Annotated in this window: 60 protein-coding genes (1 of these 60 running past the window's edge); 29 read left to right on the forward strand and 31 right to left on the reverse strand. The window is 42.9% G+C overall.

From position 1 onward, the window contains the following. The first annotated feature begins 136 nt into the window (after nt 1-136). Nucleotides 137-283, forward strand: coding sequence for a hypothetical protein (locus EXN75_RS17645; protein WP_167639471.1), 147 nt, complete (start codon nt 137-139; stop codon nt 281-283). A 32-nt stretch (nt 284-315) separates the two neighbouring features. Here the strand turns inward: EXN75_RS17645 and EXN75_RS07575 are convergent, their stop codons facing one another. The 7 genes from EXN75_RS07575 to trxA form a co-directional block, all read right to left on the reverse strand. Further along, complete coding sequence (locus tag EXN75_RS07575) at nt 316-822, reverse strand: ribonuclease H (RefSeq protein WP_246031324.1); 507 nt, start codon at nt 820-822, stop codon at nt 316-318. Nucleotides 823-824: 2 nt separating this feature from the next. After that, a complete protein-coding gene (locus EXN75_RS07580; RefSeq protein ID WP_134843331.1) occupies nt 825-1,505 on the reverse strand; it encodes a DNA alkylation repair protein in 681 nt (226 codons plus the stop codon). 2 nt (nt 1,506-1,507) lie between these two features. Continuing rightward, nucleotides 1,508-2,176: an AlkZ-related protein gene (locus EXN75_RS07585; RefSeq protein ID WP_134843332.1), complete on the reverse strand. Its 669-nt coding sequence runs from the start codon at nt 2,174-2,176 to the stop codon at nt 1,508-1,510. Between the two features lie 12 nt (nt 2,177-2,188). Next, nucleotides 2,189-2,422 carry a hypothetical protein gene (locus EXN75_RS07590; RefSeq protein ID WP_044080833.1) on the reverse strand — a complete coding sequence of 78 codons (234 nt, stop codon included), beginning with the start codon at nt 2,420-2,422 and terminating at the stop codon, nt 2,189-2,191. A 14-nt stretch (nt 2,423-2,436) separates the two neighbouring features. Continuing rightward, complete coding sequence (locus tag EXN75_RS18175) at nt 2,437-2,622, reverse strand: DUF1294 domain-containing protein (protein WP_281279463.1); 186 nt, start codon at nt 2,620-2,622, stop codon at nt 2,437-2,439. Between the two features lie 135 nt (nt 2,623-2,757). Next, a complete protein-coding gene (locus EXN75_RS07600) occupies nt 2,758-3,135 on the reverse strand; it encodes a YccF domain-containing protein (RefSeq protein WP_118079423.1) in 378 nt (125 codons plus the stop codon). Between the two features lie 24 nt (nt 3,136-3,159). Then, nucleotides 3,160-3,459, reverse strand: a complete 300-nt coding sequence (trxA, locus tag EXN75_RS07605) for a thioredoxin (RefSeq protein WP_117588276.1) — start codon at nt 3,457-3,459, stop codon at nt 3,160-3,162. A gap of 877 nt (nt 3,460-4,336) precedes the next feature. On the opposite strand from trxA, the gene rhuM reads away from it, so the two are divergent. Together rhuM and EXN75_RS07615 are read left to right on the forward strand one after the other, a co-directional pair. Further along, the gene (gene rhuM / locus EXN75_RS07610) at nt 4,337-5,749 is read left to right on the forward strand and encodes a RhuM family protein (RefSeq protein ID WP_167639473.1); all 1,413 of its coding nucleotides are present in this window, start codon (nt 4,337-4,339) and stop codon (nt 5,747-5,749) included. 96 nt (nt 5,750-5,845) lie between these two features. Further along, nucleotides 5,846-6,463, forward strand: a complete 618-nt coding sequence (locus EXN75_RS07615; RefSeq protein ID WP_134843333.1) for an XAC2610-related protein — start codon at nt 5,846-5,848, stop codon at nt 6,461-6,463. Between the two features lie 401 nt (nt 6,464-6,864). Here EXN75_RS07615 and EXN75_RS07620 read toward each other — a convergent pair whose 3' ends face one another. Genes EXN75_RS07620 through EXN75_RS07655 form a run of 8 tightly spaced genes read right to left on the reverse strand, consistent with a single transcriptional unit; the run spans nt 6,865 to nt 11,538 of the window. Further along, nucleotides 6,865-7,305 carry a ribonuclease H gene (locus EXN75_RS07620; RefSeq protein WP_134843334.1) on the reverse strand — a complete coding sequence of 147 codons (441 nt, stop codon included), beginning with the start codon at nt 7,303-7,305 and terminating at the stop codon, nt 6,865-6,867. A gap of 36 nt (nt 7,306-7,341) precedes the next feature. Then, the gene (locus EXN75_RS18565) at nt 7,342-7,818 is read right to left on the reverse strand and encodes a hypothetical protein (protein ID WP_134843335.1); all 477 of its coding nucleotides are present in this window, start codon (nt 7,816-7,818) and stop codon (nt 7,342-7,344) included. Nucleotides 7,819-7,863: 45 nt separating this feature from the next. Then, entirely contained in the window at nt 7,864-8,379 is a 516-nt protein-coding gene (locus tag EXN75_RS07630; protein ID WP_134843336.1) for a pyridoxamine 5'-phosphate oxidase family protein, read from the reverse strand. 2 nt (nt 8,380-8,381) lie between these two features. Beyond that, nucleotides 8,382-9,050, reverse strand: a complete 669-nt coding sequence (locus EXN75_RS07635) for an AlkZ-related protein (RefSeq protein ID WP_134843337.1) — start codon at nt 9,048-9,050, stop codon at nt 8,382-8,384. A 41-nt stretch (nt 9,051-9,091) separates the two neighbouring features. Continuing rightward, a complete protein-coding gene (locus EXN75_RS07640; protein ID WP_134843338.1) occupies nt 9,092-9,832 on the reverse strand; it encodes a YczE/YyaS/YitT family protein in 741 nt (246 codons plus the stop codon). Further along, a complete protein-coding gene (locus tag EXN75_RS07645) occupies nt 9,832-10,071 on the reverse strand; it encodes a hypothetical protein (RefSeq protein WP_134843386.1) in 240 nt (79 codons plus the stop codon). The genes EXN75_RS07640 and EXN75_RS07645 overlap by 1 nt, the downstream gene beginning before the upstream one ends. Nucleotides 10,072-10,085: 14 nt before the next feature. Then, nucleotides 10,086-10,718 carry an HAD-IA family hydrolase gene (locus EXN75_RS07650; protein WP_167639474.1) on the reverse strand — a complete coding sequence of 211 codons (633 nt, stop codon included), beginning with the start codon at nt 10,716-10,718 and terminating at the stop codon, nt 10,086-10,088. Between the two features lie 16 nt (nt 10,719-10,734). Continuing rightward, complete coding sequence (locus EXN75_RS07655; RefSeq protein ID WP_134843340.1) at nt 10,735-11,538, reverse strand: YqiA/YcfP family alpha/beta fold hydrolase; 804 nt, start codon at nt 11,536-11,538, stop codon at nt 10,735-10,737. 577 nt (nt 11,539-12,115) lie between these two features. Between EXN75_RS07655 and EXN75_RS07660 the strand changes: the two genes are divergently transcribed. From EXN75_RS07660 to EXN75_RS07670, 3 genes are all read left to right on the forward strand, one after another. Continuing rightward, complete coding sequence (locus EXN75_RS07660; RefSeq protein WP_134843341.1) at nt 12,116-13,792, forward strand: leucine-rich repeat protein; 1,677 nt, start codon at nt 12,116-12,118, stop codon at nt 13,790-13,792. 126 nt (nt 13,793-13,918) lie between these two features. Beyond that, complete coding sequence (locus tag EXN75_RS07665; protein ID WP_246031326.1) at nt 13,919-14,050, forward strand: helix-turn-helix domain-containing protein; 132 nt, start codon at nt 13,919-13,921, stop codon at nt 14,048-14,050. Between the two features lie 12 nt (nt 14,051-14,062). Beyond that, on the forward strand, nt 14,063-14,398 hold the full coding sequence (locus EXN75_RS07670; RefSeq protein ID WP_134843343.1) for a HipA N-terminal domain-containing protein: 336 nt from the start codon (nt 14,063-14,065) through the stop codon (nt 14,396-14,398). A gap of 473 nt (nt 14,399-14,871) precedes the next feature. Here the strand turns inward: EXN75_RS07670 and EXN75_RS17655 are convergent, their stop codons facing one another. Both EXN75_RS17655 and EXN75_RS07675 read right to left on the reverse strand, forming a co-directional pair. Continuing rightward, nucleotides 14,872-14,976, reverse strand: a complete 105-nt coding sequence (locus EXN75_RS17655) for a smalltalk protein (RefSeq protein ID WP_233524575.1) — start codon at nt 14,974-14,976, stop codon at nt 14,872-14,874. 135 nt (nt 14,977-15,111) lie between these two features. Beyond that, a complete protein-coding gene (locus EXN75_RS07675) occupies nt 15,112-15,702 on the reverse strand; it encodes an HU family DNA-binding protein (RefSeq protein ID WP_246031327.1) in 591 nt (196 codons plus the stop codon). 875 nt (nt 15,703-16,577) lie between these two features. Between EXN75_RS07675 and EXN75_RS07680 the strand changes: the two genes are divergently transcribed. From EXN75_RS07680 to EXN75_RS07730, 11 genes are all read left to right on the forward strand, one after another. After that, complete coding sequence (locus EXN75_RS07680; RefSeq protein ID WP_134843344.1) at nt 16,578-17,042, forward strand: hypothetical protein; 465 nt, start codon at nt 16,578-16,580, stop codon at nt 17,040-17,042. Between the two features lie 56 nt (nt 17,043-17,098). Continuing rightward, the gene (locus tag EXN75_RS07685; RefSeq protein WP_223176155.1) at nt 17,099-18,691 is read left to right on the forward strand and encodes a type I restriction-modification system subunit M; all 1,593 of its coding nucleotides are present in this window, start codon (nt 17,099-17,101) and stop codon (nt 18,689-18,691) included. Beyond that, nucleotides 18,688-19,293, forward strand: coding sequence for a restriction endonuclease subunit S (locus tag EXN75_RS07690; RefSeq protein ID WP_134843345.1), 606 nt, complete (start codon nt 18,688-18,690; stop codon nt 19,291-19,293). Before EXN75_RS07685 ends, EXN75_RS07690 begins: the two co-directional genes overlap by 4 nt. Then, nucleotides 19,286-19,891 (forward strand): restriction endonuclease subunit S, encoded by a 606-nt coding sequence (locus EXN75_RS07695; protein ID WP_167639475.1) that lies wholly within the window; start codon nt 19,286-19,288, stop codon nt 19,889-19,891. The genes EXN75_RS07690 and EXN75_RS07695 overlap by 8 nt, the downstream gene beginning before the upstream one ends. A gap of 72 nt (nt 19,892-19,963) precedes the next feature. Beyond that, complete coding sequence (locus tag EXN75_RS07700; RefSeq protein WP_134843347.1) at nt 19,964-20,605, forward strand: hypothetical protein; 642 nt, start codon at nt 19,964-19,966, stop codon at nt 20,603-20,605. Between the two features lie 20 nt (nt 20,606-20,625). After that, nucleotides 20,626-23,763 carry a type I restriction endonuclease subunit R gene (locus tag EXN75_RS07705; RefSeq protein WP_134843348.1) on the forward strand — a complete coding sequence of 1,046 codons (3,138 nt, stop codon included), beginning with the start codon at nt 20,626-20,628 and terminating at the stop codon, nt 23,761-23,763. 114 nt (nt 23,764-23,877) lie between these two features. Beyond that, nucleotides 23,878-24,666, forward strand: coding sequence for a hypothetical protein (locus EXN75_RS07710; protein WP_167639476.1), 789 nt, complete (start codon nt 23,878-23,880; stop codon nt 24,664-24,666). Between the two features lie 225 nt (nt 24,667-24,891). Continuing rightward, nucleotides 24,892-25,278, forward strand: coding sequence for a hypothetical protein (locus tag EXN75_RS07715; RefSeq protein ID WP_134843350.1), 387 nt, complete (start codon nt 24,892-24,894; stop codon nt 25,276-25,278). Nucleotides 25,279-25,311: 33 nt separating this feature from the next. After that, nucleotides 25,312-25,704 carry a hypothetical protein gene (locus tag EXN75_RS07720; RefSeq protein WP_134843351.1) on the forward strand — a complete coding sequence of 131 codons (393 nt, stop codon included), beginning with the start codon at nt 25,312-25,314 and terminating at the stop codon, nt 25,702-25,704. 40 nt (nt 25,705-25,744) lie between these two features. Beyond that, nucleotides 25,745-28,303, forward strand: a complete 2,559-nt coding sequence (locus EXN75_RS07725) for a hypothetical protein (protein WP_134843352.1) — start codon at nt 25,745-25,747, stop codon at nt 28,301-28,303. A 23-nt stretch (nt 28,304-28,326) separates the two neighbouring features. Continuing rightward, on the forward strand, nt 28,327-28,887 hold the full coding sequence (locus tag EXN75_RS07730) for a DUF5675 family protein (RefSeq protein ID WP_134843353.1): 561 nt from the start codon (nt 28,327-28,329) through the stop codon (nt 28,885-28,887). 199 nt (nt 28,888-29,086) lie between these two features. On the opposite strand, the gene mnmE is transcribed toward EXN75_RS07730, so the two are convergent. Then, the gene (gene mnmE / locus EXN75_RS07735) at nt 29,087-30,502 is read right to left on the reverse strand and encodes a tRNA uridine-5-carboxymethylaminomethyl(34) synthesis GTPase MnmE (RefSeq protein ID WP_134843354.1); all 1,416 of its coding nucleotides are present in this window, start codon (nt 30,500-30,502) and stop codon (nt 29,087-29,089) included. A 106-nt stretch (nt 30,503-30,608) separates the two neighbouring features. After that, nucleotides 30,609-31,481, reverse strand: a complete 873-nt coding sequence (locus tag EXN75_RS07740) for a nucleoside phosphorylase (protein ID WP_134843355.1) — start codon at nt 31,479-31,481, stop codon at nt 30,609-30,611. Between the two features lie 297 nt (nt 31,482-31,778). Here EXN75_RS07740 and galE point away from each other — a divergent pair, with 297 nt between their 5' ends. The 11 genes from galE (at nt 31,779) to EXN75_RS07795 (ending at nt 42,063) form a co-directional block, all read left to right on the forward strand. Next, nucleotides 31,779-32,816, forward strand: coding sequence for a UDP-glucose 4-epimerase GalE (gene galE / locus EXN75_RS07745; protein ID WP_118115484.1), 1,038 nt, complete (start codon nt 31,779-31,781; stop codon nt 32,814-32,816). Nucleotides 32,817-32,920: 104 nt separating this feature from the next. Beyond that, on the forward strand, nt 32,921-33,232 hold the full coding sequence (locus EXN75_RS07750) for a T9SS type A sorting domain-containing protein (RefSeq protein WP_134843356.1): 312 nt from the start codon (nt 32,921-32,923) through the stop codon (nt 33,230-33,232). A 115-nt stretch (nt 33,233-33,347) separates the two neighbouring features. Next, a complete protein-coding gene (locus EXN75_RS07755; protein WP_246031328.1) occupies nt 33,348-34,793 on the forward strand; it encodes a L,D-transpeptidase family protein in 1,446 nt (481 codons plus the stop codon). After that, nucleotides 34,794-35,342 carry an RNA polymerase sigma factor gene (locus EXN75_RS07760; protein ID WP_118115480.1) on the forward strand — a complete coding sequence of 183 codons (549 nt, stop codon included), beginning with the start codon at nt 34,794-34,796 and terminating at the stop codon, nt 35,340-35,342. Between the two features lie 46 nt (nt 35,343-35,388). Continuing rightward, the gene (locus tag EXN75_RS07765) at nt 35,389-35,778 is read left to right on the forward strand and encodes a hypothetical protein (RefSeq protein ID WP_134843357.1); all 390 of its coding nucleotides are present in this window, start codon (nt 35,389-35,391) and stop codon (nt 35,776-35,778) included. 15 nt (nt 35,779-35,793) lie between these two features. Continuing rightward, nucleotides 35,794-36,255 (forward strand): hypothetical protein, encoded by a 462-nt coding sequence (locus tag EXN75_RS07770; protein WP_246031329.1) that lies wholly within the window; start codon nt 35,794-35,796, stop codon nt 36,253-36,255. Nucleotides 36,256-36,451: 196 nt separating this feature from the next. Further along, complete coding sequence (aspS, locus tag EXN75_RS07775) at nt 36,452-38,209, forward strand: aspartate--tRNA ligase (RefSeq protein ID WP_134843358.1); 1,758 nt, start codon at nt 36,452-36,454, stop codon at nt 38,207-38,209. A 228-nt stretch (nt 38,210-38,437) separates the two neighbouring features. Next, nucleotides 38,438-38,761, forward strand: a complete 324-nt coding sequence (locus tag EXN75_RS07780; protein ID WP_022110755.1) for a winged helix-turn-helix domain-containing protein — start codon at nt 38,438-38,440, stop codon at nt 38,759-38,761. A 78-nt stretch (nt 38,762-38,839) separates the two neighbouring features. Further along, a complete protein-coding gene (locus EXN75_RS07785; RefSeq protein ID WP_022110756.1) occupies nt 38,840-39,193 on the forward strand; it encodes a hypothetical protein in 354 nt (117 codons plus the stop codon). Between the two features lie 180 nt (nt 39,194-39,373). Next, entirely contained in the window at nt 39,374-40,864 is a 1,491-nt protein-coding gene (locus EXN75_RS07790; protein WP_134843359.1) for a xylulokinase, read from the forward strand. 131 nt (nt 40,865-40,995) lie between these two features. Further along, the gene (locus EXN75_RS07795; RefSeq protein WP_118115468.1) at nt 40,996-42,063 is read left to right on the forward strand and encodes a mannose-1-phosphate guanylyltransferase; all 1,068 of its coding nucleotides are present in this window, start codon (nt 40,996-40,998) and stop codon (nt 42,061-42,063) included. A 95-nt stretch (nt 42,064-42,158) separates the two neighbouring features. Here EXN75_RS07795 and EXN75_RS07800 read toward each other — a convergent pair whose 3' ends face one another. The 3 genes from EXN75_RS07800 to mltG form a co-directional block, all read right to left on the reverse strand. Beyond that, nucleotides 42,159-42,803: a DedA family protein gene (locus tag EXN75_RS07800; protein ID WP_134843360.1), complete on the reverse strand. Its 645-nt coding sequence runs from the start codon at nt 42,801-42,803 to the stop codon at nt 42,159-42,161. Nucleotides 42,804-42,922: 119 nt separating this feature from the next. Then, a complete protein-coding gene (locus EXN75_RS07805) occupies nt 42,923-44,641 on the reverse strand; it encodes a glutamine--tRNA ligase/YqeY domain fusion protein (protein ID WP_118115464.1) in 1,719 nt (572 codons plus the stop codon). Between the two features lie 107 nt (nt 44,642-44,748). Continuing rightward, entirely contained in the window at nt 44,749-45,795 is a 1,047-nt protein-coding gene (gene mltG, locus EXN75_RS07810) for an endolytic transglycosylase MltG (RefSeq protein ID WP_134843361.1), read from the reverse strand. 307 nt (nt 45,796-46,102) lie between these two features. On the opposite strand from mltG, the gene EXN75_RS07815 reads away from it, so the two are divergent. Beyond that, nucleotides 46,103-46,774 carry an HAD family hydrolase gene (locus tag EXN75_RS07815; protein WP_134843391.1) on the forward strand — a complete coding sequence of 224 codons (672 nt, stop codon included), beginning with the start codon at nt 46,103-46,105 and terminating at the stop codon, nt 46,772-46,774. Nucleotides 46,775-47,216: 442 nt separating this feature from the next. On the opposite strand, the gene EXN75_RS07820 is transcribed toward EXN75_RS07815, so the two are convergent. From EXN75_RS07820 to ligA, 9 genes are all read right to left on the reverse strand, one after another. Next, a complete protein-coding gene (locus tag EXN75_RS07820) occupies nt 47,217-47,927 on the reverse strand; it encodes a LytR/AlgR family response regulator transcription factor (RefSeq protein WP_134843362.1) in 711 nt (236 codons plus the stop codon). Between the two features lie 149 nt (nt 47,928-48,076). After that, on the reverse strand, nt 48,077-49,315 hold the full coding sequence (locus tag EXN75_RS07825) for an ABC transporter permease (RefSeq protein WP_022109962.1): 1,239 nt from the start codon (nt 49,313-49,315) through the stop codon (nt 48,077-48,079). A 42-nt stretch (nt 49,316-49,357) separates the two neighbouring features. Further along, nucleotides 49,358-50,158, reverse strand: a complete 801-nt coding sequence (locus EXN75_RS07830; RefSeq protein WP_118115454.1) for an ABC transporter ATP-binding protein — start codon at nt 50,156-50,158, stop codon at nt 49,358-49,360. 56 nt (nt 50,159-50,214) lie between these two features. Beyond that, nucleotides 50,215-51,399, reverse strand: coding sequence for an efflux RND transporter periplasmic adaptor subunit (locus tag EXN75_RS07835; RefSeq protein WP_134843363.1), 1,185 nt, complete (start codon nt 51,397-51,399; stop codon nt 50,215-50,217). A gap of 62 nt (nt 51,400-51,461) precedes the next feature. After that, a complete protein-coding gene (locus tag EXN75_RS07840; RefSeq protein WP_134843364.1) occupies nt 51,462-52,799 on the reverse strand; it encodes a TolC family protein in 1,338 nt (445 codons plus the stop codon). A 300-nt stretch (nt 52,800-53,099) separates the two neighbouring features. Further along, the gene (locus tag EXN75_RS07845; protein ID WP_134843365.1) at nt 53,100-55,088 is read right to left on the reverse strand and encodes a fructose-1,6-bisphosphatase; all 1,989 of its coding nucleotides are present in this window, start codon (nt 55,086-55,088) and stop codon (nt 53,100-53,102) included. Between the two features lie 72 nt (nt 55,089-55,160). Further along, nucleotides 55,161-55,781, reverse strand: coding sequence for a deoxynucleoside kinase (locus EXN75_RS07850; protein WP_022109967.1), 621 nt, complete (start codon nt 55,779-55,781; stop codon nt 55,161-55,163). A gap of 23 nt (nt 55,782-55,804) precedes the next feature. Beyond that, nucleotides 55,805-56,443 (reverse strand): deoxynucleoside kinase, encoded by a 639-nt coding sequence (locus EXN75_RS07855; protein WP_118115446.1) that lies wholly within the window; start codon nt 56,441-56,443, stop codon nt 55,805-55,807. A gap of 74 nt (nt 56,444-56,517) precedes the next feature. Beyond that, nucleotides 56,518-57,671, reverse strand: partial view of an NAD-dependent DNA ligase LigA gene (gene ligA / locus EXN75_RS07860; protein ID WP_134843366.1) — the 3' portion only. Its footprint extends 817 nt past the window's final position; 1,154 of the gene's 1,971 nt are visible here — the last part of the coding sequence; its start codon lies off the right edge, out of view; its stop codon occupies nt 56,518-56,520.

A 57,671-nucleotide genomic window follows, 5' to 3' on the forward strand; every position in this document is an offset into this window, starting at 1 on the left:
TCTTCTTTTCGCAACACTAAGGTAAGTGAAAATTCTGACATGGCAAAATCCTGGGCAACTTTTTGTTGCTCAGGCACTTATAAATAATGTTAAACTATAGTGTTGCGGAATTAAGGATAGTAAGACGAATGCCGATATGGGTTGGACGCTCTTGGAGTATTTGCTCAAGCATAAGGCTACTCGTTCAGGTTCATCTACAAGCCAGAAGTATCATTGCAATGGCTTGGAGTTTGACAATCCTGCCGATATGGAGGACTACAAGAACGCTCAAGGTTTGAAATAGTTTTTGCAATATGTTGTAGTAAGACGGCTACACTAAAAATGAACAGAAGAGATGGGCGGCTCGTCAGGTATATGCTTTCCTTCTCTTCTATATTGCTTGTATTTATTTTTCTGATGAAACTCCTTCCTTGTCTTGGCCATTGCTTCCGTAGCCCTATCGTGGGTCTCTATCAGCAATGGGCTTTTGTGATATTGCACAATCTTGACCCCGACTGAGTTGTGCCTTTTCTTTTCCTCGATGCATTGAATGATCAAGTCCGGATTGGCAGATTTAGCCGTTGGAGTCTTGTCAAAGTTCTGAATATAGGCAGCGTTGGTCAGGAAGAGAATGTCGGAACCTTCCGGTATTTCCTGCATTACCTTCACCATGAGGGTTAGCATCATTCGGAACTCCGTGGTGTGCAAGTCGCTGATTACATCACGGCTGATGATGTTGCCGTTATGCTCAATCACAACGGCAGCACCACCAGCTCGCTCTTTATGGACATAATCACATGAACCACCTATCCAAACGTAATATGTAGAAGTATCTTGTGTCATAATTATTTCATCTTCAATGTCCGCAGATATTCCTTCTGCTCGGGCGTAATTCTGTAGCTCTCGATGGCCTTCTGGATGGTCTTGTTGTGCGTCCAGGGAGCAAGGCGGCGTTGCTCGATGTAGGGAATCGTTGCGTCCCATTGCTTGGCAAGGGCGGTGGCAAAGAACCAGGCAACCATCATTTTTACGTAATACTCTTCAATCCTTACAGAGGCTGGAATTTCAAGATACTCTACCTTGAAGTCTTTATCCAGGTAATGAGACATAAGCGCCTCTATTCCAAAACGACAAGTATAGACGTGTGATGATTTACTCCAAGTCTTGATTTTCGTCAACAGTTCCTTCTTGTGCTTGGCAAATACCTTCGGAGACATGATGTCGCAAACCGCCCAGTTGTCCACGAAAGGCAGGAAACTGTCTGTAAGACGGATGCATTCTTCGTAGTCCTTCACCTCGGAAATGAGGAGACCGTGAAGCATGTTCTCATCGTAGTATTCGTGAGGAAGCTGATGAAGGAATTCCTCGCATTTTGCCTCCTTTGTAAACTCTTTTGCGAACTTGCGAAGCACAGGCACACGAATGCCTATGAAACTCTCCATAGGCACTCCCGGTGTCAGTTTGGCCTGGAAAGCAGCATACTGCTTATCCTGCATGGCGAACAGTCTTTCTTGAAATGAAGTCATTTTCATCCAATCATTTTTTGAATCTGTTTATCCGAAGCATCAGGCAGAATTTCTTTCAGATGTTTGAAAATTTTCTGGTAAGATTCCAGGGGAGTACGGTTGCATTGGCAAGCCTCCCTGCCATAGAGATCTTCGGGAGTATTGAGCAGCGACCATCCCCAGCCATATTCATGATTGTGCTTGTCGCGAGGATAGATGAAATCCTCGGTCACGATGTAAGTTGCCATTTCCATTCGGGTGAGATAACCATCAAACTTGCTTCTCATTCCCTTTCCCGTGAAACCGCAGGCTGCCCGAAGTGCTCTCGTGATGAGACTGCCTGTAGATTGAAGCGTGCAGAGAATGGCTCCTTCTATCGATTCTTCATCTGGGTGAGGGAACTTGCTTCTTCTGTAGTTGCAAAAGTCCGGCCACCATTCCTGGCTGATGAATCCTGCTTTCTTGTTGAAGAACTTTCCGTACATACACGGCATTTCCTGCACAATCTCGCCCTTCCATTTCCACAATGGCCAGTCCCAACCGCCTTCAGGAAGTCTTACGTAACCGCAGTCTTCCGCCACGATGTCTTCGGCAGAGAATCCTTCAATGCCACTATCAAGGAGAGGGAGGAAGCCGATTTTCTGAATCTGCTCCATCATGCCTGTTGCTGAATATACTTCTGGAAAATTCATACGCTTCGTTCTTTATTTTATTATCAATTCATTCAGTTTATCCTCTCTGATAATCTTCGGCTGAGCCTTACCAGCGAGAATGAGAATCTTTTTTCCATTACGATAAATATGAAGCTGTCGTGAGCGAACTACGGCTGTCAGCTCCTCATCATTCTGCATGGCTTGCCAGATAGGATAATATATTCCCTCAGGTTCAAACAACTTCTTTTGAAGATGCGAACAGAGGTTTGTTGTATCAATAGTCATTGCCATAATTTTCTTCAAACTATTTGTTTCCAAAGATTCACGTGTAAATACGTCATCAGCGCAATCTGTATCAGCAGAATGGCAGGAATGCCGTATTTGAATTTCTTGTGCATCGTCTTATGGTGCCAGACTTTCATTCCCATCCATGCCCCGATGCTTCCTCCAAGTACAGCCAGTAACAAAAGCGTGGTTTCAGGAATGCGTCATTTGGCTTTCTTGGCCTTGTATTTGTCAATGCCATACATGATGAATGCAACAGCATTGATGGCCAGGAGATAGTAGGCGAGGTAACTATGTAATGTGTTCATACTCTTCAACTGCGTTTTCTTATCTCTTTAAAATCCCAACTCCACATCCTTGCCGAATGGTGCGAGCGAAAGCCCGGCCATCTTGAAATGCTGTTTCCCCCAAGGAATGCCGATAATGGTTATACATAAGAGAATGCCGAAGAACAGATGCATGAGGCAAGCCCACAATCCTCCGAAAATCAGCCAGAGTAAATTCAATGGGATGCGAATGCAACCTGTTGGACTATTCGATTCTCTCACCGTAGAACCAAAAGGCCATAGGCAGAGCAAGCCAATCTTGAATGTCTGTATCGCAAAGGGAATGCCGATGATAGTACATGCAAGAGCCAGACTTCCGGTGAAATAACCGATGGCAGCTTCGAGACCTCCGAAGAGCCACCAAAGTAAGTTTCCTATTATGCGCATAAGATTATTCTTTTATATTTTTGATTATGTCAAGAACGGATCAAGCGTAGCCAGCAGTTCGGCTTTATCTACCACACCGCTTGTGCGCCACAATACTTCTCCGTTGCGGAAGAGCATCAGCGTAGGCACGGATTGGATGCGGTATTGGCTTGCTGTTACGCCGTACTTATCTACATCCACCTTGATGATTCGGATGCGGTCGCCCAACACACTCTTCACCTGCTCCAGAATGGGGTGCATCGCCTTGCAAGGTTGACACCATGTAGCAAAGAAATCGACCAGAACAAGCTGGCCACTGTTTATTACATTATTAAATGTCTCCATAATTATTTATCAATTTTTGTGAAACGATTAAAAGTTCTGCCGTCGTAGCGGAGAAACCGTGTAGAAATAATATCTTCTTCATGCTCTAATCATTTGATAATGATGCGCCTGTAATCTATGAGGATAAGCCATGCTCAACTCCCATATTAGCGCAATATATCTGCAAAAATACAAAAAATATTCAGAAAAGTGATTTTATAGATGGATTTTGTTTGCAGGGCGAACTTGATTTAACCTAATTTTATAAGATAGAGGGATATTTTGATAATCTGAAATCCTTAATGACCTTAATGACCGGATTCATGAATACATGTACACATATACATCATGGGGGAGTTTGCTCGTGATGAGTAAACTCCCCATAATTATCTTAAAAATCTTATTTATTCAATAGAATGTTTTGATATTCAGAATATAATCACTATATTTGCACGTAATATTAGTGGTGTTATTATGTGCAATATTAAATATTATATAGATGAAACAGCTGCATATTTCGGCAATCGGCTTTTATCTGAATAAATCTGCCATTGTCAGCTGGTATTGAATGTCATCAGAATAGCCGCCCGGCGCAAGCCCAAAGGAGGTGATCATCGTGATGAGTACCGTTTTCTTGGTGCCTGTTTCCCTGATGAAGGTCTCCCTTCGGTTGCAGATGCGGTTGTCCTCGTCTTCTGTAATAACATAAGGAGCACTGGATTATTGCATCGTCTTGATAGGCCATAAAATCAATATATTCTGACATGTTTCTTTCTTTTTGCATAAATAACATTAAAAATCATACTTCTTGTAAATGATTAGGGACGATTTTCATCCTTTTTTTGTATTTTTGCTATTCAATGTTGTAGAACGTCAATACAAAAGAAACGGAAAAGATATGGATGAGAATAATGTGCCTGACATGCGTCCGACATTCGAAGAAATTCGGAAAGTGGATGATAACGGGAAAGAATACTGGAGTTCACGCGAACTTTGTAATGCGATGGGCTATTCGGGATATTGGAAATTCCAGAATGTAATAGACAAAGCAATCAAAGTTGCCAGTGAAAAAGGTATGAATATAGACGAACATTTCAACCATGCGGTTGACATGTTCAAGGTGGGTAATGGAGCGTTTCGCAAGGTCGAAGCTTTCCATCTATCACGTATGGCTTGTATGATCATTTCTGAGAATGCTGATTCAAGGAAGCTGTTAGTGAAGCAGGCAAGAGCCTATTTTTCTCAATCCGTATCTACAACAGAACTTATGCAGAACACGCTGGAATCCAATATCTTACTGTATAAGACTGCACAAGGTGAAACTCGCATTGAAGTGATTTTCAACAACGAAACTTTTTGGATGTCACAGAAAAAGATGGCTGCTTTGTTTGGTGTTGACGTAAGAACAATCAGCTATCATATTGGGCAGATTTACGAGATTGGAGAATTGGATAAAATGGCAACTATCCGAAAAATTGGGATAGTTCAAACCGAAGGAGAGCGTGATGTTGAGCGTGCTCCATTGTTCTACAATCTTGATGTTATCATCGCTGTTGGTTATCGAGTGAACAGCTATCAGGCAACCCAATTCCGTATATGGGCAACTTCTGTATTGAAGGAGTTCATCATTAAAGGTTATGTCTTGGATGATGAACGTCTGAAACAAGGTAAGCACTTCGGCAAGGATTATTTTGACGATTTGCTGGAACGCATCCGTGAAATCCGCACTTCTGAACGCAGATACTACCAGAAGATAACTGATATTTATGCAGAGTGTAGTGCAGATTATGATGCAAAGGCTGAAAGTACCAAACTCTTCTATAAGATGGTGCAGAATATGATGCACCTGGCGGTTACCAATCATACGGCAGCCGAGATCGTCTATGAGCGAGCTGATGCGGAAATGCCTCACATGGGCTTGACTACATGGAAAAAAGCACCGGATGGAAGAGTTCAGAAATCTGATACGATAGTGGCAAAGAACTATCTTTCTGATGAAGAATTGTCTCAGCTCAACGCAATAACAACAAGTTTCCTGGATCTCGCAGAATCTCGTGCAAGACGACACATTGTTACTACGATGGAGGATTGGAAGAATCGCCTGAAGCTATTGCTTGAAACTATGGACTATGATGCTAAGAGTAGTGCAGGTAAGGTTTCGCAAGAAGAAGCCAGAGAAAAGGCTTATTCTGAGTATGAGAAATATAAGGTTATTCAAGACCGTTCCTATATCTCGGATTTCGACCGATTCAATAGTGGCAATGATGATGATACTCCATTGCTTCCATTTGACATTGATCCAAAAGAATAGGGGTTGAGTATGGCGCTTGAATTATGTCATAGTAGTACCGTCTTATCTTATGTAAGAAAAAATAACGCAATGAAATGATCAAAATATTTAAAGACAATGAAAAGAATTATTGATAGTACATTAGTAATACTTTCTTTGATGTTGATCTTCGGTTGCAAGGAAAGTAAGGTGGGGCAGGGAAACCCTACCAAAGACAGCATGTCTATTGACACCGATAGTTTGATTTCGGGCAAAGTCTTTACCAAGCAAGATATTGCATCGGAAGATACGCTTAACGCTGTTATAAGAACACAATCTCCCAAGTCCAAGGATTTCGATTTTGAAGTATTTATTATGAGAGGGGAGAAAACTGTACAAATTATACCTTTCTCTTATCCAAAGGACGATACTTTTGACCCAAATGGTGGCCGGAAGGATAGCTGTCTGATGGCTGATGTGACGTTTGATGGCAATAAAGATCTGTTGGTATATTTGGGACAATTCGGAAATCAAGGTGTGGAATATTGGGATGCTTATGTCTGGAATGAAGTCAAGCAGAAGTTCTTGTTTGTTCCATCATTCCATGATATTCCCAATCCTACGCTTAACGAAAAAGAAAAGATTATTGAATCTTTCAGCCGTGGTTCTGCCGTTGATTATGAGTTTGGAAAATGGAAGTTCGAGAAAGGAGTGTTTGTACAAAAAGAACTTCTGTCACACCCTCCGAGAGAGTGAGTAGTGTTATTCTTCGTTCATCACCACTTCATGGCCTCCTGGGGAAGCAACGGAATGGCTCCGTAGTGGAGGTAATTAAAAAAAACAAACCTCTCATAAACGAGAAACTCATAATGTGGTACAAAGTTACAAATTTATTTTCAAAAGGACTCAACAACAGTTAGCCAGGGTGTTGTTCTTTCGCAGGCCGATGATTCTGTATCGTCCTCCGTGTCCTCCTCGCCTTTCTGGGCGCATGGTGGCATGGCGACGGACGCAACGATTTCAGACGAGACCTATGAGATTTTCAAGAATATAATCATCGCTCATTAGCTGTAAACCATATTTGGTGTCTGACATCTTGAATAACCGGAAATCCTTAATGACCGTGACCTTAATGACCGTAAAACGCCCCTAAACATTCATTTGTTTTTCTGATGAAATTCCTTCCTTGTCTTAGCCATTGCTTCCGTAGCCCTATCGTGGGTTTCTATCAGCAATGGGCTTTTGTGGTATTGCACAATCTTGACCCCGACTGAGTTGTGCCTTTTCTTTTCCTTGATGCATTGAATGATCAAGTCCGGATTGGCTGATTTAGCCGTTGGAGTCTTGTCAAAGTTCTGAATATAGGCAGCGTTGGTCAGGAAGAGAATGTCGGAACCTTCCGGTATTTCCAGCATTACCTTCACCATGAAGGTTAGCATCATTCGGAACTCCGTGGTGTGCAAGTCGCTGATTACATCACGGCTGATGATGTTGCTGTTATGCTCAATCACAACGGCAGCACCACCAGCTCGCTCTTTATGGCCATAATCACATGAGCCACCTATCCAAACGTAATATGTAGAAGTATCTTGTGTCATAATTATTTATCATCCAATCTCTATATACACCTCGAATTATAGAGATAATCCCATACTTCCTGAGTAGTATAAGTTATTCTCCTTGGCAATACTGATCAACCTATTACATTCCTCTTCCTCAGCAGCTCGCGAGCTTTGCCTGAAATTTCCATGTCGTTGAGGGGATATCCCAGTCTCAAACACTCGAATATCGCTTCGGTCGCTATTTGCCTGTATTTTTTGCTCACGTTCATAAGATACTGCAGAGCTGTTTGACCGTTTACCAAATATATAGTCGATAATTTTTCTTCCATAATTCTCCATCCTAATGATTTTTATGCAAATGTTCAGATTCTCCTGCATTCGTTCCTTATGAACAGTCTTCGGGATGATGATTACATCGCTCTGCAACAGCCAGTGCAAGGCTACCTGTGCAGCAGTCTTGCCGTATTTCTCGCCTATCTGGGGAGGGTAGGGTTGGATCAGGTTCCACCTGATAAACACCATATCCCAATTGCGGCATTTCCACGCCATTGCTTAACTTTATCTTCTTCATAATCTATATGTTTTAAAGTTCGTTTATTCCATTCTTCCATATTTCATTTCCACGCCCTCTTTATCATACTGCTTGCGCTTGCCGGTTGGTGGCTCAGTAAGTGTGATGCGAACTACGGCCGTGTGTGATAGGGAACGGGCGATGCTCTCGTCGAAAGCATCCATGTGTTGAGGAAGGAAGCGCTCACTGATTAGTCGGAGACCATGAATTTTCTCTGTATCCTCGGTCACTATTTCAGCCTTGCCGAATGCGATGGCTGATTTGTATTGCAGGGTGAAACTGCCGTCCTTCGGACCAACCGTAGGCGCACATCGGGTTACGGCTGAAAGGCAAACCTCGGGATGAGTCTTGATTGCCTCCAACTTCTTGCCTTCCAAGGCACCATGAAAATACCAATTCACATCATCATCTGATGCGAGTGACAGGGGTAAACCATAAGGCTTGCCTTCTTCGTCAATAAAACTGACCGTTATATACGGAGCCTTGTGCATTATTTCCAAAGCCCACTCACTATCCATTGCTCTTGATTCTTTTCTCATTTTTATCCTATTAATTTGATAATCTGTTTATCCGAAGCATCAGGCAGGATTTCTTTCAGATGCTCGAAAATCCTCTGATAAGATTCCAGGGGAGTTCGGTTGCATTGGCAAACCTCCCTGCCATAGAGATCTTCGGGAGTGTTGAGCAGCGACCATCCCCAGCCATATTCGTGATTGTGCTTGTCGCGAGGATAGATGAAATCTTCGGTCACGATGTAAGTCGCCATTTCCAGTCGGGTGAGATAACCGTCAAACTTGCTTCTCATTCCCTTGCCGGTGAAACCGCAGGCTGCCCGAAGTTCTCTTGTGATGAGACTACCGGTAGATTGAAGCGTGCTGAGAATGGCTCCTTCTATCGAATCTTCATCCGGGCGGGAGTATTTGCTTCTTCTGTAGTTGCAGAAGTCCGGCCACCATTCCTGGCTGATGAATCCTGCTTTCTTATTAAAGAACTTTCCGTACATACATGGCATTTCCTGCACAATCTCGCCCTTCCATTTCCAAAGCGGCCAGTCCCAACCGCCTTCAGGAAATGTTACATAACCGCAGTCATCTGTCACGATGTCTTCGGCAGAGAAGCCTTCAATGCCGCTATCAAGGAGAGGGAGGAAGCCGATTTTCTGAATCAGCTCCATCATGCCTGTTGCTGAATATATTTCTGGAAAATTCATGTTCATCTATTTTTATCCGTTGAACTCAAATAATCTTGACGTTACATCTGTCTTCTTATGTATCGTGCCAGTCCGTAAACATATCTTCGGCAACCTGGACGATAGTGGAGCAGGCGGTCGAACCATGCAAGATGTTTGTTGAATAGGCGAACTGTAACACCTACATAGACCATGGCGAAGAGCGTTCCGATGCCCACAATCTCCCATTTCCATGACCCGAGAAGCAGGAAACAGAACAAGACGGCCAAGACCACGAGCGTGATGTCCACCCGAATCTTGGCTTTAGGGAAAGGCCAGCCGGTAACCTTGTGAATGGCGATGGAAATGCCCTCGCCAGGCATGGTTACTGAGCCGCACTTCACCTCCATGGCAATTCCGAAACCGAGGATGGTGCAACCGGCAATCTGCACAAGGGCATTGACCAGGATATTTTCTGAAACCATCCATTGTGTAAGCACCATATTGAGGTCTATGAACATTCCGAAGATAAAGCCGATAGCGAGCTGGAAGAGTTGCACCCACTCGAAGTTTCTTCTCAGAATCAGTATCTGCAGCACCACGAAGATCGCATTCATCATGATGGTGTAGCCGCCGATAGTCCATCCTGGGATGTAATCAAGCATCTTACCTGCCGAAGCCATCACGTAAGGGATGGTGGAAATAACGCTTGAACCTAACTGACTTCGCACACATGCTACGACTCCGAAAGTCATTACATAGAGCGAAACGAGCAGCAGAATATGCTGCCATACAAAAGATATAACTTCTTCTTTCTTAATCATTATATTATTTTCTTAATCAATTCGTTCAGTTTATCCTCTCTGATAATCTTCGGCTGAGCCTTGCCAGCGAGAATGAGAATCTTCTTGCCGTTACGATAGATATGAAGCTGTCGTGAGCGAACCGCGGCAGTCAACTCCTCATCGTTCTGCATGGCTTGCCAGATAGGATAATATACGCCCTCAGGTTCAAACAACTTCTTTTGAAGATGCGAGCAGAGGTTTGTTGTATCAATAGTCATCATACCTATTCTTTTTACACTATATTCTTGTTAATTTCTTGCCATTCCTGATGTTCTTCCAGATGATTGGTCTTTACCAGTACGCTCTGAAAACCAAATCGCTTGCCTGCCTCGGCATTCTCTGTGCGGTCATCGAAATAGAGCGTAGCGGCAGGATTCAATCCAGTCTGTTGCGTCATCTCTTCATAGATTTCGATAGATGGCTTTTCCTTTCGCATGGCGTATGAGAGGAACACTTCATCAAACAGCTCGTCTGTGGAATATCCCAGCTGATTCATCTGACTAACTGATTTCTGCCAAAGCGTATCGTTGATGTTGCTGAGCAGATAGACCTTGTATCGCTTCCGAAGCTTGACCAATGCCTCCAGTCTTTCCACAGGCAGATTGCCACACAGCTCTTCGAGAACTTTCTCAATATCCTCGGTTGTGGTTCCTTTGCGGCAAAGGCTCAGCATCTCTTTCAAAGTCTCAGCTTCTGCTACCAGACCATTGATATATTGGTGCATCAGTCTCTTGATTTTGCGGACATGGATTAGCCGCTTGAACGCCGTAACGCCCAGGCTCTCCATGGCTTTTACAACAGAGGCATCATCAATGTTCACGATGACACCTCCATAATCAAAAACGAGAGTTTCTATCTGTTTCATGCTCATTTTCCTGTTGTTAGAATTTATCTATTTCCGTGAAACGATTGAAAGTTCTGCCGTCCCTTGTTACTTTCCCGAAGAACATATCTTCCGGTCTTACCCAATAGGCTTGGTCTCCATAAAGAGCCTGATAAACCACCATACGCTCCTGAGTCTCGGAGTCGAAGGCAGAATGGATGAACTTGTATTTACCGCCCTTAAAGTGCTGGAAATATCTTTCTTCCTTTGCTGAAAACTTCATCAGCATTTTCTGGGCAAGGGGAGCGTACCATGTCTTCACCTCCTGTTCTGTAGGTGTATGACCGCCAGGGAAATGGAAGGCTTGGTTGTAGTGCTGCAGGAAGAGAGGGGAAAAGTGAGCCAGGGTGTCCTGCTCACCAAAAAGTCCCCACACACGATCCTTATAATAGGGGTTGCAATGGTCAAACTGCACGGCTTCCAGCTCCGCAAACTCCTCAATCAGCGCCTCGTCAATCACCAGTCGCTGATTTCCGTCCCTTCTCGGAGCCTTGTATTCATGCTCGCCGATTCGCTCCTTCAGAAACTCCGTCATCATGAAATACGGATTGCCCAGCAGGGCAGGAATGCCCACCACCGGAGCCAGCATCTGGGCGAGGAAAGAGCCGCAACTGTTGCCCAGAAGCAAGTCGGGCTGTTCCCGGTCGATGATGGAGCGAATCTCCTTCAGTGCCTCCTTGGGGTGTAAAGGGAGGTCGGGAGTCAGCACCACCGCCGTCCCCTCAAACGCCTCTTTCAAGGCTCTCGCCATCGGACAACTTCCCGTGGCGAAGAATCCGTGTAGGAATAATATCTTCTTCATGCTCTAATCATTTGATAATGATGCGCCTGTAATCTAGGGGAGATAAGCCATGCTCAACACCCATATTGGCGCAATATATCTGCAAAAATACAGAAAAATATTCAGAAAAGGATTCATACAGCTTGTTTTTGTTTGGACTAGCGGACTGGATTTAACCTAATTTATAGAATTAGGAGCACTCCTACAAGAATCAGTCAGTCCAAGAATCATGAAAGAATTAAATCATTGCCCATCCACCCCTGCCGTCTGGACTTTGAGAGATTCGGAGAGCTTATCGGTTTGAAGAAGAAGCATATAGAAATGATTTTTGACTCTTTTTCGATGAGGACGTAGGCAGTTTGAATACAGCTCTTTTAGCGAGTTCTTTTCCGATGATGCCTCCAATAAGTTACCTTTTAGCTAACAGAATAAACGATTGATACTTTTCTCATTTTTCAGTATTATCGCTAAAATATTATTTTTTAATCTTTCAATGAAGTTTTTGGCTTAAGTTTGTGTTGTTTCAGTAAAAATGATTACCTTTGCAATATCGTCTAAAAATGCGACTTAAGATAGTCAATTAATAATCGTGTAAGCTATGCAGTACCCATTGATATCAGAATATGTAAAGGCCATTCAAGATGCTGGCGATAATCTTGATAAATTGTTTTACCTGACTCCCGTATTAGATGATCACGGAGAGCCATATCGCTGTAGTGGTGCTCTTGCCGTGGTGTTTAAGATGCAGGACAAGAGTACCGGGAAATATTATGCCCTCAAGTGTTTTACGGAAGAACAGGAGGGGCGAGCTGATGCCTATCGCCAGATTGCAGACGAACTGGATTTGTTAGATTCTCCATATATTACTTCTGTAAAGTATATGGAGAAGGAACTATTCGTGGACAGTCAATGCGAGGAGGATGAATTTCCTGTATTGTTGATGGATTGGGTAGAAGGGGAGACGATGGAAACTTACATCGCTGCAAACTATCACAATCAGTCAGCCATGTCGATGCTTAGTTATCGTTTTGGCAAGATGGCAGCTTGGCTCCGTACCCAGTCTTTTTCTCATGGCGACATTAAGCCAGACAATATCATAGTCCGTCCCGATGGTTCTCTTACATTGGTGGATTATGACGGGATGTTTGTGCCATCTATGAAGGGCAGCCAATCTCCAACTATCGGTACCAGGGATTTCTGTCATCCATTGCGTACTGTAGATGATTTCGATGAAACGATAGATGATTTTTCATTGGCAAGTATCGCCTTGTCATTAAAGGCTATCTCGATGAAATCTACTTTGTTAGATATCTATGGTGTCTCAGACAGACTTCTCTTCTCAGAAAATGATTATCGCAATCCTTCAAATAGCAAGGTAATATCTGCCCTGCAGGAATTGATGTGTGATAAGGATTTCTGCACACTTTACTCTCTTTTCATGCTTGCATTGGCGAGAAAGGAGCTTTCAGCATGTTCTTTTAGATTGTTTATTGGCGAAAAGCCTAATATAACTCCTGTGATGAATGAAGATCTATCGACTGAAACAACAGAAGAAGAGTTAAAAGAAGCTTTTGTTGATGAATGGGGAGTGAAATATAGCAAGGATGGAAGAAAATTGTTGAAAGCTCCAGAAGAATTAAGTGGAGCTTATTCTGTTAAAGAGGGTACAAGGATAATATGTGATTGGGCATTTTATGGTTGTCGTTCTCTGTCAGAGATAGTCATCTCTTCTAGTGTTACTAGCATAGGTGATAGGGCGTTTTATGGTTGTTTCTCGTTGAAATATATATCCATCCCTAAAAGCGTAATTTGCTTAAATGGTAATCCGTTTGCTGGATGGACTGGCAAATTAGAATGTTTATCTCCTAACTTTGTTTATGAGGATGATGTCTTGTTCAATAAGGATAAAAGTAGAATTATTTCTTTCAGAAATCAAAATATAAAATCGTATGTCATCCCCTCTAGTGTTACTAGCATAGGCGATAGTGCATTTGATACTTGTCATTCTCTGTCAGAGATAGTCATCCCTTCTAGTGTTACTAGCATAGGTGATCATGCATTTTGGTTTTGTGATTCTCTGTCAGAGATAGTCATCCCTTCTAGTGTTACTAGCATAGGTGATAGTGCATTTGCTGGTTGTCGTTCTCTGTCAGAGATTGTCATCCCTTCTAGTGTTACTTGCATAGGTAAAGGTGCGTTTTATAAATGCAAATTCCCTGACAATCTTAAAAAAGAATTAATTTCCCGGTTTGGAGATAAAATATTTAGTTTATGATAAATATATTTTAATAAGTATGATATTGATAGAATCTAAGCGTAAGAAATACGAAAACATATTTACATATATATATACATAATATATACTGAATGTAGCTTTTGAGTAAAGGAAATCCTCGCTGACATGTCTGAGATAGCCATTTCAACCATCAAGAAAATAGAGAGCGGTAAAGGCAACCCTTCACTATCGACGATTGAAAAAATCATGGATATCCTTGGCATGGAGGTTAAATATGAGATTCGTCAAACTGTTTAAATAAAGTAAGTCATGAGAAAAGCTATCGTTTATTGTCACGACATAGAGGCCGGACTCTTAGAGGAGTCAACTCCTGGCAGAGGTTATACCTTCATATACGACAAGCAGTATATGATGGATAAGACCCACGATCCTGTCTCACTTACCATGCCTTTCAGGGAAGAACCTTATCAATCTGATTATCTATTCCCTGTTTTTACCAATATGCTTCCAGAAGGAGCAAACAGAAAGATAGTCTGCAGAAGTTGGCGCATGGATGAGAAGGATTTCTTTGGACTTTTTCTGAAGATAGCAACCCATGATACGATAGGAGCAATAACTGTAAAAGAAGTAGAGATTCGATCGTAAATCAGAATGAAAAATATTTTAGTTAGGAGAGGTGTCTATCCATATAAAACGTGTTATTGGGTGACATCTTGGGTGACATCTTGAGGGACATCTTGAGGGACATCTTGAGGGACATTGAGTGACATTTTTATAGATTCGGTTAGATTTTTTCTTGGAATCAAAGACATTTTTTATAAAAATAACACATAAAATCCTTAATGACACTTAATGACACCCACTCTTAATGACACCCTCGGAATGATAACGAAACTTGAAACTAACACTTGAAAAACAAAAGACGACCGCTCCCCTCATGTTTTTGAGGAAGCGGTCGTCTTATAGGGATTCATCAAACTCTTCGTCTGATTGTAATTCTAAAACCACATTTTCGGTGAGGTAAATTCAAAACTCAAGCCATACTGGATTTATACCTTTTTATGTATACAAGAATGCAACTTAACATTCTACATTCAACATGATATATATGCGATATTTCATCCCATGCAACTCGAAATGCCCAGCGAGGTGGCAAGCGCCGTAAGAATGCTGATGGCGATTTGAAGAATGGTCTTCCATGTGTCTGCTTTCATCTTACTCATTTTACTTGATTTTTAAAGGTTAAACTAAATATTTGTGTGTGTTTTCATGAGATTCATTTCATCTTAGATTATTTTAGTGGCTCTGTGAGAGGGGTAGGGGTCCCCCGTCGGTTGTTGCTCCGACGGGGGGCACTTCTACAGCTCGTTGTCCTCGCCGCTGCCGTCCTGTCCTGCGTCGCCCTTATTGTCGCCGCTTGGGTTGGAACCGGTGCCCTGGCTGGTGCCGCCACTCTGCTCGGTGTTGCCTCCTGCAGAACCCGTGCCGCCGCTTGGGTTAGAGCCGCCGCCGTCTGAACCGTCGCCAGGAGTAGTTGGAGTACTGATGTCCACGTTGGCTTTGCCCTCCTTGATGGCCTTAATGACTGCAGCCTGAGCGCTGCGGCTGGCTACGAGGTTGAACTCGGCATCGGCAATGAGGTTCTTGAACTCGGCGCCTGGCTCCCACTGAACCTTCACGTCGGTGATGTTCTGAGCGGTGAACTTGTCGGCATCCTCAGCGCCCTTGGATGAGAGGAGAATGGAGAAATCACCGAGATCGCCCAGACGGATTTTCTTGCCTTCGAGGAGCTGCTCTCTCATGCAATCTACGGTGATGTAGAGGATGGCAGAGATGTCTGCGCGAGAATAGACGCTGCCGTGGCTGGAAATATGCTTGGCAAACTTCTCGATGGTCATCACATCAGAATACTGCGATACGGCAAAGGCATTCTTCTTCTCGGTCTTCACCAGGTTGAGGTCTGCCTAGTCGGGGTTCTTACCCTCTCGTTTTGCCAGGTTGATGCGTGATTTAGCCTGATTGATAGCAAGGAGGTTACTGTTCACTGAGCGCATGGTAATACTGTAGTTAATCATAATTGTGTGTGTTTTGATGGTTGATATTTCAATTACCCAAGAGCCCCCGTTTCTTGCCCTTATTTGGGTCGTTATTGATGTCCGGCGCCTGACATCAATCAAGACCTGAATGTGTCGTCTGTAAAGACCGACTTTTGGTACAAGGGAAGCTTTCTTTTCGATTGCTGGTGCAAAGGTACGAAAAAATCCAGTATCCACCAAATTTAGGCATGCGATAAGGAGCGATTTTCAGCAACTTACGATTTGAAAGTTAGTTATAAAGATTAGCTCTATGTTTGGTGGGCGCATCTCTATATTTTTGCGGTATAGAAATTATGTTTTGAGATATAAATCAGCATATTACAAAGTAATACCCGATTACATGGAAACGTGTTCAGTATTCAGTATTCAGTTTTTTTCGCTGTTGTTACCACTCTCTGTATAGATAGTATATTATATATTATTAATATATAATATAAAATAATTACTTACAATTTAAAACCATAAAAAGGGTAACTATCGCGAAAAAAACTGAATACTGAATACTGAATAACCTTTTAGTCCTACACACCCTGAAGGGGTTAGGAGTTTTTTAGCCCTTTAGTCCGTACTAAAACCGCTTGAGAAACTTGAGTAACTTTTTTCTAAACTTTCTCCCGAAATCCTTGGCAGTTTCCAAAAGAAATCGTAACTTTGTGGTGTGGTATATAGCCACATCAATAATAGTAAAACGATAACATAATGATTATCAGTAGATTTACCCCCCCATTTTGGGGAAACTGGCTCTTGTAGCCGCATTTTTTACGCTTGCCCTTGCCAGTTGCAGCAAGGATGATGTAAGCTCCGATATCGACCTGACTGTCAGCCCACCTGCCGACAGCGAGGCTCCCAGTTATTATGTCATTACCGATTCTGAGGGTATCGGCTTCACCAAGGACGGCATCGCCTACGAATACATTTCTAATGGTAAGACCCGATGGGTGCTTAGCTATCAGGAGATAGCCAAGCGCCTCGACATAGATATTTCCAAGATTTCAACCATCAAGATTACCAGAGATCAGATTTTGAAGAACGGTCTCTGGCGCTTCGACGTGCGCTTCGACGGACAGAAGGAAGGCACGGCGTATGCCATCGATGTCAACCCAGAGAATGGGGAGATAGAGTGGGTGATAACCTTGGAGGACATGTCTGGGGAAAATGTTTTTACACTCAGCTTCTCTCCAAACGGAAAATAATGTGAGTGTAAACCTAGATACAAAAGAATCAGAATTACTTTATTTACTAAGATTTTATGGCAGAAAATATCAATATCAACCCTCGTACAGAGGAGTTGAAGACCGAGTTTAGCAACATGATTTGGAAGATGGCTACCAATCTGGTGCATGGAGGCAAGGTGAACCCTGTTCAGTTTATGGACTATACCCTGGGCGGTCTCTTCTACCGATTCATTTCCGAGAACATCACCGACTACTGCAACCAGCTGATGCGTGATGCTGGCGTGGAGAATGCCGACTATGCCCACATGACCGATGAGATGGCGGAGAACGCACGAGAGCAAATTATCAATGCCAAGGGCTTCTTTATCCTCCCTTCACAACTCTTCATCAATGTGGCGAACGCAGCCAAGAATAACACGGAGCTGAACACTACGCTGAGCAATAACTTCCGTGCCATCGAAAACAGTGCCGTAGGAAAACCGAGCGAGAACGACGTGAAGGGACTCTTCAATAACTTCAATACCAACGACCAAGGTCTGGGTGCTACCGTTGCCGAGCGCAACGAGTTGCTTACAACGCTCTTGGAGAGCATCCGAGACCTCAACTTCGACAAGTATATCGAGAGCGGCATCGACGTGTTTGGTCTTTGCTACGAGCACCTCATCAAGATGTACGCCCTCAATTCGGGTACCAAGGGAGGCGAGTTCTATACCCCTGGCGATGTAAGCTATCTCTTGGCGATGATAGCTGCGGCAGGACGCCAGAGTGTCAACAAGGTGTATGACCCTGCTTGTGGCTCAGGCTCTTTGCTTTTGAACTTTATCCGTGTGGTGGGTGCCAAGAACGTAAAGGATGGTTTCTATGGTCAGGAAATCAACATGAAAACCTACAACCTCTGTCGTATGAACATGTTCTTGCACAATGTGAACTACGACCATTTTGACATTCAGAACGGCGACACCTTGAAGAATCCGCTGCACGAATGCGACGAGCCATTCGATGCCATCGTCTCAAACCCGCCATATTCTGTGCCTTGGGATGGTGATAGCGATGCCACGCTCATCAACGACCCTCGTTTTTCTCCTGCTGGCGTGCTCGCCCCAAGAAGCAAGGCAGACTTTGCCTTCACCATGCATATGCTCAGTTGGTTGAGTGCCGAAGGCACGGCTGCCATCGTAGAGTTCCCTGGCGTGTTGTATCGTAGCGGTGCGGAGCAAAAGATACGCAAGTACTTGGTAAGCAACAACTTCGTGGATACTGTTATTCAGCTTCCTGCCAATCTATTCTTTAGCGTATCTATTGCCACTTGCATCATTGTTTTGAAGAAGAATAAAGCTGACAATAAGGTTTGCTTCATAGATGCAAGCAATGAGTTTATCCATGAGGGAAATAAGAATAGACTTTCTTTGGATAATCTTAAAAAAATATACAATACCTACATGACCAAGGAGGAGATTGCTCACTTCTCTCATGTGGTTACCACTGCCGATATTGCCGAGGAGGATTACAACCTTTCTGTTTCTACATACGTGGAGCAGGAGGATACTCGTGAGAAAATCGACATTACGGAGTTAAATACTCGTATCTCTGAGATTGTGGCAAGAGAGGAGCAGCTGAGAAAAGATATTGATGAGATTGTAATGCAGTTGGAAGGAGGTGCAGCATGAAGAATCTTGAAACTTTAATACAGGAGCTTTGCCCAGATGGAGTGGAATTCGTGAAGTTGGGGGATGTTCTTGACTATGAACAACCAACGAAATACATTGTAAAATGTAAGGATTATCAGAATGAAGGCATGCCTGTTTTGACAGCAGGGCAAACTTTTATTCTTGGTTATACTGACGAAACAAATGGGATATTTGAGGCTTCTAAGGAAAATCCTGTTATCATTTTCGATGATTTCACGACCTCCTTTCATTGGGTAGATTTTAACTTTAAAGTGAAAAGTTCTGCCATGAAAATGTTACGAGTTTCGAGTGAAAGGGAAGTCTCATTTAGGTTTGTATATTATGCTATGAAATGTATCAAATATCAAACCTTAGAGCACTCTCGCCAATGGATCTCCAAGTATTCGCAAATAGAAATCCCTCTTCCTCCTATCGAGGTGCAAACCGAGATAGTCCGCATCCTCGACAAGTTCACTTCGCTAGAAGCGGAGCTAGAAGCGGAGTTAGATTGTCGCAAGCGACAATACGAGTACTATCGTGACAAGCTGCTCTCGTTCGAGAATGTGGGGGGGGCAAGAAGTAGAGTGGAAGAAAATGAGTGAAGTGTTATGGTCTATAAACACAGGCTTAAATCCTCGAAAGTTCTTTAAGTTGAATACTTCTGATGCTCATAATTACTATGTGACCATAAAAGAAATGAAGAATGGAAAAATCATTTACAATGCTGATACCGATAAAATCAATGATGAAGCACTACTTTTGTGCAACAATCGTTCAAATTTAGAAGCTGGTGATTTGATTTTTTCAGGGACAGGAACAATTGGTCAAATTGTGGTTATAGATAAAACCCCTAAGGATTGGAATATAAAGGAAGGATTATATGCCCTCAAACCTAAAGCAGAGGTAGTGCTTTCTAAATATCTTGCTTATATATTGAAAGAAACATCGATAAGAAAGTCATATATGAAGAAAGCTTTAGGTGGAACGGTGAAAAGTGTTCCGATGAAAGTGTTGGGAGCATTGAAAATTCCAGTTCCTTCCCTCCAAGAGCAAGAGCGAATAGCAAATATCCTCGACCGCTTCGAGTCCCTGACCACTTCCCTCCAGTCTGGTCTCCCTGCCGAAATCGCAGCACGCCGCAAGCAGTACGAGCACTACAGAGACAAGCTGCTTACCTTCAAGCGCAAGGGAGCAGCATAGTAGTGGGGATTACAAATCCCCTCCAACATTTACTTGGGATGAAATATAATAATTTTTAAAAAATAGAAAACAATGGATACATTACTTAATTCTGCAACGTTTAGATTACAATATAATTTTCCACGTGATTATACAGCGAACGTGAAGATTTCACTATACAAGCGTGACAAAAGCTTTAAGCTCCGTTACTTGTATAAAGCAAGAGAATCAGATTATTATATCAATTATTCTGGAGTATCTTGTGAGTTTGGTCAGGATTCTATTAATTTTGATGTTGATAGAGAACCAGAAAAACAATTTAAAGAAGTATGCTTTCATTGGTATCGCATGCAGGTGAATTCTGAGCATGACCCAGTAACAAAAGCATGGGGGATGACTAGTGGCATTTTTAAAATGGGTTTACACATTTTGACTCCGTATGTATATGATACGTCAACTAATAGATTTACGCTTTATTTGAGATTTGAGGGGCAATTCGGTTATTTTGCAAAAGAGTTTTCTCGAATTTCTGGCCTGAATATATCAGAGGCAGATATGCCTTCTATGATGTTGTCCGTAACAAACAATTCGGTATCATTAAATAGGGTAATAGGTATGAATGGAACACAACCACAACTACAATTAGTCAAGATATTGGATAACCCTGTGGAATTTATCAATATGACTCTTGGGGCTTATTTCGCATTCGAAAATCATCGAACACCTTTGTTTTAATCCCCCTAAGTACAAAACTTATGCAAGCAAACGACATTGTTTCAGAGAACCCCCAGAGCACGGTGGTAGCCCAATACGAGCGTACCACCCCTCGTGCCGAGGCTTACCAAAGCGAGGCGGAGCTGGAGCAGGGGATGATTGCCCAGCTACAGCGACAGGGCTACGAGTATGCCCATATCCACCACGAGGACGAGCTGATACAGAACCTTCGCCTCCAGTTGGAAAAACTCAACGGCTTCCATTTTTCCGACAATGAGTGGGAGCGTTTCTTCAAGGCGGAAATCGCCAACGAGGGTAAGGGTATTGTTGACAAGGCAGAGACCATACAGCGTGACAACATCAAGGCTTTCACCCTCGACGATGGTACGCAGAAAAACATCTACCTCATCGACCAGCAAGACCCTCCCCACAACTCCACCCAGGTGATCAACCAATACGAGGTAAATGACGGCAAGCGCCCCAACCGCTACGACGTGACCATCCTCGTAAACGGTCTACCTCTGGTTCACATCGAACTGAAACGCCGAGGCGTGAGCCTGAAGGAAGCCTTCAACCAGATAAACCGCTACGGCAGGGAATCGTTCTGGGCAGGGTGCTCGCTCTATGAGTACGTGCAAATCTTCGTCATCAGCAACGGCACGGAGACCAAGTACTATAGCAACACTACCCGTGACAGCCATATCCGGGAACAAGCCAAGCAGGGCAAGAAGCCACGGCAGAAGACCTGCAACTCGTTTGAGTTTACCAGCTACTGGGCAGATGCCAAGAATAAGGTGCTCGGCGACTTGGAGGACTTCACAGCTACCTTCCTTACCCGCCACTCCCTGCTTAACATCCTCACCAAGTTTTGCGTCTTCACCGACCAAAAGATTCTGATGGTGATGCGCCCATACCAGATAGCAGCCACCGAAAAACTGCTCAACCAGATAGAGATAGCTCACAACGCCAAGCTCTACGGCACAAGAGACGCTGGCGGCTACATCTGGCACACCACAGGCTCGGGCAAGACCCTCACCTCCTTCAAGGCGGCACAGCTCGCCTCCAAACTGCCTTACATAGAAAAGGTATTATTTGTGGTGGATAGAAAAGACCTCGACTACCAGACGATGAAGGAGTACGACCGATTCCAGAAGGGCGCTGCCAACGGCAACACCTCGACCAAGGAACTGGAAAAGCAACTGAACAACAGCAAGAGCCGCATCATCATCACCACCATACAGAAGCTCGCCAACTTCATCAAGAAGAACCCCGACCACGACATCTACCGCAAGGAGGTGGTCATGATATTCGATGAGTGCCACCGCTCGCAGTTTGGCGACATGCACACCGCCATCACCAAGCGATTCAAGAAATACTACCTCTTCGGCTTCACCGGCACGCCAATCTTCGTGGAGAACATCTCCGCTTCGAGCAAGGGTACGCTGAAAACCACCGAAGACGTGTTTGGCAAGCGTCTGCACGCCTACACCATCGTGGATGCCATCAGAGACCACAACGTGCTGAAATTCCGTGTGGCATACATCTCCACCATGAAGGAGAAGGAGAACGTGAAGGACGACCAGGTTTGGGGTATCGAGGAAGAGGAGGCGCTGAAGGACGACCGCCGCATCACCAATGTGTCACAATACATCTTGGACCACTTCGACCAGCAGACCAAGCGTGCCAGCAGCTATACCTTCAGCAAGCTCATCAACATCGAGGAAGTGGTGACCGACAAGAAGAAAAAGGTAGAGGAAGAGCGACAGAAGACACGACTCAGCGGATTCAACAGCATCTTCGCCGTACAGAGCATCGACTTTGCCAAGCTCTACTACAACAAACTGAAAGAGCTACAGGTAGAGCAGCCCGAGAACAAGCGGCTCAAGGTAGCCACCATCTTCAGCTATGCACCCAACGAGGAAGTAGCCGACGGCGAGGAAGACGAGGACAACGACTCCACCGACGGACTCGACCAGAGCAGCCGAGACTTCTTGGAGGCAGCCATCAAGGACTACAACCTGATGTTCAACACCGCCTACGATACCTCTTCGGAAAAGTTCCCCAACTATTACAAGGACGTTTCGCAGCGCATGAAGAACCGAGAGATAGACCTGCTGATAGTGGTCAACATGTTCCTGACAGGATTCGACGCCACCACGCTCAACACGTTGTGGGTGGATAAAAACCTGCGCTACCACGGATTGCTGCAAGCCTACAGCCGCACCAACCGCATCCTGAACTCGGTAAAGACCTACGGCAACATCGTATGCTTCCGCAACCTGGAGGATGCCACCAACAAGTGCCTTGCCCTCTTCGGCGACCCTACCGCCAAGGGCGTGAGCATCCTGCGCCCGTTCGAAGACTACTTCGATGGCTACGACGAGGTGACGGAAGACGAGAACGGCGAGGAGAGACAGGAGCACGTGAAAGGCTATACCGAATATCTTGAAGAACTGAGAGAGTTGGCACAGCCAGGCGAGATGCCGCTCACCGATGCAGACAAGAAGCAATTCATCAAGCTCTTCGGCGGCATCCTGAAGATAAGAAACCTGCTTACCAGCTTCGACCAGTTTGCCGAGCAAGACCCCCTCAGCGAGCGAGACCTGCAGGACTATACGAGCATCTATCTCTCGCTGAGAGACTGGGCAAAGGAGAACGCAGAGAGCGGCGACAAGACCAACATCAACGACGACATCGAGTTTGAAATGGAGCTGGTGAAGCAAGTGGAGGTGAACATCGACTACATCCTCTTCCTCGTGCAGCAGATGCAGGGCGACCGTGCCGACATCGCCGAGCTGACTATCCAAATCAACAAGGCAATCGACTCCAGCCCAGACTTGCGAGACAAGAAAGACCTCATCAACCGATTCATCGAGAGTCTTACTCCGGATAGCCAGGTTACCGACAAATGGAAGGAATACGTGGATGCAGAGAAGCGCAAGGAGTTTGAGCGCATCGTGAGCGAGGAGCACCTGAAGGAAGGCCCCGCCAAGGAGTTTATAGAGACCGCCTGGGAGCGAGGTTACGTGCCTGAGGGTGGTTTGGAGTTGAACGCCATCATGCCACCTATCAATCCATTCGACCCGAACGCCAACCGAGAGGGCAAGCTGCAAAAAGTACTTGGTAAGATCAAGGGCTTCTTCGGCAAGTTCTTCGAGATAGCAGGAGGAGAATTCTAAACTGATATATAACTAACAATAAATAACAAAACAAACAGAACGCAAGCTTCGCCCAGCAGAATACTACGCTCTCGCTGGGCGGGGCTTGTGTATTGCTTGATAACCCATAGTATAATGAAGTATCGTAAATTTAAAATAAGTGATGAAGAATCCGTACAACAACTTATAGCAAAACTGAAAAATCTACTAGCCGAAGCAGATTTTGTATATGACTGTCCACCTCCTTTACCTGGAAAAGAAGCCATGACTGAGAATTTTGTTGATGATGATGGCATCATGGTGTGCGATGCACCTCAACTTTCTCCAGAAAGAGTAGAAGAACAGAAACATGATATACAATATCATCTACATAAGTTGATAGATGAGGTAATGAATGTGAATGATTATGATCGTGTTTTGGTGATTAGAACGCTCTTAGAGCATTTTAATCGTAAAGATGAACATATCATAGAAGAAGAATTGTCAAGAGTAGATGAACATCTAAATTCACTTGATGAATACAGGAAATTCAAACAGGCGAAGCTTCTAGATACAAAGAAAGTGACCGACGTTCAGTTTGCTCATGCCATAGACCTTCTTTTGTTGGAAATAGATAATAATGGTCGCTATATCTTTGAGAGTAAGTCTCATTGGATAGCCGTGTTTAGGGTGGCTGCTGATATGCATTTGATAGGTGATAATGACTATCAGGGGTTTGATAATTGGATTCATCGCATTCACTCCAAGCATCTCAGAATAGATTTCACGTCTAAAACCCTAAAGCCCATGACTACACACTGCTATTTTCAACCATTCGAAAAATGGGAATTTCAGCCATTGAAGAATGAAACGAAACGTCCTTATGACAAGATGGTGACTGTAGTTGTCAGGCTTAAAAAACTACTGGAACAGGTAAAAATGTAAGAAATTAGCGCTAAGTTTTAACCCGAAAAATAACCTTATAACCTACAAAATAACCCAATGGTTATTAGCTTGGAGGCTTCCAAAATAAGCCCTATCTTTGCACCCGTAATCAGACAAGTAAAGTCTGGTTGCGGGCGTTTTTTGTTTATAGGAATCCGGTACCATTCCTAAAACTGAAATTTGGCGAATATCTCGCAGTCCAACCCATAAATATTACATATTAACATGATAGAAAATGCTTATGTGTTTTATCATCCGCAGTATGGCGGATTGAGAGTGGTGCGCAACGACGAAGGGTTGTTCTTTTGCATCGAAGACTTGGTTGCCATCACAGATATCGGCAGAGATAAATTGTTCACGGTATTAGCCGACACGGAGGGGAAAGTGGTCGAAATGTGTGTGGAAGAGCTAAACAAAAAGATACCGAAGGATATTAAACCTCGTTTGTTTTTTGGTGAATTCTTTTCCAATGCTGACAAGGTGAAACGAAATTGTAAATTAGCCTGGAGAAGTATGATATTGAAAGAAGCCTATTGTAACCCTCTGGGAAAGCCGATGGACATCCGATATGCTACCGACGGCCTGTATATCAACGGTATGCGAATCAACTAACATTATTAATCTTTTAAACAAGTGATTACAATTATGAAACAAGCAGCAAAGAAGCAACTCTTCAACGCCCAGAAGGTGGACGGAGCCATCATCAGTGAAGAAAACGGTACCATCGCCTTCCGCAAGGCGCCATGGAACGATACCGAAGTTATCTGCGAACAGCCTAAGGTGATACCGGGCAGAATGTTTTGCTCTGGCGAGAGGGGAGGCGACGAGTTCGACTTCAAGCCTTACGAGCATACTGGCGAGAAGATCTTCGAGGAAATCTTCAAGACCAAGCATGCCGTGGTGCGCACCACCAAGCGCACGGTGCAGGTGAACTATACCTTCAGCCGAGACCTGGACAAGCAGGACATGCTGCGCTACCTCAAGGCAGAGCACAAGGAGCTGATTACCGGATTCAAGAATGCAGACATCAAGGGGTAATTGATAATGTATAATTTAACACTTAACATTCAAAAAAACAATGGAACATATTATAGCATATAATCCGTACAAGAATGGCAATAAGGGGAGCGTAAGCTCCCAGCCACTCTCGGTCTACGACAAGACCATCGCTTATCCCTGGATGGCAGAACTGGTAGCTGCCATCCGTGGGGGTAACGATGAACTGAAGAAGCAGCTGCCTTTCCGCTGCGCTCACTACTACCAGTTCCGAGACAACAGACGCTCGCAGAAGAACGCCGTGCCCGAAAGCTTCCTCTTTCAGACCACCATCGACGTGGACGATAAGAAATATGTGGACAAGGCGATAGAGAAGGCACGTGAGCTGAACTGCAGCAATACCATCTGGAAGGGTGCCCTGCTGCACCTGGAGTACTCTGCCCGCAAGAAGCTGCACATCGACATCCGTATGCCCGTGGGGATGACGATCGAGGAGACGCAGCGAGCCTATTGCGAGGCACTGGGCGTGCCCTACGACGAGAGCTGCATCACGCCCGAGCGCATGCTCTTCATCACCGACAAGGAGTCGGAAATATATCGCTCGCCCCATTGGTACGAGGTGCTGCCACAGGAAGAGCTTGAGAAGCGCAGACAAGCCTACCTGGACCGTGGGCTCACCATCGACGGAAGAATCCAGCAAGGCACCCAGCCCCAACCGTTCAACATTCAAAACTCAACATTCAAAACTCAACAAAATGTTCAAGACAATCGACTTTCGGGCTCTGACAGCCATCACGCTGTTTCTTCTGGCTCTACTATTCAGCCTGCCCAATCTTGTGATAGCAATGCTGCTCATGCTGCTCATCTCAGCCCTGCAGGAACTCCTCAGGATGCTGTCGCAGTGGCAACCGGCAAGAACCTCGCAGCCTTCGACCTCTTCCGCAATGCGGCTGGTCTGAAGGACGTAGATATCAACTCCCAAGGCTCCCGTCACTCATCGCTCCTGGCGATTATGAGCGCAGGCGCATCGAGAGTGATGCCCGAAGACGAACTGAAGGCGGTGGTGGCGCAGAAGATGCCTGCCTTCTCGCAGGAGCGTGACTGTCAGCAGCTCATCCACGACTTCTATGCGAAATATGGTGACAGTTCGAAGCCGATGTCGCAAGCCGTGATCCGCATCAATGCCCAGGCGGAGAAGTCCTCTCAGAAGAATGCCGTGGCATTCCAATCCGCAAGTTCCATGGGTTCCGAAGGCGGCACGGATTCCAATGCGGAAGATGATAAAATCGCTCCGCCTCCGATGCCCGAAAATCTCCCGAAACTCGTGGAGCTGCTGCTATCAAAGACCCCGGACATCTACAAGCCTGCCGTGGCACACGCCATCTTCCCGCCACTTGCCACGCACCTCTGCAAGACCACCTTCAAGTATATCGACAACGTGGAGCACGAGGCTACCCTGATGTGCTGTCTGCTGGCGGGCACGGGCGCAGGCAAGAACTGTGTGCAGATGCCTATCAACATGATTATGGAGGACATCAGAAAGCGAGACCGTGAGAACCTCAACAGGGAGAAGGAATGGAAAGAGGAGGTGACACGAAAGGGAGCCAACAAGGACAAGCGCAAGCGCCCGGAAAACCTCATCATCCAGGAGATAGACGCTGATATGACCAACCCGGCATTCGTCATGCGCACGGCTGAGGCTCAGGAGCATTTCCTCTATACATCGCTCAACGAGATAGACCAGTTCGATGCCCTCAAGGGACAGGGCAACCAGCAGTTCAAGATTATGTGCCTTGCCTTCGACCCGGGCAACCAATATGGTCAGACGCGCGTGGGCACATCGAGCGTCACCGAGCGCATCACCATCCGGTTCAACTGGAATGCATCGACCACGGTCCAGCTGGGGCAGCGATATTTCTCGAAAGTGCTCACCGACGGACCTATCAGCCGCATCAACTTCTGTACCATCCCAGAGCGGGAAATCGGTGCCGAAATGCCTATATACGGCGAATATGACGATGCCTTCAGAGAAGCACTCAAACCGTACATAGAGAATTTGTGCAAGGCGTCGGGTAGGATAGAATGCGCTGAGGCTTTCGCCCTGGCAGAAAAGCTGAAGGAAGAGAACGCTGACTTTTCGCGCATGTCGCAAAACAGGGTGTTCGAGAATCTTTCCTTCCGTGGCAACGTAATAGCCTTCCTCAAGGCTTGCGTGCTATACGTGGCAAACGGCTGCAAATGGGAACCCGAAATAGAAGAGTTCATCAGATGGAGCGAGAGCTACGACCTGTGGTGCAAGATGATTTTCTTTGGCGCAGGCATAGCCAAGGCTAATGAGGTAGGAGAGAAATCGAGCAAGCGTGGACCAGCCAACCTGCTGCAGCAATTGCCTGACACTTTCACCTACACGCAGGCTGAGATGGTGCGCCTGCAGAACGACTTCGGCAAGAAAGGCACGGCGATGATGCTGAGAAACTGGGTGAACCGCCATTACATCGAGAAAATTCCTCCGAAAGGCGCAACTGCCGACGGTGGTGACGGAAAGCAAGGCGGAAAGGTATTCAGTATTCAGTTATTCAGTTTTAAGAAGCTATTATTCCGTTCCGACGGACTCGACCTGAGATGTTTTGACGTAAAATAGTTTAACACATAACATTCAAACAAATGGAAATAGTATTAAAGCGTATAGCTAAAATGGGAACTTATACCATAGGTAGACTCTATCTGCTGACCGATGCGAGTGTAAAGCGTAACTCGCTGCCTGGTAAGAAGATAGACGACAAGAGTAGATTGGTTCATACCTTTGACAGCCAGCTGCTGTCCAAGGATACATATCTCTGCGATACCATGGAGCCTACATGGCGCAATCTGTTGGGTATCAAGCTAAAGCCAGAGGAAGTGGATGCCCGCTATAGCCGCAAGAGCGGCGTGAAGGCTCGTAAGATACCTGGTCATACGGCCATTCCTGAGGGATCATATCCCGTGGTCATATCGTATTCGCCAAGATTCAAGCGTTGGCTGCCATTGCTGCTGGGCGTGCCGAATTTCGAGGGCATCCGCATTCATGCAGGCAATTATCCTGACGACACGCAAGGCTGCATCCTCGTAGGGGAGAATAAGCTCGAGGGTATGGTGGTGAACTCCCGTATCTGGCTGCAACGACTCATCAACGCCATGATTGCGGCTCGCGACCGAGGCGAAAGTATCTGGATTACTATCCAATAGGCTACAAGTGATAAACAGATGAGGGTGTATCATAAATACATGATCACCCTCTTTTTATCTTTTAAAAGTATAAAGGCAGGAACGCCTAACGGACTTGCGTTACTTATTGCACCTAACGGACTTGCATATCTCCCTAGCGCCTAACGGACTTGCGAGCCTGTATTATGGACTTATAACATAGCCTCATTTATACTTTTTATTACTTTCCGATGCAGAAGTGCTTGAAGATATTATTCAGCGTTTCCTGACTGCTTATCTGTCCACCGGTGATTTCTCCCAATTCTTCCAGCACCATCTTGAGGTCTTCGGCTATGATGTCGCCGCTCATGCCCATATCCATTGACTCCAAGACACGTGAGAGGGATTCGTCGGCACGGAGCAATGCTTCATAATGGCGGGCACTCGTCACAATTACATCGTTCTCCGTAATCTCCGGAATGTCGGCTGCCCTGACGAGAGCCTGCTCCAAATCAGAAACGTTTTCGCCTGTACGGGCACTGATATTCAAGATAGAAACATTCTCATCTGACAATGTAACGGAAGATGAAGGCTGACTATTCTCATCTGATGAAAGCATAGCCTTATCAAATGAAATCTCATCGATTTTATTGAAAACCATCAGCAGTTTCTTGCCCTGATTCTTCTCCTTCATATCCTCTATTTCCGCTTCCGTAGGCTGCGCATCAAGGAGCCAGATCACTATCTTGGCCTCTTCCATCTTCTGATAGGTGCGCTCGATTCCGATGTTCTCCACCACATCGTCCGTCTTGCGGATTCCAGCAGTATCGATAAAGCGGAAGGTGATTCCGTCGATGAGGGTCGTATCTTCGATGACGTCTCGGGTAGTACCGTGGATATTGCTCACGATGGCCTTTTCTTCATGCAGCAGGCGGTTGAGCAGGGTGCTCTTGCCTACATTCGTCTTGCCCACGATGGCCACAGGAACGCCCTGTTTCAGCGCATTTCCGGTCTCAAAGGAATGGGCGAGGGTGGTAATCTTCTTTTCTATTTCTGCAGCCAAGACACGCAGTTCGCTGCGGTCGGCAAACTCCAGTTCCTCATGATCGCTGAAGTCCAATTCCAGTTCGAGCAGGGAGGTCATCTTCAGGAGTTTTTCGCGCAAAACGGTCAATTCACTGCTGAAATGTCCCTTCAACTGGCTGAGTGCCATCTGATGGGTCGCCTTGTTGGTAGAAGCAATCAGATCTGCCACTGCTTCAGCCTGCGAGAGATCCATCTTGCCGTTCATATAGGCACGACGGGTATATTCGCCCGGTTCTGCCTGGCGGCAACCTACCTCTATGAGGCGCTGAAGAACTTGCTGAAGAATGTATCGGCTACCATGGCAGGAAATCTCCGTGGAATCCTCGCCCGTATAACTGTGGGGCGCTCTGAACACGCTCACTAAGACATCATCTATCGTATGACCATCCTTGTCTTTGATTTCTCCATAGTGAAGGGTGTTGGGGTTAGCGGCAGACAGTTGCTTCCCGCTAACAGAAACGAACACCTTGTCTGTAAGACGGATGGCTTCACTACCACTGAGTCGGATGATTCCGATGGCGCCTCCAGCTGGAGTGGCAAGGGCGCAAATACATTCTTCTGAGTTTGTCATTTATCTATCCTTTTTATATATTTCCCTTTTAAATTTGTACTTTTTTAATTTGTACTTTTTTACCTTTTTACCTTTTTACTTTTTTACCTTTAAAAAAGCCTTTCAACTAAATTCTGTCGAGCACCACCTTGATCAGATTGTCGATCGTACTCTTATATCCTGTATTAGCACGCTTGGCGCGGCGGTTGGCTATTACCATGCAGCAGGTTAAAGCCTTATGGCCGAGCAGCAGAGAAAGACCAGCAAGCGCTGAGCTTTCCATCTCGAAGTTGTTGACACGCAATCCTTTATACTCAAATGCCTCAATCTTTGCATTAAGTTCCGGATCGGCGAGTGGAGCACGGAGTTCTCTGCCCTGAGGGCCATAGAATCCGCCACAGGCAATGGTAATTCCTCTCACCATATCATCGGCAGCAATCTGTTCCAGCAACTCCTTATTATTATCGACGCAGTATGGATTTCCTATCTGGTCTATCCACTTCACCTGGCGCTTGAATTCAGCCTCTGTCTCGAGGTCACAGATCTCATTGCGGCGGGCATAGAAATTGATGAGTCCGTCGAAACCGATACTCTTCTGTGAAGCCACAAAGGTGCCTTCCGGACACTCTGGCTGCAAACCGCCGCAGGTGCCGATGCGCACGAGGGTGAGGGTGGTGTGCTCAGGTTTCTCGGTGCGGGTCTTGAAGTCGATGTTCTTCAAAGCATCCAACTCATTGACCACAATATCTATATTATCGCATCCGATGCCCGTACTCTGCACGGTGATGCGTTTTCCCTGATAAGTACCCGTAATGGCATGGAACTCACGGCTTGAGACCTCGCATTCCTTTTCCTCAAAGTGGGAGGCAACGAGAGCCACTCTGCCAGGGTCGCCAACTAATATAACCTTATCAGCCACTTGTTCTGGGCGCAAATGAAGATGGAAGCAACTGCCGTCTTCATTGATAATCAATTCTGATTCTGCGAAATACTTTGCCATATTTTTCTCGTGTTTAATGAATGATATTAAAATTTTTAAAATACAAAGGTAGAAAAAAATTCTGATACTTGGTTCTTTCTTTAAGAATTATTATAGTTTTGTAGAGAGGGGACGAAATCTGAAACGTTTCCTATTATTAAGCATCCATCAAAATCATTTTAAATCCGTCACAATCCATGTGATAAAAAGAAAATTGTTTGTTTACACGAAAAAATTCCGCATTTATTTTGTCGTTTCAAAAAAAAGGAGTACTTTTGCCCACAGAAATCAATTATTCAACGAAACAAAACTCTAAAAATGAAACAGACAATTTTGGTAACAGGTGGTACTGGTTTCATAGGAAGCCATACTACAGTAGAGTTGCAACAGGCAGGCTATAACGTAGTGATCGTAGATGATCTTTCAAATTCTAAGATTGAAGTATTGGACGGCATTGAGAAGATTACAGGTATTCGCCCAGCTTTCGAGCAGGTGGATTTGCGTGACAAGGCTGCCACAGAGGCTGTATTCCAGAAATACCCAGCTATCGAGGGTATTATCCATTTCGCTGCCAGCAAGGCAGTAGGCGAGAGCGTGCAGAAGCCATTGCTCTATTACCGCAACAATATCGTATCGCTCATCAACCTTCTGGAACTGATGCCTAAGTACGATGTCAAGGGAATCATCTTCTCTTCCAGCTGCACCGTTTATGGTCAGCCAAAGCCTGAAAACCTTCCTGTTACCGAAGAGGCTCCTCATCAGAAGGCTACCTCTCCTTATGGAAACACCAAGGAAATCAACGAGCAGATTATCGCCGACTACATCCACAGCGGTGCTAACATCAAGAGCATCGTGCTGAGATATTTCAACCCAATCGGCGCACACCCATCTGCTGAAATCGGCGAGTTGCCAAACGGCGTTCCAAACAACCTCATCCCTTACGTTACTCAGACTGCGATGGGCATTCGCAAGGAACTCACCATCTTCGGCAATGACTACGATACTCCTGACGGAACCTGCATCCGCGACTACATCTATGTAGTGGATCTGGCCAAGGCTCACGTAGCTGCCATGGCTCGCGTACTGGACAAGGAGACTGAGCCTATCGAGTACTTCAACATCGGTACTGGCAACGGTAACTCTACTCTGGAAATCGTTGAGACTTTCGAGAAGGCTACTGGCGTGAAACTGAACTGGAAATATGGTCCTCGCCGTGAGGGTGATATTGAGAAGATTTGGGGAGACTGCACCAAGGCCAACGAGGTGTTAGGCTGGAAGGCTGAGGCTAAGTTGGAGGATGTTTTGGCTTCTGCATGGAAATGGCAGGAGAAGCTTCGCGCTGACGGAATTATGTAATTTGATATATTAAATAATATTAAAAGTAGAACTTGAATCATATCAGGTTCTACTTTTTTTATTACTTTTGCAATATCATCTTAATCCATAAATAATAAGCGCTTATGACAAGAAAATTACTTTATATACTGTTCGCTTCAGCTATGCTGATGGGCGGCAATTTCAAGGCAGCAGCTGACCCTATCATCGAAGTCAATGCTACCGACTTCAATCAGGTAGGAATCAGTTTTAATAATGGCGTGTTGCATATTACCGGTGCAGCAGGGCTCAGCGTTTCTGTCTATAACATCGTAGGCCAGAAGGTTTATGAGGGAAGAATTGACAGCAGCGACAAGAGAATAGAGTTGAACCTTCCAGCCAATTGCTACATTGTGAAGGTGGGTTCTGTGGCTCGTAAAATCAGTGTGAAACGATAGTATTAATGTGAAAATCAAGAGGATTTTATATAATTTGTCCTTGTTGCTTTTCATCTTTTCCTCATGTGAACTCTTTTCTTCATGTGAGGAAAAAGTGGTTTGTACTACCAGAAATGTGACACTTGAAGACTACCGGAAATTCGGAGACGACTGCATGTCTATCCGCTCGATGGAGGTGAGAAATGTCATAGACAGTCTGATAAGAAGCGATAAGGACGAACTGGCGGCAGACATTCGCACAAGAAAGTATTATCGACAGGAGGGCAACTTCTTGTGGATTAATCGTCATGGCCTTACCTCTCAGGCCGACACGCTGCTCAGATATCTTCAGACCGTAGGAGAAATGGGATTTTCACCCAACAGATTCTGCGTAAAGGACATCCAGAACGACATCCAAATCACACGCGAGATGGGGTTTGACGAAGCTCATCCCATCAACCACGTCTTCGGCAGATTGGAATACAAATTGACCAAGGCTTATCTGAGATACGCTACAGGACAGAGATTTGGCTACACGAATCCTTCTTTTCTGCTCAACAGGCTCGACACACTCAAGCCGCACAGACCAGACACCATCCGCAGACCGGTAAGATACAGAGGACTTTTTGACATCAAGATGGATTTACCTGATGATGGTTTTTATCAAATGGCCCTGCGCAAGATAGAGAAAGATTCCGTTCCGGTTTTCCTCAGCGAAATTCAACCTGCAGGCACTTTCTATCGTGAACTGGCCAAGGAAGTTGCCGCTAAACAGGGTTCGAAAGACTGGCAAGCCAAGCTGCTCTGCAACATGGAGCGGGCAAGATGGCGACTGAAAGACTATCCGCAGAAGCACAAAAAATACATCATGGTGAACATCCCTTCCTTCCATCTGATGGCCGTTGACGAAAAAGACACGCTCACCATGCGCATCGGTTGCGGAACCACAGAGACCAAAACCCCTTTGCTCACCAGCACCATCAAGCGCATGGACGTGAATCCTGTGTGGATTGTACCGAGAAGCATCATCGAAAAAGACATGATTCATTACTTCAGCCGTTCCTATTGCAAGCGCCGCGGTTTTTACGTCATGGACAGACGGACAGGCAAGGAACTGAATATGAACCAAGTACACGCAGGACTACTTCGCGATCCGATGTACGCAGTGGTGCAAAGAGGAGGAAAGGGCAACAGCCTGGGCAGACTGATTTTCAGATTTGACAATAATTTCTCCGTCTATCTGCACGACACCTCCAACCGCGATTTCTTCAAGCAGCAGAATAGGGGAGTTTCTCATGGCTGCGTAAGAGTGGAAAAGCCTTTCGAACTGGCCAAGTTCATTCTGAAGGACAAGAGCGAGAAGTTTTTGGATAATCTCAACTACTGCATGACGACTGATTCGCTGAACGACAAGAAGAGAATCATCCACTCCATCAAAGTGGAACCCACAGTACCCTTGTATCTGGCTTATTACACCATCTATCCAACGAAAGGAAACACTCCAGCAGGATGGTCGGAATATCCTGACGTATATGGATTTGACAAGGCCATATACCAATATCTCATAAAAAATTACCGTTAAATGAAGAGTATTTCTGATAATGAACTGGTTTACATGCTCCGGGAACCTGCCACCAGAAGGGAAGGGTTCTCGGCCATGGTGCAACAATATAGCGAGCAACTGTATTGGAAGGTTCGCCATATCGTACTCACTCATGAAGACGCTAATGATGTTTTGCAGAATGTTTTTCTAAAAGCCTGGAAAAATTTGGAAACTTTCCAGGGCAAATCTTCCCTCAGCACCTGGCTTTACAGGATTGCGGTCAATGAATCGCTCGACTTTCTCAGGAAAAGAAAGCAGGAGGGAATGGCCAGCGAGATAGAAAATGCTGGAGTAGCCAACCAGCTATTGGCAGACAACTATTTTGATGGCGATGAAACACAGGCCCAACTGCAGGAAGTCGTCTCTAAACTGCCCGAAGTTCAGCGCACCGTTTTCACGATGAAATACTTCGAGGACATGAAATACTCAGAAATCAGTAAGATACTGAACACCAGTGAAGGAGCCCTGAAAGCATCGTATCATCTGGCCGTGAAAAAAATCACGGAATATTTTGAGAATAAAGATTAAACTTTTTCTAATCAGTTACGTCAGATATAATAAAAAGAGAAGATGTATGAAGAAAGAAGAAAAAATATTGATAGATAAGTTTGGTAAAGCCAATCATTTTTCTGTTCCGGAAGGTTATTTTGAATCCTTTACGGATCAGATGATGGATTTGTTGCCAGAATCAGAAGCCCGCGTTATAGAGATGCACCCTGCCACATGGTGGAACCGTCTGCCTATCAAAAAGGTGGCTGCAGCCGTTGGAGCTGTACTGGTTATTGGAGCCGGCAGCCTTTGGATGAGCAATCATACTCATTCAGACAAGGGGAACACAGTATCCTCCTGCCCATTACATCAAGCTACCACTGGCTCTGAATATGGTACTTTCGACCAGATGGCTGATTACACCATGATGGACAATCAGACGATTTATGCTTCGCTGGTGGGAGAAAACTTTTAAAAGCAGTAAAGAACAATGATGAAGAAAAATATTTTAAAATGCAGTATGGGACAGATCTTGAGAACAACCGTGCTCATAATTCTGATGTTGTGCACTTTTGGTGTGGCTAACGGTCAGCACAGAAAGCGCCCTCCATTCAATCCTGCAAAATTTGAGGCAGATCTGGAGCAGTTCATCACAGTCAATGCCTGTCTGTCCCCATCCCAGGCAGCTTCATTCTTCCCGGTTTACCGCCAGATGATGAAGAAGCAAAGAGCGCTTTTTGATGAAATGCGCCGACTCCGCATGATCAATCCGAAAGACAATGAAGCTTGTGAAGAGGCTATCAGAAAACAGGATGAACTGGATATACAAATCAAACAGTTACAGCAGGAATATCATGGAAGATTTCTCATGATGCTACCTGCCAACAAGGTATTATCCATCATCAAAGCCGAAGAAAAATTCCACAGACAGATTTTCAAGAAAATGAAATAGTTCTTCTGTTATCGAGAATTGTTTTCTTACAAGAAGGAATCCCTTTTTCCAGCAAGATAAAACTGCAAAAAGAACAGATAAACCCCACAAATTGAATCGCAAAAGTATTTATATGGAATATTTTTGCGATTTTTTTTTGTTCTTTCCAGTAAATATTGTAATTTTGCAGTTCAGAAACAATTTACATAATAAGATAATGTATAGAACGAATACTTGTGGAGAGCTCAGACTCTCTGATGCAGGCAAGGAAGTAACACTTGCCGGTTGGGTTCAGCGCTCTCGTAAGATGGGCGGTATGACCTTCGTTGACGTGCGTGACCGATACGGAATCACACAGATCGTTTTCAACGAAGCTGATGACATGAACTTATGTGAGGCGGCCAACAAACTTGGTCGTGAATTCTGTATCCAGGTAAAGGGTCTCGTAAGCGAACGTCAGAGCAAAAATCCAAAGATGGATACTGGTGACATTGAAATCCTTGCCAAGGAACTCAATGTTCTTTCTAAGAGCCAGACTCCTCCTTTTACAATAGAAGACAATACTGATGGCGGTGATGATATTCGTATGAAATACCGCTATCTGGACTTGCGCCGCCCTGCTGTGCGTAAGAATCTGGAATTGCGCCACCGCATGACCATCCTCATCCGTAACTTCCTCGACAATTATAATTTCATGGAAGTGGAGACTCCTATCCTTATCGGAAGTACTCCAGAGGGTGCTCGCGACTTCGTGGTTCCTTCACGTATGAACCCTGGTCAATTCTACGCTCTGCCACAGAGTCCTCAGACTTTGAAGCAGCTCTTGATGGTGGCTGGTTTCGACCGCTACTTCCAGATTGCAAAGTGCTTCCGTGATGAAGACTTGCGTGCTGACCGTCAGCCTGAGTTCACTCAGATTGACTGCGAGATGAGTTTTGTTGATCAGGACGACGTCATCAATCTGTTTGAGGAAATGGCTCGCCACCTGTTCAAGGAAATCCGTGGCGTGGAATTGCCAAAGTTGGAACAAATGACTTGGCACGAGGCGATGCGTAGATTTGGTAGTGATAAACCAGACTTGCGTTTCGGAATGGAATTCGTTGAACTGAAGGACGCTTTTGCTGGCAAGGGTGAATTCTCTGTCTTTGACGAGGCTAAATATATCGGTGGTATTTGTGTTCCTGGTTGTGCAGACTATAGTCGCAAGCAACTCAATGAACTCACAGACTTCGTTAAGCGACCACAGGTTGGCGCCAAGGGTCTCGTCTACATCAAGTACAATGCTGACGGTACTGTGAAGAGCAGCATCGACAAGTTCTACTCTCCAGAAGTATTGGCTGAGATCAAGGAAGTGATGGGCGCTAAAGACGGCGACCTGGTTCTTATTCTCAGCGGCGACAACGCAAACAAGACTCGTGTTCAGCTCTGCTCTCTCCGTTTGGAAATGGGCGACCGCTTGGGCTTGCGCGACAAGAACGTGTTCAAGTGTCTCTGGATTATTGACTTCCCATTGTTTGAGTGGAGCGATGAAGAGCAGCGCCTGATGGCTACTCACCATCCGTTCACTATGCCAAATCCAGATGATATTCCTCTCTTGGATGAACATCCTGAGCAGGTACGTGCCAAGGCTTACGACTTCGTATGTAATGGTATTGAAGTGGGTGGAGGTTCCCTCCGTATCCACGACACTGCTCTTCAGGAGAAGATGTTTGAGGTTCTCGGCTTCACACCAGAGCGTGCAGAGGCTCAGTTTGGCTTCCTGATGAACGCATTCAAATATGGAGCACCACCTCATGCAGGACTTGCTTTCGGTCTCGACCGTTTCGTAAGCATCCTGGCTGGTCTCGACAGTATCCGTGACTGCATTGCATTCCCTAAGAACAACTCGGGTCGTGACGTGATGCTGGACGCTCCTTCTGAGCTGGATCCAAAGCAGTTGGACGAGTTGGAAATTAAATTAGACTTAAAGGCGTAAATGCTTCAAAAATAACATATTAAGAGTTTCATTTCTTGATTTACATCAAAAAATGAAACTCTTTTTTGCATTTAAAGGCACTTTCTTTCAAAAAAACACTAAAAAATCAATAAAAAGTCGTATATTTGCCAACAGAAACGATGATTTTTTTATAAAGGGAATTAAGAAATTAAGAAAAACCTTAATAGGTATCAAATTTCCTAATATAACAATTATTTACAATAAAACATGGTAGAAAAGAAAGCAACAAAAAAAACAGCAGCAGCTAAGAAAACCGCTACTGCTACAAAGAAGGCTCCAGTAGCTAAGAAAACTACTGCAACCAAGAAAACAACAGCAGAAAAGAAGGAAACAATCTTCTTGAATGCAGAGAACGCTGGTTTCAGAGCTGGTGATGTTTACCAGGCTTTGGCAGCAGCAGATAAAGCTCTTTCTCTTACAGAAGTTGCTGAGATGGCTAAGATTTCAACAGAAGATGCAATTCTTGGAATTGGTTGGCTTCTCAAAGAGGGTAAGATTAAAGATGAGGACAACAAGGTTGCTCTCGCATAAATAAAATGATTCCAAGTTGCCGCGACATTTCTAAATGCCGCGGTTTCTTTTATGTACGCATAAAAAAACTCGCGTTAAATGAATTTTGATCAGGAAATTTTGAGAATTCTAACTTTGGCAGGCGATAATGGTCTCAAAACTGAAAAGATTGCCCGTCATGTGTTTAATTCTTGTAATTCTATGTTTACACCATTGAATTACAAGGACGTTCATTCTTATGTTTCCCAATTTCTCATCAAAAATGCGAAAAACCCTTCTTCTATCATAGAAAAGGGGAGTGGTCATGGAGTTTACAAACTCAACTTTAAAGATAAATTGGCTGAGCAGTTGATCTTGAAATTTTCTCCACAGAAAGAACAGACGGATTTTGATGAATCTACTAAAGCTAATAATTCTTCAGATTCTCAGTTATCCCTGACTCTATTTGATTAGAGTCTTCATTCCCAGTTTGACTAAATTTCAATCATCCCTTGTTACTGCGACCGCTTTTTATCATACTAAAACAGCTCTTACTCTTATAAAATCTTGCTTTTTTCAAGAAAAAAATAGGGATTTCAGTTTTTTATTCGTATTATCTAAAAAAAATAAATAACTTAAATAAATTGATGAATTATGGCAAGAAGATACTTATTAGGTTTTGACGTAGGTTCCAGTTCTGTAAAAGCTTCTCTTACAGATGTTGACAATGGCGAAATCGCAGCTTCTGCGTTTTTCCCTGAACACGAAGCTCCTATCATGGCGGTAAAAGCAGGTTGGGCTGAACAGGATCCAAATATGTGGTGGGAAAATGCGAAACGCTCACTTCAGAAAATCATGGCTGAAACGGGCGCTAAAGGCGAAGATATTTTAGCTATCGGTATTTCTTATCAGATGCACGGACTGGTGTGCGTGGACAAGCAGCAACAGGTTTTGCGACCAAGCATTATCTGGTGCGATTCGCGTGCAGTACCTTATGGCGAAGATGCTTTCCACAATTTAGGTGAGGACACCTGTTTGTCAAGACTCCTTAACTCACCTGGTAATTTCACGGCTTCTAAATTAGCTTGGGTGAAAGAAAATGAGCCTGAAATATATGACAAGATAGACAAGATCATGCTTCCTGGAGATTATATTGCCATGAAACTTTCCGGCGAAGTGAAGACAACCATCAGCGGTCTGTCTGAAGGAATGATGTGGGATTTCGCAGCCAAGAAACCAGCTAAATTCCTCTTGGACTATTTCGGATTCAGCGAGGATATTCTCCCAGAAATCGCTCCAACATTCTCTGTTCAGAGCTACGTATCCAAAGCAGCTGCTGATGAACTCGGACTCAAAGAGGGAACTCCTATTTCATATCGTGCAGGAGATCAGCCTAATAATGCAGTCAGCCTGAATGTTTTCAACCCTGGTGAAATTGCAAGTACTGCTGGAACATCTGGTGTGGTCTATGGCGTTTTGGGAGATGTCAATTATGACCCAAAAAGTCGCGTGAATACTTTTGCTCATGCTAACTACACCACAGACTTAGACCGTCTGGGCGTCTTACTCTGCATCAACGGAACCGGTATTCTCAATGCTTGGGTTCACAGAAACATCACTCCAGACATCAGTTACGCAGATATGAACGAGCTGGCTTCTCAAGTAGCCATCGGTAGTGAAGGAGTCAAGATCATTCCATTCGGAAATGGAGCTGAAAGAGTGCTTGAAAATCAGGAAGTTGGCTGTTCTATCCGTGGCTTGAACTTCAACAAGCACAATCGTGCCCACATCGTACGCGCTTCACAGGAAGGCATTGTTTTCAGTTTCTGCTATGGTATGGAAATCATGCAGGAGATGGGTATGGACATTAAGAAAATCCATGCAGGAAAGGCTAATATGTTCCTGAGCCCTATCTTCAGAGATACATTGGCTGGAGTAAGTGGAGCAACCATAGAACTCTACGAAACCGACGGTAGTGCAGGTGCTGCAAAGGGTGCTGGTATTGGTGCTGGTATCTACAAGGATCATGACGAGGCTTTCTCTACATTGAAGAAATTGGCAGTTATCGAACCGGACGAAAGTAACCGTGCTGCATATCTGGAGGCTTACGCTGAATGGAAAAAGGAATTGAAAACGCTGATTTAAAAGGTTTTCCCAGTAAAATTTACGTTTTATAAAATAAAATTTAGGGGCAAGAGGTTTTTCTTTCCCCTAAATTTGTTTTTTTAAAACATTTTTGCTACCTTTGCAACATTATATTATGTAAAATTATAGGTATGGCTAACAACAATAATCATCTCGTCATTATGGCTGGCGGAGTAGGCAGTAGATTCTGGCCTATGAGTACAGAGGATAAGCCCAAGCAGTTTATCGATGTTTTAGGAACAGGTCGCTCTCTATTGCAACTCACATTTGATAGATTTGAAGGTGTTTGTAAACCTGAAAATGTTTGGGTAGTTACAAACAAGAAATATGCAGCTCTGGTACATGAGCAGTTGCCAGAGATTCCTGAAGGTAATATTCTGCAGGAACCTTGCAGAAGAAATACGGCTCCTTGTGTTGCCTATATCAGTTGGCGCATTAAGGAAAAAGATGCTCGCGCCAATATTGTAGTGACTCCTTCTGATCACATCGTTAACAATTGTAACGAGTTCAGACGCGTCATTACTTCCGCATTGAAGTTTACCGGTGAAACTGACAGTATCGTAACTTTGGGTATGAAGCCAACCCGTCCTGAGACAGGTTACGGTTACATACAGGGTGATTTGAGTACTCCTTCTGCAAGAAACAGAGAAATCTTCCGTGTTGACCAGTTCAAGGAAAAACCAGATTTGGCAACTGCAGAGAAGTATGTAAAAGACCATAACTTCTTCTGGAACGCTGGTATTTTCATCATGAGTGCAGCCACTATCGTAAACGCATTCCGTGTTTACCAGCCAGGAATTGCCAAGATTTTTGAAAGCATGCGCAGTATCTATGGCACAGAAAAGGAACAGGAGCAGATAGATTTGCGTTATCCTGAATGTGAGAACATTTCCATAGACTACGCTATCATGGAAAAAGCAGAGGAAATCTTCGTATTCCCTGCTGATTTCGGATGGAGTGACTTGGGAACATGGGGTAGCCTGCTGGTTCAATCAAAAAAAGATGCAAACGGAAATGCAACCATCGGAAACAATATTCAGATGATAGATTCCAAGAATAATATCGTTCACACGCTCAATGAAAAGAAAGTGGTTATTCAGGGTCTTGAAGGTTACATTATTGCCGAAGAAAATGGTACGCTGCTGATTTGTAAAATGTCAGAAGAGCAGAATATCAAATTCTTCTCAGGAATGAATTAGCATGTCATCATGCCGACAAGTTATTTTTTACCCCCATTATGGTTATTGATAAAACCATAATGGGGGTAAATCATTTTAGAAAGTCTTCAAAAATTTTACTTACTCTTCTTTAATCCCTTATAGGCAAGAAAAGCAACAACCACAACTGCAAGTGCCAAAATTACATATCCGATTTCATGACTGTATTTCACTGCCTGCTGATAAACATCCTGTGTGGTTTTATAATCAGTATATTTATAAATTCCCCAACCGATAAAGGCGAGAACAGTATTCCAAATACCTGCACCAATAGTAGTATAAAGCAAGAATTTTCCCACGTGCATTCCTGCCAAACCCGCAGGAATACTGATGAGTTGTCTTACTGCAGGAACCAATCTTCCGAAAATCGTAGAAGTAGCACCATGTTTGCGGAAAAACTCTTCTGCTTTCTCAACTTTCTCACGATCTATCAGGCACATGTGACCAATTCGGCTATCAGCAAAACGATAAACAATAGGTCTTCCCACCCATTTGGCAAGGTAATAATTGATAAGAGCACCTAAATTTGCACCCAAAGTAGCAAATACAACTACCAAAACAAAGTTCATACCACTGGAAGGATCCATCGCTTTCCATGCTGCTGGTGGAACAACAACCTCGGATGGGAAAGGAATGAAGGAACTCTCAATAGCCATAAAGAGGAGAACTACCCAATAATTTAAGTTATCGAGAATCCAAAGAAACAAATCTGCTGTATTCATATTGATTTTTCTTGATTTTCTAATAAAATATAAATTCAAAAAAATATCAAACACATCTTCCAAAAATCATTTGAAAGACGTATTTGATATTTTATTTTCATCTAATTAAATGTGTCATATTAATTCTTTTTCTGCTTAGCCCAAGCATCCTTCAGACCAACGGTCTTATTGAATACAGGTTTAGCCTCTGTAGAATCCAAATCTGCCATGAAGTAACCAATACGCTGGAACTGGAGATATTCTCCAGGTTTCTTGGTTGCAGCATATTCCTCAATATAGCAATTATTGTCAACATGCAAACTATTAGGATTGAGCAATTCACGGAAGTCTCTATCATCAGCAGAAGGATTTTCTACACAGAAGAGACGGTCGTACTCACGAACTTCTGCTTTCACGCAATGATCAGCAGAAACCCAGTGAAGCGTACCCTTCACCTTACGGTTAGCACCTTCCATTCCGCTCTTGCTAATTGGGTCGTACTCTGCCTGAATTTCAATCACATTACCATTCTCATCCTTCGTGCATCCTGTACATTTAACGATGTAAGCATTCTTCAAGCGAACCTCTTTACCAGGAGTCATGCGGAAGAACTTCTTAGGAGCATCCTCCATAAAATCATCGCGCTCTATCCACAAATTCTTAGAGAAAGTAATGGTGTGTGAACCATCAGCCTCATTCTCTGGATTATTGATGGCTTCCATTTCCTCACTCTGTCCGTCAGGATAATTGGTAATAACCAACTTCACTGGATTCAAGACTGCACTTACACGACAAGCCTTCTTGTTCAAATCCTCACGAACAGAAGCTTCCAGAAGAGCCATATCATTCAAAGCATCAAACTTAGTATAGCCAATGCTGTCAATAAACATGCGAATACTTTCAGGAGAATAACCGCGACGTCTCATACCGCAAAGAGTAGGCATACGAGGATCATCCCATCCATTAACCAAGTGCTCATCAACCAAAGTGTGGAGCTTACGCTTGCTCATTACAGTATAGGTAAGATTCAAGCGATTGAACTCAATCTGGCGCGGGCGATTGTCTTTGAGATTATCCGCAGTTCCATCCATCTCTTTCAAGTAGTCCACAAACTTGTCGTACAAAGGACGGTGAGGAACAAATTCCAAAGTACAGATAGAGTGGGTTACACCCTCGAAATAGTCGCTCTGTCCATGGGCAAAATCATACATTGGATAAGCGTGCCATTTGGTACCAGTGCGATGATGAGGAGTCTGGATAATACGATAGATGATAGGATCACGGAAATGCATATTAGGATTAGCCATGTCCAACTTAGCACGAAGAACCATACTACCTTCCACAGCCTCAGGTGTGTTCATCTGATTGAAGAGTTTGAGATTTTCTTCTACCGGACGATCACGGTATGGGCTGGCAGTTCCAGGAGTTGTAGGAGTTCCCTTCTGAGCAGCAATTTCCTCAGCAGTCTGCTCATCAACATATGCATGACCCTTCTTGATCATCCAGATCGCAAAGTCCCACAATTTCTCAAAATAGTCGGAAGCGTAGTAAATATTTCCCCACTTGAAACCTAACCACTGGATATCCTGGAGGATATTTTCTACATATTCATTATTCTCCTTGCTTGGATTTGTATCATCAAAGCGGAGATTACAGATTCCGTTGTATTTATCGGCAACACCAAAGTCCATACAGATGGCCTTAGCATGACCTATATGAAGATAGCCATTTGGTTCAGGTGGGAAACGAGTCTGTATGCGTCCACCATTTTTACCTTCTTGTAGATCTTCTTCTACAAACTGTTCTACAAACGAGATACTCTTTTTTTCCTCGTTCAAGTTGTCTTCATTTAATGCCATATTATCTATTATATGTTTTATTTTGTTATTGATGGTGCAAAGATACAAAGATTTTTGCTTTTATTGCACTATTTTTCATCAAAATCGAGTTTCACTTAGTTATTTTTCTATTTAATACCTCTTTCATTCAGCGCTTTACTGTATTTTGCTGCATTTTGCATATGCTCCTGATAGGTTTTTGCAAAATTATGAGTACCGCTGAAATCTTCTTTTGCACACATATATAAATAGTCGTGGTGCACATGATTCAGCACGGCATCAATGCCGGCAATAGAAGGAATACGAATTGGACCTGGAGGTAAACCTGTATTCACATAAGTATTATACGGGCTCTTAATGTGCAGCAGATTATTGTAAATTCTCTTCAGTTCAAATTTCTTCCAAGCAAACTTGATGGTTGGGTCAGCCTGCAAAGGCATTCCTTCTGGATATTCTGCATTGCGCAAAGTAAGACGGTTATAATACATTCCCGCAACCATCGGCTTCTCAGCATTATTGGCAGTTTCCTCATCCACAATGCTGGCAAGTGTAATCACCTGATTAGGGGTAAGTTTCATTCCTTTCGCCTTTTCCGTACGCTCAAAATTCCAGAAAGTTTTGCTTTCCTTCTGCATACGGTCTAAAAGTTTGTCCAAAGACACATTCCAATAAATATCATAGGTATTTGGAATAAACATACATGCGATTGTAGCAGTATCATAACCGTATTTCTCGCAGACAGACTCATCATAAAGAGCCTTCGCAATAGTTGCACTGTCAAGCATCAGTCGCTTACTGATTTCGCCAGCCAGTCTGTCCATCGTTCTTACAGAAGGTATGGTAAGATTGACAGGTTCCTGCAAGCCGTTCTTGAGATGTCTCCAGGTGATAAGGGCACCATTACCTGGTTTGATAGCAAATCTACCCGTTCTGATATGATCTGCATAACTGGAATGGAGAGTAAGTGTATGAAAAGCCTGGAATGGTAAAGAATTGGCTATCGGCTTCAACTTGGTATAGACGGAATCGATATTATCATCATCATCTATATAAATATATACGGTTTTGCTTTCCTTCGAGAAGGAAGAAAAACAGTAAAGATAAGCAATTCCTGCTATTAACAGCAAGCATGCTATTGCTCCATAAACATACAACTTTGATGTTTTCTTTTTCATACGAATTGTGTTTTGAGTCTATAATGATTTGTGTTTAATATCAATCATTTAAATTGACGTTTTCCCTAAATCGAACCTGAAGTACTACCATTGGGGAGTAACTGTCCTGAATTGATGATGCAAAAGTACACTAAATATGGGAAACGACCAAATTATAGCATTAAAAATAGGTTAATTATAATTTCAAATAGACGAAGCTAACAAGATTTTGTTTAACTTTGCAGGCAAAAAGTAGTATTATATACTCAAACTCAAAAAGATTGTTATGGAAAGATTATCAACAAATGGAATTCAAGATGGTAATAGAATGAACCATACTGTCCAAACGAATCAAGATGTCAGGTTCAATTTCGAAACCTACATTTTTGACTTAGACGGAACATTACTATCAACATTAGAAGATCTTGCAGCAAGTTGCAACTACGCTTTGCGCACTCACGGAATGCCAGAGCGAACACTGGAGGAAGTAAGACTTTTTGTAGGAAATGGGGTAAAGAAACTGATGGAACGTGCGATTCCTGAAGGCTTGCAAAATCCAAAATTCGAAGATACTTATCAAACCTTCCGCAAGCATTATATGGCTCACAACCTGGATTCTACCAAACCATACGAGGGGGTAATGGAAATGCTTGAAAGTCTGAAAGCTAAGGGTAAGAAAATTGCCGTAGTCAGCAACAAGTTCTACGATGCAACACAAGCCCTGTGCAAGCATTTCTTTGGAGATTTGGTAGATGTGGCAATCGGTGAAAGAGAAGATATTCGCAAAAAACCTGCACCCGACACGGTAATGGCTGCACTGAAACAACTTCAGGCGAGTAAGAAAGGAGCGGTCTATATCGGAGATAGTGATGTGGATATTATGACTGCCAGAAATTGCGAAATGCCTTGCATCAGCGTTCTCTGGGGATTCCGCGATTACGATTTTCTGATAGAGCACGGAGCCAGCATTTTAATCACGAATCCGCTACAATTGCGATAAATCTCATTTGCGACTAAAATTAAGTTCGATAAAACTTAAAATCAACAGACGCTTAACCTCGTCAAAAATTATGTACGACAAAAGTTTCTATCAAACTATAAAGCATTAATAAAAAGAGCAAAAAAAATAATTATTCTCTCAAACAGGCATTGCTAATGATTAAAAAAAATATGGAATTTAGCTTTGCCTGTTTGGGTTTCATTTAATACTTTTCAATATTTCGCTTTTTGTATTTTTTAAATCTTACTCTTACAATAAAACTTACTCTAAGAAATATATCTATAGGACTCCATATATAAAACAAACTTTTTTATAAAATTACCTTTATAATACTTCCCTTATAGCACTATTTCAAAATCCTAATTTATTTTATAAGCCTTCTTATAAGTTCTTCTTCTGAAGACTTCATTCATAAGATCTGCAGCTCTTGTAAACCAATATCTTAATCCAAAGTATGTCTGTCGATAAAATCAACTACAATATTCTTATATGTTTCAGAAATCGGGATACAAATTTCTCCATAATAGAGTTTCGTTTTGTCAGTATAATCAAACAAATCAAAATTTGCAATATAAGAGCGGTGAATTCTCTTGAATTTTCGTTTGGGGAGATGAGCTTCCAGTTGGCGCAAATTCATCAAAGTAATGATGTTTCTTTTATTTTTCATGTGGAATTTCACATAATCCTTCACACCTTCCACAAAAAGAATATCATCAAAATTGACCCGGATAGCTTTATAATCACTCTTCACGAACATATAGCCATCTCTCCTTATCGGGTCAGCTTCATCCACATCTCTCATGTAATTTCTTACTCTCTCAACACAAGCCTGAAAATTCTGATAATTTACCGGTTTGAGAAGATAGTCGAAACCGCCAGACTTATAACCATCTATCGCATATTCACTAAATGCAGTAACAAAAACGATACGAGTCTTCTTAGGTAGCAATTTCGCAAGTTCCAAGCCACTCAACTGCTGCAAACGAATACCCATGAAAAGCAAATCAATAGAATGTTCTCTAAAGCCTTTCATTGCCTCAACTGCATTCGTATAGCCACCTATTAAATTCAAATAGGGGACTTTAGCTACATGGCTCTTTAGAATTTCTACCGATTCTATATTGTCATCTACTATTGCGCAATTAATTTTCATAATAGTAATCTTTAAATAGTTAAATCTCCAAGTTATTAAATGTGAGCTAATAAAAAGCCTCCACTTGTTATTAAAAAATAACGTAGTGGAGGCTATAATATTGTCTTTTTAGCTACAAAAAATCTCTTAAAAAACTTTTATTGCCTGTTTTATTCGTAACGAATGGCTTCTATCGGATCGAGCCTTGCTGCTTTTTTGGCAGGATACCATCCAAAGAATACACCAGTAAACGTACATACTGCAAAACTCATGATAATACTCCATGGCTCTATCTGAGTAGCTACGTGGGCAAACTGTTGCAAGGAAACCGAAATACTTACTCCAAGAATCACACCGATTATACCACCAGTAACACTCAGCAGAATAGCCTCGATAAGGAATTGGTTGAGGATGTCTATTCCCCTGGCTCCAACACTCATTCTCAAGCCAATCTCTCGGGTTCGTTCTGTGACGCTCACATACATAATATTCATGATTCCAATGCCACCCACAATCAGAGAAATACCCGCAACACTACCGAGCAAAATTGTAATAGTTGACATCGTGGAATTCATCATACTTGAGATTTCTTCCTGTGAACGGATATTAAAATCATCATCGTCACCCTCCGTCGTATCCGTAGCGTCTTTCAACTTATGTGTTCTACGAAGAATCTGTGTTATCTGATCCTGAGCAGGTTCTGAAGCTTCTTCTGTAATGGCCGAACATACGATTTCACTCAGATAAGTCTGCGCTAAGATTCGTTTCATGACCGTAGTATATGGAGCCAAAACAAGGTCGTCCTGGTCCATACCCATACTGTTATAACCCTTTTTCTTAAGAACTCCTATCACACGGAAAGGAATACTATTGAAGCGGACAACCCTTCCTATAGGATCACTTCCATCCGGGAAAAGATAATCTACAACCGTCTGTCCCAAGACACAAACTTTGGCAGCAGTCTTGATGTCAGAATCAGTAAACATCTCTCCATCAGCAATCTTCAATTGTCTGATAGTCAGATAGTCCTGATTCACACCATAAATACTACTCTGGGTATTATTGTTACCATTGATCCATTGTCCATTACTGCTCACAGAAGGTGAAATGGCCGAAATATAGTTACATTCATCTTTGATAGCTTCATAGTCGGTCTGCTTAAGAGTCTCCATGGAAGAAGCATCTTGACGAACACCTCCACGCATATCGGCTCCCGGATGAATCATAATCATATTGGAACCCATCTCTGCAATATTAGCCTTGATGCTGGCTTTACTTCCCTGACCAATGGCAAGCATGGTAATAACTGCGGCAATACCGATAATGATACCTAATGCCGTGAGGAAAGAGCGCATCTTGTTGGCCGCAATGGCACGGATTGCTATTTTAAAAAGATTCTGATAATTCATTTTCTTATTTTTATAGGAACATCAAAGAAATAAGATTTTAATCTACTCATCAGTATTCTGAGGCAATGCAGCCAGACCTTCCTTAGCAGAAAGGATATGCTGATTGTATTCGTCACTGATAATATGACCGTCACGCAACTCTATATTCCTACTGGAATAATTGGCAATATCCGGATTATGAGTCACAAATATAATGGTTCTGCCTTCTGCATAAAGTTTCTGAAACAAGACCAGAATCTCAAAACTGGTTCTCGTATCCAAATTACCTGTAGCCTCATCAGCGAGAATCACCGCAGGATCATTGACCAGAGCTCTGGCAATAGCTACACGCTGCATCTGTCCACCAGACATCTGGTTGCTCTTGTGATAAAGTCGCTCGCCAAGACCTACAGCCTTCAAAGCCTCAATCGCTCTATTCTTTCGCTCTTCAGGACCTATATTAGGATTATACATCAGAGGAAGTTCTACATTCTCTACACTTGTCGTCTTAGGCAACAGGTTGTAGTTCTGGAATATAAAACCAATCTTACGGTTTCTAAGAATAGCACGGTCATTTCTTGACATCGTTCTCACGCTGACTCCATCAAGATAATATTCACCACTGGATGGAGTATCGAGACAACCGAGCTGGTTGAGTAGGGTAGATTTACCTGAACCAGATTTACCCATGATAGTAACAAACTCTCCCTCATAGATCTTGAAGCTAACCCCTTTCAAGGCATGAACCACCTCATCTCCAACTAAGAAATTGCGCTTCACATTATCCAGTTCAATGACGACCTTTTTGCCCTCTTGCTGTCCTATTTGTTTGCCTTCATGGCTATTGCTTGAAATTTCTGTCATCTCTTGAAAAATTGTTTCTGCTGAGAGTTCCTTGATCAGGGGACTCTCAACTTGGGTTATTTTTTCTTTCCTCTTGGACCAGGTCCGCTAATCAATCCCTGACTTTGCTGCTGACTATCTTCTTCGTCTTCAGAAGCATCAACAACAATTTCTGTAACAACGCTTTGACCTGCCTTTATACCGCTAATAATCTGAGTATGCATTGCATCACTCTGCCCGATATTTACTGAATGGGCTGTCAGCGTATTACCATTTAGCGTCCATACCTTATTCTTACCTTTGCAATCTACGATTTTCATATCTTTGCCCACCGTCTCTTTAGTTGGAGTAAAGCGCAAAGCCTTATTGGCAACACTTAATATATTAGCTTGCTCCTTCGTGAAAATGGTAACATTGGCAGTAAGTCCTGGCTTCAATTTCAGATCCGCATTAGGAGCGCTAATTACCACTTCGTAAGTTACCACATTATTAGTAGTGGTAGCTTCCAGTCTCACCTGCTTAACAACCCCCTCGAAAGTATCATCAGGATAAGCATCTACCGTAAAGTTTACTCTATTGCCAACAGCTACACCGCCGATATCAGCCTCATCGACATTTGCAATAACCTGCATATTCTTCAAGTCTTTGGCAATCGTAAAAAGTTCTGGAGTATTGAAGCTGGCTGCAACAGTCTGTCCTTCCTCTACACTCTTAGAAATCACAGTTCCATCGATAGGAGAGGTGATCGTAGCATAACCCAGATTAGTTTGCGCTTTCTGCACATTTTCTCGGGAAGAAGCAACCTGCTCCTTGGCCTGCCTGTAAGCCAAAAGGGCATTTTCATATTCATCAGCACTTACAAGACCTTTCTTGTACAATGTCTGATAGCGCTTCATATTGGCACTCTGATAACTGAGATTACTCTCAGTACTTGCTAAATTTGCCTTAGCGGTATTCAGTTCACTGATCAGGTTGGTCTTATCAAGTTCAGCAATCACCTGACCTTTTTTAACTACGGAATTGTAATCCACATAAAGTTTATTCACAATACCACTCACCTGAGTACCAACAGTAACACTGGTAACAGCTTCTATTGTACCAGTAGCAGTAATGCTATTCTGCAGTGTATGAGTGGCAACTTTCTCTTGTTTGAAATTAATCTGTTCTTCCTTTTTGCCCCCCGAAAGCAACCAAGCAGCAACTGCTATGACAACCACAAGAATCATAGCAATCCATACCTTACTAAAGATTTTCTTTTTCATATCTCTCTGTGTTCTTTTAAGTTTATTATTTCATCACACCTATTTATATTGATAAAAGAAGATTACTCCACCTTTCCGTTTTTATAGAAATTCAACATACCTAAATTAAGGATTGTCAAGTACTTAGCCTGCAATTCATTCTGCTGAGCTTTAAGGAGATTATCCTTACCCGTACGAAGTTCTACGATATTTTTCAATCCCAATTTGAATTGCTCATTCAAGAGTTCAAAAGAGGCCTTGGCACTTTCGGTAGAAACTTTTGCAGACTTGAATTGGCTCTGATTCGTATTCGCCTGCAACCAATAGTTTTCTATAGTAGAATAGAGCTTAGTCTGTTCATTCTTCAAATCCAACATACTACTCTGTTTCTGAAGATTAGCCTTGTTGATAGCAGTTTTGGTTGCACGATTATCATAGATAGGAATGCTGATGGAAACACCACCACCTAAATTGAAATTCTGCTTGATTTGCGTTCCCCAACCAGTCTTGTTCATGGAAGTAGAACTTGTAGAGACACCTGCATTGGCACTAATCGTTGGCATTTTACCAGCTTTGGCAATATCAATATTCAAATTACTCTGATCTATCATATTCTGATAGCTTTTGATTTCCGGACGATTGTCAAGAGCAGAAGCATAAACGCTATTGAGAGCAGGAATAGAAGCTAAAGCCTGTGAATCAGTAGTAGAAGGAATCACAATATCAAAAGCCTCATCGTTTGTAATTTGCAACAATTCCTTGAGTTGTCTCTTGTAATTCTTCACATTACTCTCAGCAGCAACAATATTATATTCATCCTGTGCTCTCTGAGCAGTAAGCTGAGCCAAATCCGCCTGACTCATCTTACCATTCTTAACAAATTCCTTACCACGATTTTCATTTTCCAGACTTGATTTATAACTTTCCTGGTTTACTTTTATCGCCTCCGTAGAATAGCAAATCTGAATGTATAATGTTGCAATTTGTTCTTGAAGGTTTTGAGCCTGAGTAGCTGAATCCAAAGCTGCAGCCTCGTAAGTTAACTTATTCAGTTTTACCTGATTACGATTTTTATTACCATTCCAAATTACATAGTTACCCATTACAGAATAAGAACCATTATAATAAACCTTATCAACAGAAGATTTGGTGAAACCCTCTCCACTGATTCCGCTTGTTACCCAAGGAGTATAACTTACATTCTGATTAGACGAAGCAGACAAAGAGGGCAACAAAGCAGCCTTAGACTGCAAATAATCCTCATTTGCACTTGCTTTTTTAATTTGAGTCTTTTGCAAACTTATATTATTCTCCAATGCATAATTGATACATTCTTTAAGAGTCCATTGTTTTGCATAAATCCCAGAAGGAATGGTGGCTAAGATAGCACCAATCAAAACTTTACCAAATCTTTTGTTCATATCTTAATCATTTATATTATTATCACTCTTTGTATAATCCGATTTATTTTATCATTTAAATCTAACTACAGATTTCATAATCTAAATCAGATTACAGTTTTTCTCTATTTACGTTTGGTTAGACGAAGTGTAGTAGAAATAAGTTTATTTGCCTAAAGTCATTTTAACAATCATTTTAAGACTCAAATGAAAAAACAAAAAGATGTTATCGGGCTAAAAACAAAAAAGAGAAATATTACAAGCAAATAATGCCTTATAATATTTCTCTAACTAAAGTTTGATAACTTGCTGTATTACAAGTTATTGTTTCTTTTCTTTTTCTTTAATATATCCATGTCTGTAAGCAAAGAGTAATTCCTCCAGATCGTCAATTTGCTTACGAAGTTCCACACCTATATCAGTATCAGCCACAAGCATTCTTCTATTAGACATTTCTACTATCTGGGTGGTACTTTTAATGTCCGTACCTCTCTGGATAGCATCTTCTGTACTTGTAAAAGGTTCATGCTGAACAAGCTGGAAACCTCTGGAGTGATAGACTAACGTATAACCGGCTATACCCGTCTCATTATGATAAGCCTTAGAGAATCCACCATCAATAACCATCAGTTTTCCATTGGCTTTGATAGGATTTTCACCCTTCAGAGTTCTTACAGGCACGTGTCCGTTGATGATATGTCTATTAGAACCTACCACTCCGAAGGCATCAAGAATATGGTCTATCACTTCTTCATTATCACGAAGCTTGAAATAATATCCCTTTTCTTCAACATGGGTCTCCTTATCTGCAATAAAATATCGCTCAAATGTAGCCATTTTACTCTTGTCAAAGAGAGGACTGTCTGGACCGCACCACAGATACAAGAAATAGTCAATCGCATAATCTCGCTCCTCTGGCGCAGAATCCTGCTGGAAAGCAGTACGAATCTGCATACCCGTATGGTGCATTAAGGCTCTACCGCTATATTTCTTTCCAGGAAAAATTTCCACTTCCTTCAAAGAACCATCTTCATTCAGTGGACAAGATGCATGGAACAACAGATTATTATTATAAATTCCATACATACAACCATGTTGCAACATCACTCTGATGTGCTTATGCAACTTTTCACAAACAGAGAATGAATGATGCAATTTGCTGATGAGAATTTCTTCCTCTGGTGATAATTCAGATGGGGCAGCAGGATTGATAGTAGGGAAGGAGCAAGAACTCATCTTGTACGTTTTCCCTTGAAGATCAATCGTTCCATTCTGATAATCAACATGTTCAAAGAGACATCTGTCATTCATTTTCCATTCAGGATGCTTGGCAATAATCTGGCTCTCCACCTTAAACTGAATTACCGCAATGGCCTTATGCATCTGAGCCGTTAATCGCAAAGTTTTTTCATCCAACAGGGAAGCACCACCACTTGTTTTAGGAATAAACTCCATACATGGATCATTCTTGTAAGTCTCCATGGCAAACGTAGCCAAAGGAACAAGATTGATTCCATAACCTTCCTCAAGAGTTGATAAATTACCATATCGCAAACTCAATCTGATAACATTACAGATACAAGCATCATTACCTGCCGCAGCACCCATCCAGAGAATGTCGTGATTTCCCCATTGCATATCCCAACTATGATATTTCCTCATCGTGTCCATGATGATGTGAGCGCCAGGACCTCTATCGTAAATATCTCCCAATATATGAAGCGAATCGATAGCCAAACGCTGGATTACATTGGCAATGGCGATGATGAAATCATCCGCTCTACCTGTAGAAATGATCGTATCGACAATTACATTCACATAAGCAGTTTTATCATGATCTTCCGTATGCTCATGTAGAAGTTCCTGAATGATATATGAAAAATCAGCAGGAAGCGACTTTCTTACTTTTGAACGAGTATATTTGCTGGAAACATCACGGCATACTGCAACCAATTGATGAAGCGTAATATGATACCAGTCATCAATATCCGTCTCATTATGCTTTACCAGTTCAAGTTTCTGTTCTGGATAGTAAATAAGCGTACACAGTTCTCTTTTCTCTGATTCCCTCAGAGTATTGCCGAACAGTTCATTTACCTTTCGCTTGATGTTTCCAGATGCATTCTTCAATACGTGAATAAATGCTTCATACTCACCATGGATATCAGCCAGGAAATGTTCCGTACCCTTAGGCAAATTAAGGATTGCCTGCAAATTGATAATCTCCGTACTCGCCTCCGCAACCGTAGGAAACGATTGCGAAAGAAGTTGGAGATACCTCATGTCTTCTTCGATATTGTAATGCTTCATACGTTGATAATTTGTTAATTCTTGTTGATAATATATTTATAATCAGAAAACTAAAAACCATTGATTCCCAACTTATTCCAATGGGAAGAGACCAAACAGTTCTGCATCTATCTGATCAGTAATCTGTCTGAAATCCTCAGGGTTCTCCTCGAAATTAAGATGGTCACCATCTATAATAATCAATTTACCCTTATAGTTTTTGATCCAATTCTCATATCTGTTATTCAATCCCTGAAGATAATCTATGCGAATACTTTTTTCAAAGTTTCTACCACGACGCTCGATATGGCTCACCAGAGTAGGGATGCTACTTCTGATATAAATCATGAGATCAGGAAGTTTTACCAGACTGATCATAAGATCAAAGAGGTCGGTATAGTTTTCAAAATCCCTGTCACTCATCATACCGATATCATGAAGATTTGGAGCGAAAATCTTCGCATCTTCAAAGATAGTTCTATCCTGAATAATCGTATCATCACACTTGGAGATTTCTACTACATCATGAAATCTCTTATTCAAGAAATAGATCTGCAGGTTGAAAGACCATCTTTCCATATCCTTGTAATAATCAGCCAGATAAGGATTATTATCAACAGGTTCAAAATTAGGTTTCCAACCATATCTTTTGCTCAGTAATTTCGTGAGCGTCGTTTTACCACTACCGATATTGCCCGCAATTGCTATATGCATTTTCTTAACGTTTAAATTGTTTACTAATCTTTTTCGTTTACTCGTGAAGAGAAAAGACCAAAGAGTTCTGCGTCTATCTTATCAATGATGCCTCCAAACTCTTTAGGATTATGCTCAAAATCCATGTTGTCAACGTCAATCACGAGCACCTTTCCTTTGTATTTATTCCATATAAAATCTTCGTAGAGAGCATTGATCCCCTGAAGATAATCAAGTGGAATTTTCTGTTCACATTCCCGTCCTCTTTTCTGGATATTTTTGACGAGATGCGGTACAGAAGAACGAAGATAAATCATCAATTCCGGTTGCTCTACAACAGACATCATTGAATCAAACAATCCCATATAAGTATCAAAGTCACGCTCGTCCATATAACCCATTTTTCTATTGTTAGCCACAAAGACATACACGCCCTCGAAGATACTGCGGTCTTGAATGATAGTCTCGTTACTTTGTTGTATTTCCAACAGATTTTTGAAGCGCTGCTTCAAATAGAAGATTTCCATATTGAGCACCCATCTGGGAATATCTTTATAATAATCATCCAGGTAAGGGTTTTTCTCAACGGGTTCAAGAAATTTCTTCCATCCGTAATGCTTTGATAACATTTGAGTAAGCGTTGTTTTACCACTTCCAATATTACCTGCTACTGCTATATACATACTTTATTTAAGTTTAGATGAGATGAAATCCATTTTTATGATGAAAGAATCATCATATATTAAGAATGGTCATCTCAAGTGAATTTTTCTCTGAATTGTTCCTCTGTGATAATGGAAATGCCCAGTTGATGGGCCTTCTTGTTTTTAGAACTTTGAGACTCTGCATCATTATTTATAAGGTATGTTGTGCTTTTACTCACACTACCAGTTACCTTACCACCTTGACTTTCTATATAAGCCTTCAGTTCGTTTCGGTTTTTATAATGATACACATCGCCTGTTATCACAAAAGTCTGACCTGCACATTTCGTACCCACTTCCGCAACTTCTACCTCTTTGACATCAAGTTCCTTCAGTAGGTTTGAAACCTTAAGATAGTTTTTATCATCTTTGAACCAGTTTACGAACCTGGCACTTTTTTCAGGTCCAATACCATCTATACTTGCAAATACATCATCAAAAAGCGAAGTCTTAGCAGTTTCCATCAATTCCTTAAAAGTATATTTACTTAAAAGACGTTTGGCTACATCAAACCCGCATAGAGGAATACTCAGAGCATACAGCAGATGCCTGCTGTCAGTATTTCGACTTTTTTCGATACTTTCCAACAACTTACTGACCGATTTCTTGCCAAATCCATCCAGACTCGTAATCTGGTAGGCAAAATCTTTCAAGTGATAGAAATCAGCATAATCCCTGATCCATCCATGATTGATAAAAGTGGAAACCGTTTGTTCTGAAATTCCGTCTATATTGACTCCATCTTTGCTTACAAAGCGGGCAAACTTCTTCAACTGTTTAGCAGTACAGTCAGCATTGCTGCAATGTAATTTCTTAGTCCCCGATTCACTCAAAACCACATGAGCCTCAGCACCACAAACAGGACATTTATCAGGAATATTCAGAACGCCAACTTTTTCAGTTATTTTGATGACTTTAGGAATAATCTTATTGGCCTTGATTACCTGTAATTTCGTACCCGCATCTCCAATACCCAAGCGTTCACATTCGCTGATATTACAGAGCGAAGCCCGCTGAACGGTAGTGCCTTCCAACTCTACTGGTTGAAAAACTGCAACAGGAGAAATCGTACTGGCAGCACATGACCATTCTATATGATCCAAAACCGTCTCTGCATATTCATCCTGCCATTTGAAAGCATAACCGGATCTTGTCGCATGATGACCAGTAACAGAACCAGTAGAAGCATACTGGGTATCATCATAAG

Source organism: Segatella hominis (assembly GCF_004535825.1).
In the GTDB taxonomy this organism is placed as follows: Bacteria; Bacteroidota; Bacteroidia; order Bacteroidales; family Bacteroidaceae; genus Prevotella; species Prevotella hominis.

Bases quoted from the DNA above. Each gene is read 5' to 3' on its own strand.
- EXN75_RS07795 (WP_118115468.1), top strand. From the start codon at position 40,996: ATGGCTAACAACAATAATCATCTCGTCATTATGGCTGGCGGAGTAGGC.
- EXN75_RS07815 (WP_134843391.1), top strand. From the start codon at position 46,103: ATGAACCATACTGTCCAAACGAATCAAGATGTCAGGTTCAATTTCGAA.
- EXN75_RS07600 (WP_118079423.1), bottom strand. From the start codon at position 3,135: ATGCGCATAATAGGAAACTTACTTTGGTGGCTCTTCGGAGGTCTCGAA.
- mltG (WP_134843361.1), bottom strand. From the start codon at position 45,795: ATGAAAAAGAAAACATCAAAGTTGTATGTTTATGGAGCAATAGCATGC.
- EXN75_RS07805 (WP_118115464.1), bottom strand. From the start codon at position 44,641: ATGGCATTAAATGAAGACAACTTGAACGAGGAAAAAAAGAGTATCTCG.
- EXN75_RS07830 (WP_118115454.1), bottom strand. From the start codon at position 50,158: ATGACAGAAATTTCAAGCAATAGCCATGAAGGCAAACAAATAGGACAG.
- EXN75_RS07645 (WP_134843386.1), bottom strand. From the start codon at position 10,071: ATGACTATTGATACAACAAACCTCTGCTCGCATCTTCAAAAGAAGTTG.
- EXN75_RS07740 (WP_134843355.1), bottom strand. From the start codon at position 31,481: ATGGCAAAGTATTTCGCAGAATCAGAATTGATTATCAATGAAGACGGC.
- EXN75_RS07635 (WP_134843337.1), bottom strand. From the start codon at position 9,050: ATGAATTTTCCAGAAATATATTCAGCAACAGGCATGATGGAGCTGATT.
- EXN75_RS07630 (WP_134843336.1), bottom strand. From the start codon at position 8,379: ATGAGAAAAGAATCAAGAGCAATGGATAGTGAGTGGGCTTTGGAAATA.
- EXN75_RS07665 (WP_246031326.1), top strand. From the start codon at position 13,919: ATGTCTGAGATAGCCATTTCAACCATCAAGAAAATAGAGAGCGGTAAA.
- EXN75_RS17645 (WP_167639471.1), top strand. From the start codon at position 137: ATGGGTTGGACGCTCTTGGAGTATTTGCTCAAGCATAAGGCTACTCGT.
- trxA (WP_117588276.1), bottom strand. From the start codon at position 3,459: ATGGAGACATTTAATAATGTAATAAACAGTGGCCAGCTTGTTCTGGTC.
- EXN75_RS07695 (WP_167639475.1), top strand. From the start codon at position 19,286: ATGAGTGAAGTGTTATGGTCTATAAACACAGGCTTAAATCCTCGAAAG.
- EXN75_RS07750 (WP_134843356.1), top strand. From the start codon at position 32,921: ATGACAAGAAAATTACTTTATATACTGTTCGCTTCAGCTATGCTGATG.
- EXN75_RS17655 (WP_233524575.1), bottom strand. From the start codon at position 14,976: ATGAGTAAGATGAAAGCAGACACATGGAAGACCATTCTTCAAATCGCC.
- EXN75_RS07700 (WP_134843347.1), top strand. From the start codon at position 19,964: ATGGATACATTACTTAATTCTGCAACGTTTAGATTACAATATAATTTT.
- EXN75_RS07835 (WP_134843363.1), bottom strand. From the start codon at position 51,399: ATGAAAAAGAAAATCTTTAGTAAGGTATGGATTGCTATGATTCTTGTG.
- EXN75_RS07760 (WP_118115480.1), top strand. From the start codon at position 34,794: ATGAAGAGTATTTCTGATAATGAACTGGTTTACATGCTCCGGGAACCT.
- EXN75_RS07825 (WP_022109962.1), bottom strand. From the start codon at position 49,315: ATGAATTATCAGAATCTTTTTAAAATAGCAATCCGTGCCATTGCGGCC.
- EXN75_RS07710 (WP_167639476.1), top strand. From the start codon at position 23,878: ATGAAGTATCGTAAATTTAAAATAAGTGATGAAGAATCCGTACAACAA.
- EXN75_RS07730 (WP_134843353.1), top strand. From the start codon at position 28,327: ATGGAAATAGTATTAAAGCGTATAGCTAAAATGGGAACTTATACCATA.
- EXN75_RS07615 (WP_134843333.1), top strand. From the start codon at position 5,846: ATGAAAAGAATTATTGATAGTACATTAGTAATACTTTCTTTGATGTTG.
- EXN75_RS18565 (WP_134843335.1), bottom strand. From the start codon at position 7,818: ATGGCGTGGAAATGCCGCAATTGGGATATGGTGTTTATCAGGTGGAAC.
- EXN75_RS07845 (WP_134843365.1), bottom strand. From the start codon at position 55,088: ATGAAGCATTACAATATCGAAGAAGACATGAGGTATCTCCAACTTCTT.
- EXN75_RS07800 (WP_134843360.1), bottom strand. From the start codon at position 42,803: ATGAATACAGCAGATTTGTTTCTTTGGATTCTCGATAACTTAAATTAT.
- EXN75_RS07820 (WP_134843362.1), bottom strand. From the start codon at position 47,927: ATGAAAATTAATTGCGCAATAGTAGATGACAATATAGAATCGGTAGAA.
- EXN75_RS07720 (WP_134843351.1), top strand. From the start codon at position 25,312: ATGAAACAAGCAGCAAAGAAGCAACTCTTCAACGCCCAGAAGGTGGAC.
- EXN75_RS07705 (WP_134843348.1), top strand. From the start codon at position 20,626: ATGCAAGCAAACGACATTGTTTCAGAGAACCCCCAGAGCACGGTGGTA.
- EXN75_RS07650 (WP_167639474.1), bottom strand. From the start codon at position 10,718: ATGAAACAGATAGAAACTCTCGTTTTTGATTATGGAGGTGTCATCGTG.
- EXN75_RS07780 (WP_022110755.1), top strand. From the start codon at position 38,438: ATGGTAGAAAAGAAAGCAACAAAAAAAACAGCAGCAGCTAAGAAAACC.
- EXN75_RS07640 (WP_134843338.1), bottom strand. From the start codon at position 9,832: ATGATTAAGAAAGAAGAAGTTATATCTTTTGTATGGCAGCATATTCTG.
- mnmE (WP_134843354.1), bottom strand. From the start codon at position 30,502: ATGACAAACTCAGAAGAATGTATTTGCGCCCTTGCCACTCCAGCTGGA.
- EXN75_RS07660 (WP_134843341.1), top strand. From the start codon at position 12,116: ATGCAGTACCCATTGATATCAGAATATGTAAAGGCCATTCAAGATGCT.
- EXN75_RS07785 (WP_022110756.1), top strand. From the start codon at position 38,840: ATGAATTTTGATCAGGAAATTTTGAGAATTCTAACTTTGGCAGGCGAT.
- EXN75_RS07725 (WP_134843352.1), top strand. From the start codon at position 25,745: ATGGAACATATTATAGCATATAATCCGTACAAGAATGGCAATAAGGGG.
- EXN75_RS07685 (WP_223176155.1), top strand. From the start codon at position 17,099: ATGGCAGAAAATATCAATATCAACCCTCGTACAGAGGAGTTGAAGACC.
- EXN75_RS07575 (WP_246031324.1), bottom strand. From the start codon at position 822: ATGACACAAGATACTTCTACATATTACGTTTGGATAGGTGGTTCATGT.
- rhuM (WP_167639473.1), top strand. From the start codon at position 4,337: ATGGATGAGAATAATGTGCCTGACATGCGTCCGACATTCGAAGAAATT.
- aspS (WP_134843358.1), top strand. From the start codon at position 36,452: ATGTATAGAACGAATACTTGTGGAGAGCTCAGACTCTCTGATGCAGGC.
- EXN75_RS07620 (WP_134843334.1), bottom strand. From the start codon at position 7,305: ATGACACAAGATACTTCTACATATTACGTTTGGATAGGTGGCTCATGT.
- EXN75_RS07580 (WP_134843331.1), bottom strand. From the start codon at position 1,505: ATGACTTCATTTCAAGAAAGACTGTTCGCCATGCAGGATAAGCAGTAT.
- EXN75_RS07765 (WP_134843357.1), top strand. From the start codon at position 35,389: ATGAAGAAAGAAGAAAAAATATTGATAGATAAGTTTGGTAAAGCCAAT.
- EXN75_RS07840 (WP_134843364.1), bottom strand. From the start codon at position 52,799: ATGAACAAAAGATTTGGTAAAGTTTTGATTGGTGCTATCTTAGCCACC.
- EXN75_RS07770 (WP_246031329.1), top strand. From the start codon at position 35,794: ATGATGAAGAAAAATATTTTAAAATGCAGTATGGGACAGATCTTGAGA.
- EXN75_RS07790 (WP_134843359.1), top strand. From the start codon at position 39,374: ATGGCAAGAAGATACTTATTAGGTTTTGACGTAGGTTCCAGTTCTGTA.
- galE (WP_118115484.1), top strand. From the start codon at position 31,779: ATGAAACAGACAATTTTGGTAACAGGTGGTACTGGTTTCATAGGAAGC.
- EXN75_RS07590 (WP_044080833.1), bottom strand. From the start codon at position 2,422: ATGACTATTGATACAACAAACCTCTGTTCGCATCTTCAAAAGAAGTTG.
- EXN75_RS07850 (WP_022109967.1), bottom strand. From the start codon at position 55,781: ATGCATATAGCAATTGCGGGCAATATCGGTAGTGGTAAAACGACGCTC.
- EXN75_RS07715 (WP_134843350.1), top strand. From the start codon at position 24,892: ATGATAGAAAATGCTTATGTGTTTTATCATCCGCAGTATGGCGGATTG.
- EXN75_RS07855 (WP_118115446.1), bottom strand. From the start codon at position 56,443: ATGTATATAGCAGTAGCAGGTAATATTGGAAGTGGTAAAACAACGCTT.
- EXN75_RS07585 (WP_134843332.1), bottom strand. From the start codon at position 2,176: ATGAATTTTCCAGAAGTATATTCAGCAACAGGCATGATGGAGCAGATT.
- EXN75_RS07690 (WP_134843345.1), top strand. From the start codon at position 18,688: ATGAAGAATCTTGAAACTTTAATACAGGAGCTTTGCCCAGATGGAGTG.
- EXN75_RS07670 (WP_134843343.1), top strand. From the start codon at position 14,063: ATGAGAAAAGCTATCGTTTATTGTCACGACATAGAGGCCGGACTCTTA.
- EXN75_RS07655 (WP_134843340.1), bottom strand. From the start codon at position 11,538: ATGAAGAAGATATTATTCCTACACGGATTCTTCGCCACGGGAAGTTGT.